Here is a 48,562-nt window from a genome sequence, read left to right as displayed (position 1 = left end):
GCCCTGGCTGACGCAAGAGACTTCATAATCCTTCTGGGACTCGTTGAAGTTCTTGCACAGCGTCTGAACGACGCGTTCCAGATCGCCCGACAGGCCGAACCAGAAATCGAACTTGGTCGGAGCAGCGGCAGCAGGCAAAGCCAGCGCTGCGCTCATGACGCCGGCAGCGGCGGCCGAAATGTAGTTTTTAAGTTTCGACATAATCCCTATTTCCTTTTTGAAAGCTCGGAACCGGTGGCCTTGCGCAAGTCCGCGGTAGCGGCGTTATAGACAAGCTGTGTGACAGTTTGTTGAGGCCAAGAATCCCGCATTGCCGGGCATTTCCGGCCGAAATCAGGGATTTCGGGTGGCTGATCTTTGAACGATCAAGCATTTGAGTCAATGCTAATCAACGCGCGCGATATTGGCTGGTTCGCGGCGAGCTCGTCGCATGTTCGCGAGCCAAAGGCTGGCTTGCTTGCTGCCTGCCCAAGTGGTGATGCATGATCGCTTCGAGGCGAATCCGGAAAAGCATGGGAGGAGGGGCGATGGATCTCAGTGAGCGGCAGAAGATGGCGGCGGGGGAATGGTATTGCTGCTTCGATCCCGAACTCGACGGTTTACGCTGGCAGGCCCGGGAAGCCGTGCATCAGCACAATACGATGCCGCCTGTCGAACGCGGCAATCTCGGACCGGCTCTCGCCGCACTCCTTGCCGGTGCCGGCGAGAATGTTTTCATCGAGGCGCCGTTCCATTGCTCCTATGGCATCAACATCTCGCTCGGCCGGCGGGTCTATATGAATGCCGGCTGCACCATTCTCGATAGCGGCAGGGTCCACATTGGCGATGGCAGCATGCTGGGACCGGGCGTCCATATTTATTGCGCTGAGCACCATAAGGATTCTGAGCTGCGCGGCGCGGGCATCGAAATCGCGCGGCCGGTCACCATCGGCAGCAGCGTCTGGATTGGCGGCGGCGCGATCCTTGTCGGCGGCGTGACGATCGGCGATGGCGCAATCATCGGCGCGGGCTCGGTCGTAACCAGGGATATCGCAGCCGGCACGACCGTCGTCGGCAATCCAGCCCGCGCGATCGGCGCAAGGAGCGACTAGTTTGCCGGACGGCGCTTCTTGGCCCACCAGACGGCGAAGCGGCGCCGCCAGCGGCGAACCAGAGGCATGTCGTGCGAGAGCACGATGAAGCCCAAGGGCAGCATCCAGAAGCCGAGAACCGGCAGGAAGCCGAGCAGGCCGCCGAAGATGAGGGCTACTCCCACACCCAGGCGGGCAAGGCGCGACTGCGGCAGGGGAATTCTCACGGAGCCGAAAACAAGCTCGCGCGTTGAGGGATCAATGCCGAAACGGCGGGTTTTCCGGCCATTTCGATCGGCATTTTCGGTCGTTTGGCGTTGATCGGTCATCCACAGGAAATGGTGAGGCGGGGAAATAATGCAAGAGAATTCGATTTTTTTGAAAAAACCGCTTGGCAAATCGAGAAAGCATTTGTAGAAGCCCACTCACACCGCGCCAAGCGCATTCCCTGGTAGCTCAGCGGTAGAGCATTCGACTGTTAATCGACAGGTCGCCGGTTCGAATCCGGCCCGGGGAGCCACTTTCTTCAAAAATATTACGGCGCAGCAGATAGTGGCGACAGCGTCGCCGTTTCGCTGACTGATGGTCATCGTCTCGTGCAGATGGATCGGCTAGCCTCTGAACGGCCGAAGCTTTAGCAGCGCAGTTTGGCAGTTTTATTGCACATGCTTCGCGCCGGTAATTTCTCGACCTTTTGTCTTTCATCCATATTTCACCGGAAAACCGTTCTCATTGCCTGCGTTTCCGAGTCGTGGCAGGATCGCCGCGCTCGTTGGACCGGCATGGGACCGCAAGGGAAGAGGGAGATCTGACATGGTGGAGAATGCAGTCGCTGAGAAGGCGGATCCGCATCGCATTTCGTGGGCGGGATGGGCGCTCACGGCGATCGTGACCGTTGTTTTTGCGACCGATGCCGCCGTCAACTTGTTTTCGCCCGCCACGCTCACGGCCGAGATGACTGCAACCGGATTTTCGGCCAATCAGGCAGGAGTATTGGGGCTGATCATTCTCGTCTGTGCGGTTCTTTACGCCATTCCGCGCACGGCCGTGCTCGGTGCAATCCTGATGACCGGCTTTCTCGGTGGCGCGATCTGTACGCATTTCCGCCTCGGAGAAATCGGCTCGCCGCCACAACTTATCAGTTTGCTTCTCGGGGTCATGGCCTGGGGCGGACTTTACCTTCGCGACGAGCGCATCCGCCGTCTCCTGCCCATCCGCTCCGCGATCAACTGAAAATCGGCCACGCACATCATTCATCGTTTTTTGCACTGCAATAACAATATCTTGCATTGCGTTTTTCTGGTCTGGGCAGTGTGAATGGTAGCGGGCTAATGAGAATGTGCCGATAAGATACAGCCGGCAGTCTCCAGCCGTCATAACCAGCGGCTTTCCTGCGGATATATGTGGTATTTCTGAAAAAACTAGTTCAAGGTAGGGTTGCTCTCACAAGCGTGAGAACATGTTCATATCGTCAAGCGAAAACGCAATACGGCGCGTGAACATACATGCGCGATCCGCGCAGCATAGTCCCCCAATGCTTTAGAGGTTCGACATGAAAAACTTGATTCTTGCTTCTGCAGTCGCTCTGGCATCGGTCTTCACCTTCAGCGTGGCGTCCGAGGCCGCTCCGATGCATCATCGCCACTACCACGGCCATCATTATCATCATCACTGCTATATGAAGAAGGTGAAGCACAAGGTTCATGGCCGTTGGGTCGTCCGCAGGATACGCGTCTGCCGCTGAGCGATAGACGGTCGGAACTGGCGCAAGCTCCCTTTTTGAAACGAGTCCGCCGCTACCGATATCTCAGGTAGCGGCCGTATTATTTGAGCATGGTTCGAAGGGATTTTATCTCTGCCTTGCGGCTCGGCGAGCAAGAGTCGCTCATGACGCCATCGTCGCTAGGAAATCAGGGTCGAAACTCGAATATTACGCCGCCATGATGCCGACGATAGTAGCGACGATCGTCTCGCCATCTATCGTCCCGCCATCTGTTGTCCCAATGACGCCGTTCCCAGCGGCGCTCCCGCCAATGACGGCGATCATGATCGCGATCGCGCCAATAAGGCCTGCGGTCGTAATCCGGGTATCTGCGTGTTCCGCGTTCCTGCACCAGAATGATGTTCGAAGCCGTCGATGAGCCGCCACGCGAGGCAGACGTGGCGGGCAGGGCAGCCGATAATACGGAACCCACGGCAAGCGCGGCGGTCAAGGCGATGGAAGCGAGATGTTTCAAGGCGGTAACTCCATATTCAGCCAGGTCCCTTTCAGCGATAAACGCCACGATGACGACAAGGTTCCCCTCTCCGGTTGATCGGGAAGCCTTGTCACATGCGTGCTGATTGCAGGATGGCTTTGCAATTTTGAGGAGTTGCCGTCAAAAAAGGGGACCGGCAGGGAAAGCCGGACCCCTTCCTTCTCTGATCGGAGGTCAAGTCAGATCAGGTCAGAAGTTGCGTTCGAAGCGAAGAATGCCGGAAACGGTATCGTCGTGGGCATAGTCATAGTGAACGTAGGTCAACTCCGGCTCGACTAGGAGATCCTTGACCGGGTTGAACTTCAGGTTCGTCGTGGCTTCGAAGATCTTCGAGTCCGAGTAGGCGAGCTGAACGTTCCACTTCAGCTTGTCGTTGAACGGAACGCCGACGCCACCCCAGACGGCCCAGTCGCCCCAGCCGCATTTGGATGCATTGACGGTGCCGTTCGGCGCCGTGCAAGCGGAGACGTCCTGGTTGGTGCCGGCATACTTGTTCAGCTTGTCGCCGTCGGTGTTCCAACCGCCCATCAAGAAGGCCGTGAATGCGCCGAAGTCGGCATCGATGCGAGCCTTGATGGCGCCTTCTTCGACGATCGAGTCGTAACCGCCGACGACCTTGAAGCCCCAGGCACCGGTCTTGTAGCCAAGGCCTGCGACGACATCAGGAGCGTAGTGGTTGGACTTGTCGTCCGTCCACCAGCTTGCGCCATAAGATGCCACGCCGTCCGAGGCCGAGTTGCTGTCTTCGAGCGAGACCACGGCCGTGAAGCCGTTGCCGGCATCATAGTTGTAGGTCAGCTGGTTGAGTTCGTACGGGCCGTCATAGATCACGTCGTCGTTGATGACGTCGCCGGCGTAACCGATATAAAGGTTGTAGGCCGAGTCCTTCTTACCGACGGTGAAGCCGCCGAGGCTGATGTAGGACCACAGCAGGTTGGTGGAGGTAGAGCCGCCGTCGTTCCAGTCCCAGCGGACAATGGTTTCAGTCTTCAGCGGACCGTATTCGGTGTCGGTTGCGGTGTCGACGTTCAGCTCGGCGCGGGTGTGCCACAATGTGCCCTGGTGGTTGGCGCGGTTGTAAGCATTGTACCATTCACCTTCGGTACGAACCTTACCGCCGATCTTGAGGCAGGTTTCCGTGCCTGGAATGAAGAAGTAGCCAGCACCGTAGGCGTCGCAGATGCGGACGTATTCGAGCGGCTCCGGCTCAGCAGCGACAATAGCGTCAGCCGCATGAGCACCGGAAACTGCTACGAGTGCAGCAGCGGAGCCGAGAAGAAGGCTCTTGATGTTCATAGTAACTCCAATCTTTCTCGATTGGGCATGAGATATCGCGCCGAAAAACGACGTGCCCAACCCCATCCCGTTCATGTTCCCTATTCAGTAGGTGCGAAGTAATAAGCTTCGCGAACTATTTCCTGAACCCGCTTCGCTGATTTGGCAAGATACTAAGAGTTACGAACTATATGCGTGCTACTTGAAAGCGGGCGTTGTTGCAAAAATGACGCAATTCGTTGATCGGGACCGGCTGGGCTGCGTTCGGGCGAGGGAAATATGCAAGCGGCAAGATGCAAAGAGGAGGGGCTGCTGCGGTATGATCGTTGTCATACCGCACACCAATTCCGGCCGATCGATACGGGCGACCACTCTGGCCTCTTATAAAATCGAGGCTTTGAGCCGCGATTGCCGCAATGATTCTCCAAGAAAGAAATCGGAGAAAGGGCGTTTCCCAAGCTGGCCTGGCTGTGGTGCGTCCGACGACATTACTGGGGGCGTAGTCTCGTCGGACGCGGCACTGTCCGGTTCGGGGGTGGCGTCCAAACCGGTAGCACTGATTTTAGCATCTACCGCAGGTACCTATAACCTACCTGAATGGACTGGCGCCCCAGGATAGGGCTCCCCGGAGAGTGGGTGGACTATTCCGGCGATCGCCTCCCGGTCCGAGGCATCACGGAAATGATGGGTAGCATCGACGGATGTCCGTCATATCTCATAGTTGCGCGGCATCGTCGGGTTTGGCTGGCCGCAGCAGGAGCATCTCGAAAATCTCAAGGTCTCGTTTGAACGATCGGATGGTTGTTTACGGTTCGCAATGCGATGGGAAAGCCAGTTGCGCGGGAAGGCACCACTTTAGAAATCGAAGAGGACATTTTTCAAAAATTGCCTCTTGCGGTTTTCTTTGGATCATTCTAAATCCGCGCCACCACAACGCAGATTGTTTTCGGATGGCCTCGTGGCGGAGTGGTTACGCAGAGGACTGCAAATCCTTGCACCCCGGTTCGATTCCGGGCGAGGCCTCCATCGACTTTCGCAATAATATCAGCGACTTAGGTGGCATGTCATTCGATCGATTAGCCGGTTGCGTGTCGCATCTTCTTGCACGAAATTTTCAAACAATTTCAATAACGTCGTGAAAATGACGGCGAATCCATGCGACATGCATTGCAACATGCCTGCGAGGAGGCAATGCTGTGACCGAATACACATCCGACGGGAAACCAGTTACCGCTGAGCGCATCGAGCGCGCATTGGATCGCCTTGCGGAAATCATCGTTGAGCTTGGACGCGAGGGTCGTGAAGCCCTCCCAATTTACCGCCGGCTGAAGGACGAGCTTGCGAAGGTGCGGGACGAGGAAGCGGAAATGGAAGAGATTCGCGAACGTGTGCGTCTCTTGCAGGAGCGGCGCCGCAAATGAAAACGATCTTCCTGCTGATGGCCCAATACGACGGAAGAGTCATCATCCCCATTGACATGGTCGCACAGGACTTCTTCCCTCACCTTACTCTCGCAAAATTCCTGCGAAAGATCGGCAACGGCGACATTGTTCTTCCGGTGGTGCGAATCGAGGCTAGCCAAAAAGCTGCGAAGGGCGTCCATATTCAAGACTTGGCCGAATACATTGAGAAGCGGCGAGCTGCGGCCCTGAAGGAGATGAGACAGCTCTCCGGCGCCTAGGCGGAAGTTGGACGTGGTAATCTCGAGTGGTGGCGACAACTATTGCCATGCAACATTTCGGATAAGCCGATTCCGTCGGCCTGCCTGCGCCGGGCGATACGGCGCACGGAAAAACGAAATGGTTGATATCGATAGAACGAAATTTGCGGGTGGCGATAGCGTAAAGCCGCGCTCTGGTGGAGCGTTGGAGCGCATGCGGTATCTGAACCGCGATACGCCCGGTGTCGTCCTCGCGACGAGATACGACGGCAACAATGGTCACGGGATAATGGTCCAATGGCCAGACGAGGAACCTGCGTGGAGCTTTCAATCAGTGCATCAATTTGACCCTGCCTGACCGGTCCTTCTGCGCCGTGCTCATGCGGCGCGGTTCTCGACCAGGCTGAAAACGATCCGCGCCAATCCATCCGGCCGAACGCTGCTGACCTCAAAGCGGCGCAGGTCGTCGGTTTGGAGGCGGTCGCCCTGTCGCGCCTGGCTGGCTTGCGGGTAGCGGACCCGATCGACGTTCAATTCGATTGAGCTGCCGGTGACGATCGTCTGCAAATCGTTTCCGGTGCGGTCGCGCTTGCCTATTTCGACGGCCGGATATGTTGGCATCTCCTCCAGCACACCTTTGCCTTCCCATGCTTCGCGATCGGGATCGGGGCCATAGCGGCCGTTCGGTGATTTCTTCGCCGGCTGCACTTCGAACCGAATGGCGAACGTGCGATCGACTTGCCTGCTCGTGAGGCGGTCCAGGCGGTTGAATAGCGACATCACGGTCTCCCTCAAAGATATGCCCGGAGGTTTCCGGCCTCCGGGCTCGCCTCCACCCATTAAGGGATGGGCTGGCTTGTGGGGCGATTGTTCCTGAATCATCAAGATCGCCGGCTCGATGCCCCGCCAGCGTGAACTGGCGGGGAAGCGCGAGGCGTTTGGCGCCCCGCATTGGGATTTCATCAGGCGCCGGGGTTGCGATACCAGCCGCGGTGATCGGTCCAGCCGGCTCCGAAGTCGACCGAGACCTTGATCTCGACGCCGTCGATGTTGAAGCCTTCCTTCGTGAAGAACTGCGGCCCCTCCGCGCCCTCGAGATAGGCGTATTCGAGCGACGGCACATAGGCAGGGTTCGCCACGAGATACCACGGCGTGGCATCCAGACGGCGATCGACAACAAGCTGGAGCTTGCCAGCGAACGGGTTCACGTCATTGCTGTTCGTCGGCTGGATGGCCGCGAGCAGCTTTTCGGCCTTGGTCTGAAGTTCGAGGCCGACAACGAGAAACGCCGGAACAACGTCGATCAGCTCGCCGGCAAGGCCGGTCTGGCGTCCCATAGCGAGTCGTGCATCGCTCAACGAGTCTTCATCCAGCACAGCGCCGGCCGTGGCGAGGTTCTTGTGGTCCGCGTGGAAGACTGCCTTGCCATCAGTCAGCTTCGGATTCGACTTCACCAGATTTGCGAGAATGTCGGCCTCCAGGCGGGCTGCCGACAAGCCAAGCTCACGGCTCACGTCTGCGAATGCGCCAAGATCGTCGTTGACGATCATCTGGCGGGTCATACCGAAAACCTTGCCCCAGGTCGAAATGCGGTAGCCTTCGGAGCCTTCGCTAAATGTGCCGCGCTTGAACTCACCATGCTCGTTGACCTTCTCCAGATCGGAGAAGCCGCTGAGGCGTGCGGTGGTCTTCAACTTGAAATCCCGTGCGGTCGACTTCCGAGCGATTGCTTTGACAGCCGAAGGCACGGACGCATAGGCGGCGCCAAGCACGGTCTGTCCGACGGTCGAAATTACCTGGCTGTAGTCGCTGGTGGTGTGCAGGGCACGCTGGACCACTTCGCCCGCGGACATGCCATGCGTGCTGATGCCGTGGCCCTCCAGGCTACGACGTGCAAGCTCGGGGAGCGTTAAGCCGACGAACTCGCGGCTCGCATCTTGCGGCTTGTGAGAGGGATTTGCGCGAACCATGAGCGCGTCCGCCATCGCCTGCTGGCGCGTCTGCCCTCCATTGCGCCCCTCCGGCATAACGGAATGCGGGAAAGTCGGACTCTGCGACTGGCGTTCTGCGATCGCTTCCAGCGCGCGGGCGCGGAAGGCGTCAACAGTGGTGCCGTCTTCGATGGCTCGTTCCAGCTCTTCCTCGCCAATACCTGCGAGTCGGGCGATACCGCGAATCTCAGAGGCGCGGCGGCGCTCATTGATGATGTTCGTCGGCGCCTGCCGCTGCTGCTGCTCCTGGCGCTCGTTTTCGATAGTCTGTGGCATTGCAGTTTCCTTTTCGTGTTGAAGTGCGCGCGTGGTCGCAGCCGGGTCAGCCGGAATCGATACGATGGACAGCTCAAGGGGCGTCCAGCGGGTGGCGCGAATGGTGGGAAGGCCGCCGGCCGGCGCTTCGGTTTTTTCGAAAGCGTCGATCCGGTAGCCGACGCTGGCGCCCAGCACATGACCGTCTTCGAGATCGCGGAATAGCGCCTCGCCTCCGGCGTTACGTGAGATCTTGGCAGTCACGATTGCCGTGCCGCGCTCAATGCGAAGGCTCCCGGCCAACACCGAACCCAGGCGGGCAGAAAGCCCGGTGTAGACATCGTGCTGGTCAACAAGCGCAAGCGCGTCCAGCCGGGTGGTATCGATCGCTGCCTTGGTGACGTTCAGGATCTCGATATAGAGCCCTTCCTCCCACGACCGGCGGCGAACCTCCGACTCCGTGGCGAGCACGATATCGACCGTGCGCGCTTCGGCATTGAACGACGAGAGCTTGCGGTCGGCTCGCGTCTGCATTTCATCGATCTGCTGCGGCATCAGGCGGCTTCCTTCGCGATCTTCGCCTGCAGACCGTCCAGGCGTTCCTTGGCGCGTTCGACGACCTCGTGGAGTGGAAGGACCAGCGAAAGCGGGAACGTCGTGAGAACGGCTTCCAGGTGCCTATGCGTGGTGCAGGACAGATGAAATTCCGGTTCGTCGCCTCTGCGGCAGAAGACGATCCAGCAGCGGCGCTCCGGCCCGCATGAGCAATGCCGCATTTCGTCATGGAGTCCGGAGATTAGCTTTTGAGCGACCGGCGTGGTCATGCCGAGCGAGCGCGCTTCGATCACGGTGAGGATCTGCAGCGCATCGAAGTCGGACAATGGCTTACCAGCTACCGGGAGAGCCTGCGCAATGCGGCTGATATCGACCTCAGTCGTTGCGGCGGCGCGTGCCAAATCAGCTTGTCGAATGTTCATTTTCATTGCCTCCGGTCGAGAACGCACAGAGAACATATCATCGCGTATCGTGATGTGATAGGCATTTGTTATCGAAAATCATAATGTGCTCATTCTGATCAGATCCGGAGCCTCGATAATGACAAGCCGCACAGCAACGCTTCGCCTACAGCTCGTCGACGCCGTTAGCGGCCCATCCAAGAATGCGGCGGGTTCGCTCGGCGTGGTGGACACTGCGATCTCTCGCCTCGGCAAGCGCGGGTCACCGGAAATCCGCCGGCTTGTGAGGGAGCTTGAGGGCCTGCAGAAGAAGGCGGGATCGATTGATGACTTCACGGCCAACCGCCGGGGCTTCAAGGATCTCGCCACGCAGATGGCGGCGGCACGGTCGAACGTCTCCCGCCTCGAGGCTGCCCTGAAGTCCGCGGCCAAGCCGACCGCGAAGATGAAGTCGGACCTCGAGTCCGCCAAGGCTGCGCTGAAGTCGACGACGCAGGCGTTTCGTGAGCAGGGTGTTGCTGTCCGCAATTCGGAGCGCGCCCTTGCTGCCTACGGCATTGCCGGCCGTCGGGGCATCTCCAGCTCGCAGCAGGCGATCCGCAACGAGATCGCCAAGACCATTCGCGAAATGCGCCGTCTCGATCGGGAGTCGCGCAAGCCCCCGCCGAAGCCGCCGAAGCAGCCACCGGGCCAGCGTCCTCCGGGCGGAGGATCTGAGTCAGGCGGGCTAGGGTCGGCGCTGCTTGGCGGCGCGGTCGCCAACGCCGGCAAGAACATCGCTCAGAAATCGTTCTTCTATGCGGTCGACTTCAACCAGGCGGCCGAATACCAGGCCGCGCTCGGCGACTTCAAGGGCGACGACCGCAAGGCGCTCAACCGGCAGGCCGAGAAGATCGGTGGCGACACCCGCTTCTCGAACGTCGACGTCGTCAAGGCGCAGACCACGATCCTTCAGCGCGGTATCCGCGACACGAAGACGATCATGGACCTGACTCAGAAGGTGACGGACTACTCGCTCGCCATGGGCGTCACGCTCGAGGAAGGTGCCGATGCCTTGACCGGCTCGGCGCTATCGAAGCGCATCGACCTGAAGGACACCGACAAGATCGGCAAGTTCACCGATTTCATGGTCTGGATGGCGAAAAACGGCGGTATGTCGAATGATGACGTCAGCCAGTTCGTCAAGTACGGCGGCGCCCCGACGACCGGTGCGCAGCTGCCAGACGAGTATATGGCTGCCATGGGCATGCTACTTCGGAGATCCGGCGTGCGTGGCGATGAGGCAGGCGTGTTCGCTCGGTCGGCTGCGTCCAAGCTGGTCGCTCCGACGAAGAAGGGCCGCGATGCTCTCGCTGCCATGGGCATCGACTACAACAAGTTCACTGCGGTGGACTCCATGAATGCCGAAGGCATCGGCATCATGATGAAGAACAACTTCGGGGTGCGCCTTACTGATGAGATGAAGGACCAGGTGAAGGAGCTCATCGACAACGGTGAGTTCACGGACCAGGACACCGGAGAGAACCGCTCCGTCATTTCGGATAGTGGCGAGTTCACCACGCAGATGAGCCAGATCCTCGGCCCTCTCTTCGCCGGCAAGGGTGGCAAGGTATCGGCTCAAGACGCCAAGGCCCTCTCGAAGGCCCTCAGCGACTACCAGAAGTATTCGGTGAGCAATGTCGATGCGACTGGTCTGCTCAACGCGATTGCTGGCTCCGACCCGACGCTCGGCAACCTGAATGCTTTCTTCACAGACAAGCAGGGTGGCCGCGCCAACATGATCTTCCAGCAGTGGCCCGTGTTCCAGGAGCTGCTGAATAAGATGCAGAACGTGCCAGGCGGAATCGCCGGCAAGATCGGTACCGAGGCCAACCAGGGCCTCTATGGCGACTGGACCAAGCTGACCGGTACCATCGAAACCGCGATGACCCGCATCGGGCAGGATTGGGAGTTCGCAACCAGGCCGCTCATCAACAAGACGAACGAGATCGTCGACGGGTTCATCGGCCTGTCGGATAGCACTCGTCGGCTCATCGAAGCCTTTGGCGGAGCGGTTGCGGTGTTTGCCGGCTATCGCGCATACCAAGCGGGTAGCAGCCTGTTCGGCCGGATGCTCGGTCTAGGTGGTGGCGCGGCCGGCGGCGCTGGTGCCGGCGCTGCTGTTGGCGGCGGTCTCATGACGATGCTGAAGGGTGGCGCTCGGTTCCTCGGCCCCATTGGGGCGGGGATCACCGCATATGGTGTCGCATCGGCAGCAAAGCCGGGGCTCGATGAATTTGCCGGCGTAATGGGCGGCAAATACTGGATGCCCAAGACCAAGGAAGACGCGGACGACCTTCGCCAGATGGCGGAGGAAAAGAGGGCCAAGATTGCGGAGATCCGGAACAACTCAGTTGTGCCGGAAATGGCCGCGACCCTGATCCAGCCGCTTCAGACGGACCTCGACATGCTCGAGGCGCGTATCCGGGCCTTCGATCAGATCAACGTCAAGCCGAATGTTGACCCCAGCTCGATCGACGCCGCGCAAGCGAAGGCCGACGCGCTGAAGGCAACTCTCAATGGTCTTGGTGGGGCCGTCAGATCCGAAGGGAGCGGCGGCACGACGGCAACCTCGTCAAGCGGTCCATCCTTCGGCGGTCCTCGCGCACAGGGTGGTCCCGTCAAGGAAGGCGTCACCTACCCGATCGGTGGCCGCGGCGTCGAGCTCTTCACGCCAGGAGCGGACGGCTACATCACGCCGGCCGGTCAGGCAGGCGGCGGGCACAAGGTCGTCGTCCACCAGACGAATCACATCCATATTCATGGCAGCGGGGCCTCGAACGATATCGATAAGCTGACGAGCGCCCTCGATCGACAACTCAACCGTTCTGCGCAGACGGCCTTCTCATCGATCCGATATGGCGATGCCTGAAATGCGAAGGGGCGGATTTGAGAAGAGATCATTTCATTCGCTTCCGGCATCGTCCGCCCCCTTTGCGTATTCGATCGCTTGTGCCGTCGCATAGGCGATATCCTCCGGCGAAAGCAGCTCCATCATCGGCGACAGGCTGTCGGCATGAAGTTCTTGCGGCGTGCCCATGCCTTCGGGTGGGTAGGTATGGGGGACAAAGGTTCGGCTTTTCAGATCGTACTGCAGCGCAAGCCGTCGCCCGTCGCCTCGATTCAACAGAACGAAATAATACCCGAAGACGGTCGGCGTCGGCTCACCATCCCGCTCGAAACCGATGAGATCCGCCGGACCGAGTCGAAAAGTCATGCGGCGGCTCCTCCGTTCAGCGTCTTGCCGGCTTCCAGCTGTGCTACCAGCTCGCTCAATTGATCCGACAAACGAAGGCGAACGTCATCGGTGATCCGCTCGATACGACGCCGTTCGGTCGCGTCATTCGTGATCCTGGCAGGCATGCCGCCCAGTGTTGAAATGAACATGCCAGTCAGCCTGTCGACGACGTCCATCGCCTCTTCGAGGCTGATCAGGCTCCGATCTCGGACGGCGTTCTCGACCTCGAGTCGACGAAGGCGCTGCTGCCTTATCGGCTCCACGGTCGAATCCTGCCGCGTTTCCAGGCTTACGCAGTAGCCCGCCACGCTTTGCGACAGCCGATAGCGTGCACGCTTGCCCCGCGTGACGATACCCTCGGATGCCAATTGGCGCACCCGCCGCTCGCTGACGCCGATCACCTCTGCCAGCTCCTTGGCTGACACCTCAATTTCATGAATTTCCACGACTTACCTCCAAAAAAACGGAAACGGAAATGCGATTCATTTTCGCTGAAATCGCTCAAAGCGTGCGCTGCCGCCGACCCGCGGTCGAGGGGGTGCGCCTCGAAGAACCTAGAGCCGCCGAGTGGTGGGGCCGATGTATGGGACCGTCCGTTCCCACTTGTCCTTCAGTTCAGCCTTTGCACGTTGTGCGTCAGCTTCAGACCAGAACATGCGTGACTCCACGGTCTTTCCAACGTCGTCGATCACGACGACTCGGTAAATCGGCATTGGCTCAGCACGTGGCGCTCTGGGTTGGCCGGCGTCATCGATGATGATGGAGCCCTCTTTGACCGTGATAGTGGTTAAGCTCGATACGACGCGTGTCATTGCAGCACCCTCCCGTTCTCGCTCCGCTCCGCGAGTGCCATGCGCTCTTCGACCTCTGCCTCGGTCAAATGTAGCGATTTCACTTCGATGGAGTCTTCATCTCTGCGCATGAGAGCAAAGCTCGCCTGCGGTGCGTTGAGTTCGACGACCAAATTTGTGCCATTCCGCATGCGCAGGCCTTGGGCGACAAGATCAACGGAGATGACTGCGAATTTCGGGACGGTCATGCTGCGCCTCCCTTGAGCTTTTCGATCAGGTCCATGCGGCGCATTTCCATCGCTACTGCGTTCTCGAAGTCGACGAGTGCTAAACCGATAAGGACGGGCGCGATCTGCGCCTTCGTCATTTGACGGATCATGTCGTCTGTGATGCGATTCCAATAGGACTCCCTGTCTTTCCCCTCGCGCCGGCGCATTAGCTCAGCGACGTGCCGGATTTTGCCGACACGTTTGGCGGTAGGGAACGGTATGACCGTCGCCGTGGGCGTCCATTCCAGGAGATCAAGCTGCATTGGCTTCACCCCCCATGGTAGATCTATATGGGTCCGATGGGAGCGACTGTGAATCGTTCGATTTCGGGTTTGCAGTCCGACCAGAGCGACTGTTGCCCCTAATTTCATCCATTTTTGGTGCAGGAGCGTCCGATGGGTAGGACTGTGTGTCCGATGGATGCGACTGTGCTTTTTTCTCGGGCTCCCATCGCATGAACTCTTTCGTCGGGAGTTCGCCCGTGAGGTCGCAGGTGTACTCGGTCAATCTCCATTCGGTGGCCGTTCGATTTTTGATGTGAAATGCGCTGGGCTTGCTCTTGGCGATGAACCCAACTGCGACTAAGCGATTTAGTGCGCGGTTGGCGGCATCACGCCCCATACCGAGCTCGTCCCCTAGCTCGCGGCACCCGAGACCGATACGTCCGTTATTTTTACCGTCATACTTCCACTTGACCTCCAGATAGGCGATCCGCTCGACCGGTGTCAGCGCCTTCCAGGCAGCGCTACGCTTCACATACCCGTCGAGCATTACGAACTTGGATTTGCCTTTGCGCTTGTGACGGTTGCTCATGCCACTCTCCTACAGACTGCGGGCGGCCTGGAGATCTTGGAAAGGAGGTATAGGACTTGAAAATCATGAAGACCGACGGCAACTTCGCCCTTCACTTCATCTGTCAATGCCCACAACCCGCCCCGCCGGCTAGCTTTTAGGCCAAGGCGCTCTGCTTGGCGTCGGATCTTGCGATCGTCGGCAACTGCGCGGCGAATCCCAAGGCCGCAGCAAGTGCGCCACACGCGATTGAGGTTGATCATTGGCGAGCCTCCACGACCTTCACCGGCACGGTCAGCGTAAGAGCTAGGGCGTCGACCCGCTCTTGGATCTGTTTGGCCAGCAACTGAATTTGGCGGGCAGCGGATCGTGCACCGACTTCGGTGGCATGCCCGACGGCAGCGGGCTTGGATAAGGCTGCGATGGCCCCGGCAAGATCGTCGATTTCCCCGAGGCGTTCGAGATCTTGGTCGGAAGCGAGGGTGGTCACGGCAGCAGGTCCGTGAACCGGGGTAGATAAGTCGAGACCCTCATGCATCATCACATGCCCTCCATAATTGCTTCACGGACCTTCTCGGGGCTCCAAGTCCACCGACCTCCTATCTCCTTGGCGGGAATCTTCCCCTTAGAGACAAGGTAATGCGTCTGACGCTCCGTTTTTCGGATGTACTTCGCCAGCGACTTGATGCCGTGCCGGATATCCAAGGGAGGAAGGTCGTCAGTGTCATTGTTGATATTTTCGGTCATTTTTTTGCGCTCCGTTAACGATTCATACATAAGACGGTAATACCACCTAATACGGTGATAGGGTTGACGTCAAGCGGGACCTAAGACAGTGATATGTAAATTTAGGAGTGTAGGTGAATGGCAAAAGCTGGCCGCGGAGATGACCAATATATGCTTCGGTTCCCCGAAGGCCTTCGAGAACGCGTAAAAGCTGCGGCAGAAGAAAACGGCCGATCGATGAATTCCGAGATCGTCGCACGCCTTGAGGAAAGCCTTGATAGCCGGATGCCGTCGAACCAGGCGCTGAACAAAATAAAGGACCTCGAGGGGCGGCTTGCCATCGTGACCGCAATTTCAAATGCTCGTCTCGAAACTATCGAAGCGTTTATTGGGGTGCTGGCTCCGACTGAGAAAGCGCGAGACGAGATCTGGAAGGCGATCCGCTCTGGTCACCTCCAAATCTCTGACAGACGGACAGAGGAAGAATAAAATGTCAGTTCGCAGACGCAGTTGGACCACGCCGAAAGGCGAGAGCAAAAGCACCTGGGTCGTCGATTATTTCGACATGGCGGGCAAGCGGCGCTTGAAAACCTTCCGTCTAAAGAAAGAAGCTGACCAGTTCGCCGCGACAGCAACCGTAGAGGTTCGAGAAGGCGTTCACGTTGCCGACTCAGCAAGCGTTACGGTGGAGAAAGCCGGACAGTTCTGGATTAGCTCTGGTGAAGCGGCTGGGCTGGAGCGCTCGACGATCAACCAGCGTAAGAATCACCTGGATAACCATATCGTCCCGTTCATCGGGCAGATGCTGTTGTCGAAGCTCACCGTGCCGGCCGTGCGTGATTTTGAAGACCGTCTGCGGAACGAGGGACGATCACCGGCTATGATCAAGAAGGTGCTGACATCGCTCGGCTCGATCCTGTCAGATGCCGGCGAACGTGGCCTGGCAATGCGCAATCCAGTCCGTGACATTCGTGGGAGTCGGAAGGGCCGTGACAGGCGCCAGGAGAAGCGTCTGAAGGGCCGTCTTGAGATCGGGCTGGACATTCCGACCCGCGAAGAGATCAAGGCGCTCGTAGCGGCCCTAGACGATCACTGGCGCCCTTTGCTGGTGACAGCGATCTTTACCGGCATGCGATCATCCGAACTGCGCGGTCTGCGTTGGCAGGACGTTGACCTGAAGCGGGGCCAGATAAGCGTTAATCAGCGCGCGGACCAGTTCAAAGAGATCGGCCCCACCAAGTCGGAGGCCGGCGTTCGGACTATCCCGGTGCCGCCGCCTGTCATCAATGCGCTGAAGGCGCACCGGCTAAAGCAGGCTGACAAGGCCGGCCTGGTCTTTGCTAACCCAAATGGCGAGCCCCGGTCACATACCAATATCGTCAACAAGGGTCTCATTCCGGCAATGGTTCGCGCCGGCGTGGTTATCGAGATCGGGAAGGATGTGAACGGTGCTCCGATCCTGAAAGCAAAATATACGGGGCTGCATGCGCTACGCCATTTCTATGCGAGTTGGCTGATCAACCGGAAGGAAGAGGGTGGACTCGGTTTGCCTGCTAAAATGGTCCAGGAGCGGCTTGGTCACGCCTCGATCGTGATGACCATGGACGTCTATGGTCACTTATTCCCGAGGGCTGATGACGGGACAGAACTAGCACAAGCAGCGAACATCTTGCTCAGCTGATTGCAACACGACCGCAACACGGCGCCAAATTTCGCTGTAAAAACAGTATCAGGTGAAAGCCTGCAAATCCTTGCACCCCGGTTCGATTCCGGGCGAGGCCTCCATCCTTCCCTTTGATATCGATAAGCCATTGAATTCGGCTCGCCTTTTTGAAGGTGTGGCAATCTGTTGCCGCTTCGCCTTCCTTGGCCACGGGCCGCGCCCCTTCAACTGCTTGATGCAATCCATTTGCCGGTCGTTCGGTGGGCATAGCTATCCAGACCGCCGTTTTGGATTGCGGTGCGTATCAGTGGCGAACTGTTCGGATTAGGTGGTCAGGATAAGCAAGGTGACGCCAAGCAGCGTCAGAGCTCCGAAAATTGGCAGCAGCATTTTCATTGTCAGCCGTGCGAGCTTTTTGCGCTCGCACGACGTCAGCGTAGACCACTGCGACTTCGGCAATTCCATAGATAGCCCCCCGCCATAGCGTCGCATTCGAAACTGAAATGACGCTTAAGGTACAGAGGAGACGGCATGTCGCAGACTGGCGGCGATAAGCTTGGGGAGCGCAGCTAAGTGTCGTGGCGATTATCGCGTCCGGAAAAAGCAAAAGCGGTCCAGTCTAGGGAAAAAAACTGGGCCGCCTTTCGCTGGACTAGAGATCAATCAAATTCAGCGTCCTAATTATAAGTTTAGCTTACTAATTGTCAACAGGAATGAAATGTGGCGCGGCCCGTGGCGTGGCCGAGCAAAGGCATTGTTCCACGCGCCGGCATGCAGGGAGTGGGATCTTTGCCAGGGTTCAATTGCTTATACGGGTTTGAAGGCGCCGCCGCAGGCATCAAGGTGCCTATTCCTCGAGGCATGGAAAGGCGAATTTGTAGGAGCGTGCAATCAGCGAGCTGGCAGGCCGCTCCAGCTGCCATGAGTGCTCAGCCATCCACTTGCAGGCGATCGCCGTTGCCTTTGCGTTGCTGAGCTCGGGCGGTAGGCAGAAGGCGCCGACGAACTGCTGAAGGTAGCGCTCGTAACGTGACGAGTTCTTCGGCGTCTGCTTGGTGGCGCGGATCGTCAGGTTTTTCGTCCGCTGCGCTTCGTCGAGAATGCCCTGTATATAGACCGAGGCAAGCGTGCGATCTTCTTCGCACCATTCGTCGAGCTGTTTGCCGGTCACGACGTGTCCGATGATGGGTGCTGCCTCCTTCGGCGCTTCCTCGCTCAATGCGGTCTGGGGCAGGAGGAGGAGAAGCGCAGCGACAGGGAGCGAAAGCTTCATTCGGAAACCTACATCATGGAAGAAAGACTGGCAGCCAGGAAGACCACAAGCGGCAACGAGGTCGCGGCGAAAAGAACGAGAGAGACAGGCATCCCAGTCACCTTCTATTCGAATTTAGTCTTAACCCGAGGGACTTCGGGCCGGAAGGTTGATCTGTGACCACACTCAGGCGGTTCCAGGTTACAAAGCGTGGTCCTGCGAAGTTAACATTTTGCTAACGGATGCTCCGATCTGAAGCATGGCGAATACGCGCTGTCGTAGGCGACGGGCTTTGTCGAGAGGTTCGGATCCGCATTTCAGGGCGCCGATTGTTGTGCGCGGGCGACGCCTGGCCATGAATCTCCGCCCCTGTTGCCGCAATGCCTTGAAAGCGTGGCGTCAGGCGATTAAGACACGCGTAACAGAAAGTAGAGCAGGCCCGTTCGGGCATGAAGGGCGCAAGAGGATAAGATGGATTTCGAAGCAGCGCGCGTGAAGATGGTCGAGAACCAGATCCGGACGACGGATGTCACCTCCCATTCCGTGTTGAACGCCTTTTTGACGGTGCCGCGCGAAAATTTCGTGCCGGAGAAGTCGAAGGTCCTGGCTTATATCGACAATGACATCGAGATCGCCGCCGCTGCGGCTGGCAAGCCGGGCCGCTTCCTGATGGAAGCGTCGCCATTGGCAAAGCTCCTGCAGCTCGGCGTTATCACCAAAGAGGACAAGGTTCTCGATGTCGGCTGCGGCACAGGCTATGTGGCCGCTATCCTGTCGCTGCTTGCCGAGAAGGTCGTTGCCCTCGAGAGCGATGAGGAACTTGCCGCCCAGGCCAAGGCCAATATCGCCGCACTCGGCTATGACAATGTCACTGTTGTCACCGGCGAGCTCGAAAAGGGCCATGCCGGCAACGCTCCCTATGATGTCATTTTCATCGATGGCTCGATCGAGCAGCTGCCGCAGGGACTGCTCGACCAGCTCGGTGAAGACGGCCGCCTGATCACGGTCATCGGCTACGGCCATGCCGCCCGCGCCACCGTTTTCATGCGCGAACGCGGCGCCTTCTCGGAAAACGTCTTTTTCAATGCATCGATCAAGCCGCTGCCGGGCTTTGCCAAGGCCAAGGAATTCGTATTCTGATTTTCAGAACGATCTGATGATCCAGCTTGCGACAGGCGCTTCCGGGCGCCTGTTTTTTATTGTCGTCGCCTGTGGCAGAATCGCAGGCAGCGGAGCGATTCGTCGTGGTCGTAACAAAACTGTGCATCACCGGGTTTAGTGCTTTGACGGTGATTTTTTTCCCGAGGGCAGTCATCTAGGGTGGCCCTGATTCGGGTACCGTGTTGGCGAGTTTCCGGTCGTTGAATATGGAAAACGGGGATGAATATGGCTCAGCCAAATGTAGTGCGTGAACCGTCCATGGAAGAGATTCTGGCATCGATCCGCAGGATCATCGAAAGCAACGAACCCGTGGGCACCAAGCCGATTTCCTCGTCTCATCTTGCCGCTTCCAACATGCGCGACGACGATATTCCGCTGACCGTGGATGAAGAGTTCGCTGCCGCGGATCGAGCCCGTGCCGCCGAGCAGGATCCGCGTTTCATCGCCGCAAATTCGCAAATGCCCGTTGCTGAATCGGATGGTGCAGGTCGCGGCCTGTCACTGGCGGATGTCGCAGCGCGTGTGCGCGCCGCTTCCGAGCGCAATGCCGCCGCATTGCTGAATGCCGGGCGCGAGGTCTCGCAGCCGCGTGAACTGCCGCCGGCCATGGCCGCGCGTCTTGCCGAAGTCCATGTCGAGCCGATCGCCGATGTGCCGCTGCGGCACGCCATTACCGATATCGCCGCGCCGGTCGCGCCGGTCGCTCCGTTGGCCACGCAGGCTACGGTAGAAGTCGGTGTCGAATCCGAAATGGAAGAATTACAGCCGCCCGTCGCTGTCCCTGCGCCCCAGATGGGCGCACGTCAGGCAGAGACACTGGTTTTCCAGGCTCCGGAGCCGACTGCAACCGTTGTGGCTGAAATGGAAACGTCCTTGCCGCCGGCTCAGGTCGTGTCTGCGCCGCCGCTGATGTCTGATGCAGCTGGCGCGCAGGTTACCCGATCGTTTGAAGAACTTGCAGCCATCGTCGACGGCGGCCCGCGCCGCTCCCTCGATGAGCTGGCTCAGGAGATGCTACGGCCGATGCTGCAGGAATGGCTCGACGATAACTTGCCGACCCTTGTCGAGCGTCTCGTGCGCGAAGAAATCGAACGAGTGGCCCGCGGCCAGCGCCGCTGACAAGCCTGAGCTTCAGGTAACCGATCCGCCGCTCCGGGCCTCGGGGCGGCTTTTTTATTGACTTGCCCACAGCCATCCTATTTACAACCCGCATCATCCAATCCTCAAGATCCGGTCATAAAATGCTCGACAAAACATATGATTCCGCCGCCGTCGAACCGAAGATCGCCCAAAAATGGGATGAGGCCGACGCCTTTCGCGCCGGCGCGAACGCCAAGCCGGGCGCGGAAACCTTCACCATCGTCATCCCGCCGCCGAACGTGACGGGTTCGCTGCACATGGGCCATGCGCTGAACAACACGCTGCAGGACATCATGGTGCGGTTCGAGCGCATGCGCGGCAAGGACGTTCTCTGGCAGCCGGGCATGGACCATGCCGGCATCGCCACGCAGATGGTCGTCGAGCGCCGTCTCGCCGAACGCCAGCAGCCGGATCGTCACAAGATGGGCCGCGAGGCCTTCATCGAGAAGGTCTGGGAATGGAAGGGGGAATCGGGCGGCTTGATCTTCAACCAGCTCAAGCGCCTCGGCGCCTCCTGCGACTGGTCGCGCGAACGCTTCACCATGGACGAGGGCCTGTCGAAGGCCGTTCTCGAAGTCTTCGTTACGCTCTACAAGGAAGGCCTGATCTATCGCGACAAGCGGCTGGTCAACTGGGATCCGAAGATGCTGACCGCAATTTCGGATATCGAGGTCGAGCAGCACGAGGTCAACGGCAATCTCTGGTATCTGCGCTATCCGCTGGAACCGGGCGTCACCTATCAGCACCCGGTTGCCTTCGATGACGAGGGCAAGCCGACGGAGTGGGAAACGCGCGACTATCTCGTCGTCGCCACCACTCGTCCCGAGACCATGCTCGGCGATACCGGCGTCGCGGTCAATCCGAGCGACGAACGCTACAAGTCGATCATTGGCAAGCATGTCATCCTGCCGATCGTCGGCCGCCGCATCCCGATCGTCGCCGACGAATATCCGGATCCGACGGCTGGCACGGGCGCGGTCAAGATGACGCCCGCGCATGATTTCAACGACTTCGACGTCGGCAAGCGCCGAGGTCTGCGCGTCGTCAACATTCTGACCCCGGAAGCCACCATCACCATCAAGGACAATGAGGACTTCCTCGAAGGTCTCGATCATCCGGCCGCTCTGCACGGCGCTTGGGATGAGCTGGAAGGCAAGGACCGCTTCGAGGCGCGCAAGATCATCGTCCGCATTTTCGAAGAATCCGAATTGCTTGACAGGGTCGAGCCGCACAAGCACACCGTTCCGCATGGCGATCGCGGCGGCGTGCCGATCGAGCCGCGCCTGACCGAACAATGGTATGTCGACGCCAAGACGCTCGCCGAGCCGGCGATCGCCTCCGTCCGCGATGGCCGCACCAAGCTCGTCCCGAAGAGCTGGGACAAGACCTATTACGACTGGATGGAAAACATTCAGCCGTGGTGCGTTTCCCGTCAGCTCTGGTGGGGTCACCAGATTCCGGCCTGGTATGGACCGGATGGCCAGGTCTTCGTCGAAAAGACCGAGGAAGAGGCGCTGCAGGCGGCGATCCAGCATTATCTTTCGCATGAGGGGCCGATGAAGGCCTATGTCGAGGATCTGCTGGAGAACTTCAAGCCGGGCGAAATCCTGACGCGCGACGAAGACGTGCTCGATACCTGGTTCTCTTCCGCGCTCTGGCCGTTCTCGACGCTCGGCTGGCCGGATGAGACGCCGGAACTGGCGCGCTACTATCCGACGAACGTCCTCGTCACCGGCTTCGACATCATCTTCTTCTGGGTTGCCCGCATGATGATGATGGGCCTGCATTTCATGAAGGATGAGAACGGCGAGCCCGTCGAGCCGTTCAGCAAGGTTTATGTCCACGCGCTGGTGCGCGACAAGAACGGTCAGAAGATGTCGAAGTCCAAGGGCAACGTCATCGATCCTCTTGAACTGATCGACCAGTACGGCGCCGACTCCCTGCGTTTCACGCTGGCGATCATGGCGGCGCAGGGCCGCGATGTGAAGCTCGATCCGGCCCGCATCGCCGGCTATCGCAACTTCGGCACCAAGCTTTGGAACGCAACGCGATTTGCCGAGATGAACGGCGCCAAGAGCGATCCGCATTTCGTGCCGGAAGCCGCCGAGCTCACCGTCAATCGCTGGATCCTCACCGAGCTGGCGCGTGCTGAGCGCGACGTTACCGAGGCGCTGGAAAGCTTCCGCTTCAACGATGCGGCAAGCGCGCTCTACCGCTTCATCTGGAACCAGTTCTGCGACTGGTATCTCGAACTGCTGAAGCCGATCTTCAACGGTGACGACGAGAACGCCAAGGCGGAGGCGCAATCCTGCGCTGCTTATGTTCTCGAAGAAACCTACAAGCTGCTGCATCCGTTCATGCCCTTCATGACGGAAGAGCTTTGGGCCCATACGGCAGGCGAAGGCCTGATCTGCCACGCCGATTGGCCGGCGCCTTCCTATGCGGACGATGTTGCCGCCGATGAAATCAACTGGCTGATCGACCTTGTTTCCGGCATTCGTTCTGTGCGTTCGGAAATGAACGTGCCGCCGGCAGCGACCGCCCCGCTGGTGGTCGTCGATGCGAACAGCCTGACGCGGGAGCGCCTGTTCCGCCACGACGCTGCCATCAAGCGGCTGGCGCGCGTCGAAACGGTGTCGCTCGCCGATACCGCCCCGAAAGGCGCGGCACAGATCGTTGTCGGCGAGGCGACCATCTGCCTGCCGCTCGGCAGCCTCATCGATCTCTCGGCCGAAAAGGCACGCCTTGAAAAGGCGATCGCCAAGAACGACCAGGAGATCGCACGCATCAACGGCAAGCTTTCGAACGAGAAGTTCGTCGCGAATGCAAATCCTGATGTGGTCGCCGCCGAGCGCGAGCGTCTGGGTGAACTCGAAGGGCAACAGGCGAGCTTGAAGGTGGCACTGGGGCGGGTCAGCGAAGCGAGCTGAGAAAGAAAGAACTGAAGGGCATCGCGATCTTTCAGATCTGCTCTAAGCTCTTGATATTGTGCATGTTGTAATCGCAACGCAGCGGTATGCCTTTGCGCAACACGCTTTCAGATTTGGTGAAAGGCACGCGGCTTACGTCGCGTGCCTTTCTTGTTTGTTTCTTTGATTCGATGTCGCTCAACTGGGCTGTGCGCTCTGATCCACCGCCAGTTTCACACAGGCAAAACATATTACATGGAAATCTGCTCAGTTTTCGTGAAAAGCAGCGCTGTTGTCATATTGTGACAGAATTGTTGCCGCGAAGAATAAAAATCTAAGCAGGGAATAAAATGACATTAAAAAGAAAAAATTTACCTAATCGCACAGTTTTTGTGCGGCGGAGTTCGTTTTCTTACGTAAATCAATCACTCTTTTACCGGGTTTCAGCTCTTGTAGGCCGCATTGCCAATTCAAGTGATCGTCGCAACAATCGCAAAAGCGAATGCACACGTGGGGGAGTTACAATGGCATTTTCTATTGCGTTGAGGGGCGCAGTTTCACTCGTCATCGGTACGTCTTTTGCGAGCGCGGCCTTTGCAGGCGGCCTCGATCGTGCCGGTTATGACATCGATTTGCTCTTCGACAAGGGTCGTTATGTCTTCGAGTCCGGCGTTACGTATGTCATGCCAGACCGCAAGTTGAAGAATGCGAAAGACACCGATCCGACCGACGGCAATCTCAATAATCGAAGCCACTCGACCGATGCGTCGGAAAATTATGCGATGCCCTATGCCGCCTTCAAGATCGGCATCACCGATAACATCGACTGCATGGCTGACTATTCCCAGCCTTTCGGCGGACATCTCAATGAGGGCCAGAATTGGGCCGGCGCCAATAATGAAATCGAGGTGAAGGTTCGCACGAACAATTATGGAGCGACATGCTCGTACAAGTTCGATGCAGGCCCGGGCGAATTTCGCGTCATCGGCGGCGGCTTCTACCAGGAGGTCAGCGGTTTCAAATCACGCCTCGTCTCGGCCATCCCGGCTCCGCTTTCCTCCGTCTACGACGGCGTCGGCTCGCTTGATGTCGACGGTCACGGCTGGGGCTGGCGCGCCGGTCTGGCCTATGAAATCCCGGAATATGCCATCCGCACGAGCCTCGTCTACAATAGCCGGGTCAAGTACGACAATCTCAAGGGCAGCGTCGATCTGAGCGAGCTGCCGCCGGTTCGGCCGTTCTTCGGCTCGGTCACCTCCGTCTTCGGCTCGGCCGAGGCTCCGGACTCGCTGGAGTGGAAAGTGCAGAGCGGCATCGCGCCGGACTGGCTGGCCTTCGGCTCGGTCAAGTGGACGAATTGGAGCATCCTGCAAAGCATCGCCCTTTGCCCGACCTCGACCCGTAGCGTCGCCTGCCGGACGGGAGGCCCGACGCAATTGACCTCGCTCGACCTCTTGTATCGCGACGGCTGGACCATCACGGGCGGTATCGGACACAAGTTCAATGACAAATGGAGCGGCGCCGTCAGCCTGAGCTGGGATCGCGGTACGAGCGACGGCTACGGCATGAACTCCGACACGTGGACGCTCGGTGCGGGTGTTGCCTACAAGGCGACGGAGCACGTTCAGTTCAACTTCGGTGGCGCGCTTGGCCTTATGACATCAGGCAAATCCGGACCGATCACCCGCGGCGGCATCGTCTATGGCGATGATGCGAGCTACAGCTTCGGCAATGACTTGGTCGCCGCTCTTCAGACGTCGGTGAAAGTCAGCTTCTGACGATAAATCATTGGATTGACGAACTTATAGTCTATCATGTCATCTCATCGATAAGGTCGCGGGCTTGTACAAGTCCGCGGCTTTTCTTTGCCGGGCTTGGGTGGATTGAAGCGCCAAACCAGCCTCCTTGCCGGACTTATGGTTAAGGAAGTTACAAGATCGGTAAAATCTTTGTGACGAATTAGCAACACTCTATTTCAAGACATTGCAGCCACGTGATCAGATTACAATTTGTCCATTTCCCGCCACAAATGGGGAGCAGCGATTACGTGGGCACAGGGGTTGGCCTTGTAGAAAGTGCGTAAACGATCGATGGGTGAACTTCCACTTTGGCATAAGCAACAATCCGGGATCGAAGCCGTGGCGCTTCCGATGCAGGGGAAAAGTCTTTGTCCGCCAAGGGAAGCTGTCAGCCTGACGACGTTCGATCTCACTCCTCGGCAAGCGAATGAGAGCGCGGGTTCGGCGATGGGATACGATAACGGCCGCACAAATGCTGGTTTGGACATAATTGCAAGTTATGCTCGCAATTGTGGCAAACAGCCTCGGTTGAATGCCATGGGAACCGTCTTTGCAAAGGATGATCCAGTCTCATGCGCCATCAGGGAAAACATTCGCGAATCTGACGGCGTTTATGCAAGCGCCGTAACAGGCCCGAATGGAGCGAAAGAAATCGACTGTTATGTTTAAGTCCGAGTTCATATCAGCGAGAGTCATGATGCTCAGCCTGTCCCTCGCCACGGCAGTGGCGCTGGCGGGTCAAGCCAAGGCATTCGATATCACTGCCGGTGTCACCAAGGAATCAGGCCCGTTCGATCTCTTCAAGTTCGGCTTCAAGGCCTACAAGAACGGGCAGAAGGAAGAGGCGGTCGAAGCCTATCGTTATGCCGCCGAAAAGGGCCATACGGGCTCGCGCTGGGCTCTCGCCAACATGTATGCCGATGGTGACGGCGTGAGGCAGAACGATTTCGAAGCTTTCAAGATCTATAGCGAGATCGCCCAGCAGGGCGTGGAGCCTGGCTCTGAAGATACAGGCTTCTTTATCAACGCGCTGCTGGCGCTTGCCAGCTACTACAAAACCGGCATTGCCAACAGCCCGGTCAAGACCGATCTCAACCAGGCCCGCCAGCTTTATTTCCAGGTTGCATCCACCTTCGGCGTTCCCGAAGCGCAGTTTCAGCTCGCGCAGATGATGCTGACGGGCGAGGGCGGCACCACCAATGTGCAGCAGGCCAAGAAGTGGCTGAACCAGGCACGCAAGAGCGGCCATCCCGGTGCCATGGCCGTCTTCGGCAATATCCTGTTCCAGGAAGGTCAATCCATCCGGGGTCTCGCATTCATGACGGCGGCACTGGACAAGTGCAAGCCGAAGGACTGCAGCTGGATGGAAGGCCTGCAGGAGCAGGCATTCTCTGTTGCCAACGAGAACGACCGTCGCGTCGCGGTCTCCATGGCCCATCAGCTTGATGTCGCCGGCTCCGATTGATTGCCGGTTTTAACTGCCCCGTTGTCGCTTGAATGTCACGGGATCGCGGTCGAAGCGTTTTGTTTCGGGCTGACGTTTAGAGCATGATGCCGAAAAGTGTGAGCGGTTTTCGGACGACATCATGCTCTACTTCTTTGATTCTAGAGCGGATTCAGATTTAGGTCGAACAGACCTAAAATCATCCGGCTCTAGTTGGCGAAATCGAGATGCGCGATGACCGGGACATGGTCGGAAGGCTTCTCCCAGGCGCGCACATGCTTTTCGATCGCCGTCGCGGTGAGTCGATCGGCAGCTTCGGGCGAGAGCATCAGGTGATCGATCCGGATGCCATTGTTCTTCGGCCAGGCGCCGGCCTGATAATCCCAGAATGAATAGAGCTTCACTGCATCCGTCGTCGCGCGCACCGCATCGGTAAAGCCGAGATGTTCAAGCTGACGGAAAGACTGGCGCGTCTGCGGCAGGAACAGCGCATCGCTTTCCCAGACCTTCGGATCGAAGCAATCATGTGGTTCCGGAATAACATTGTAGTCACCGGCGAGAATCAGAGGCTCCTCGAGCGCGAGGCGATCCGACGCGAATTTGCGCAGGCGCTCCATCCAGGCGAGCTTGTAGGGATATTTCTCGGTATCGACCGGATTGCCGTTCGGCAGATAGAGGCAGCAGACACGCAGGGCGCCATGCCCGGGCACCGAAAATACTGCTTCCATGAAACGAGACTGTTCGTCGCCGTCTCCGCCGGGCAGCCCCCGCGTCACTTCATCCGGCTTAATCTTGGAGAGGATGGCGACACCATTGAAGCCTTTCTGGCCGTGGGTCTCGACATGATAGCCGAGCGCTTCCACCTCCAGCCGCGGAAAGCCCTCGTCGACCGTCTTGATCTCCTGCAGGCAGGCGATGTCCGGGCTCGAATCCTTCAGCCACTGGCAGAGGTTCTCGATACGCGCTTTGACGCCGTTGATGTTCCAGGTGGCGATTTTCATGGGTGGCTCATTCCTTTGCTTCGCCCTGTTGTATCCGCAGCCGGCGGGCTTGACTACAGCCCATATGAAAGCCAGCCCGGAGCGATGGCTCCAGGCCGGCGATCAAACTGTGGAAAAGGAGCTGGAGCAATTCCAGGAAAAGTGCGTAGCGGTTTTCCGTCCGGAATTGCGTGGAAATAAAGAGCTGGAACGGTTCGGCGGTTCCATGAAAAGTCGAACCGTTCAGGGCTCAGATCGAGAAGCTCGTGCCGCAGCCGCAGCTTGCGACTGCGTTCGGATTCTTGATCTGGAAGGATTGGCCGAGCAGGTTGTCGACGAAATCGATCTCGGAACCGGCCATATAGACCAGCGACAATTGGTCGATCAGCACGGTGGCATTGCCCTTTTCGACGACGATATCATCATCTTGCGGGCCTTCGACGAGATCGAATTTATAGGAAAAGCCGGAACAGCCGCCGCCTTCGACGGCAACGCGAAGCGCGCGTTTGCCGGTTTCCGCGCCGACGATTGCAGCGATTCGCTTCGCCGCGGCGTCCGATAGGGTAACGTTAGTCTCAGTCATGCTTTCCTCCTGCCGGGGTCAAGATCCGGAGAGAACCAAATAGGCCGTCGAACTTTCAAACGGCTGATATCCATAGCCTTTATCATGAAAGTCAGGCCGGCGACAGCTCTGGTTTCGTGGTTGAGCCACACGCCGTTTTGCTGTTTTCTTGTCTATAGGTATGAAGGCCGCAATGCGGCGTCAATGGGTCACCGCTTCGCGATGGGATAGTATATTCCGATCGCAGGCAATGCCTGGGCCGGGTATGATGAAACGACCTTCGCATCCGTGATTGTGCGGGGGCCAAATGCCGGAATGGATTGATAATGACGATCGATACGCATGCATTGGGTTTTGGATATGGTGAGAAGGCGGTCTATGCGACGGACCCCTGGGCATCGCGCGGAAGGCTCTACGACGAGGGATCGAGCGCGACGCGCTCGGAATTCCAGCGCGATCGCGACCGGATCGTCCACGCGACCGCTTTCCGGCGTCTGAAGCACAAGACGCAGGTCTTCATCGCCCAGGACGGCGACCATTACCGCACCCGGCTGACGCATACGATCGAGGTGGCGCAGATCGCGCGCGCCCTGGCGCGTGCCTTGAGGCTGGATGAAGACCTGGCGGAAGGCGTGGCGCTGGTTCACGATTTCGGCCACACGCCTTTCGGCCACACCGGCGAGGATGCGCTGCACGAAATGTTGCTGCCCTATGGCGGCTTCGATCACAATGCGCAGTCGCTGCGCATCGTTACCAAGCTCGAGCGCCGCTATGCCGATTTCGACGGGCTTAATCTCAGCTGGGAAACGCTCGAAGGCTTGGTCAAGCACAATGGCCCGCTTATGACGCCTGACGGCAAGGGCATTCACGGACCGGTGCCGCAGCCGATCCTCGACTATTGCGAGATCCACGATCTCGAAATCGCGTCCTTCGCCAGCCTCGAAGCACAGGTTGCCGCGATCGCCGATGACATCGCCTATAACACGCATGACATCGACGACGGGCTGCGCTCGGGCTATTTGACTTTCGATATGCTGGAGGAAGTGCCGTTTCTCGCGGGGCTGATGGCCGAGGTGAGGGCGCGCTATCCGCATCTGGAGCCGAGCCGCTTCACGCACGAAATCATGCGCCGCCAGATCACCCGCATGGTCGAGGATGTCATTGCTGTGTCGCAGCGGGCGCTTGCCGAAATCAAGCCGGGCAATGTCGCCGACATCCGGGCCGCCGGCCGCGTCGTCGCGACCTTTTCGCCTGACATGGCGGAAACCGACAAGCTGATCAAGCAGATGCTGTTCAAGCGCATCTATCGCCATCCCGACATCATGCGAATCCGTGCCGGCGCGGCGCAGATCGTAACGGACCTCTTCCACGCCTATATGGAAAATCCCAAGGAGATGCAGAGCCACTATTGGGTCGACCATATCGCCGGGCTTGCGATCGCCCCCAAGGCAAGGCATGTCGGCGACTATCTGGCCGGCATGACCGACACCTACGCCATCAGCGCCCACAAGCGCCTGTTTGACCAGACTCCCGATTTGCGGTAGGCAGCGGCGGCGTCGGGCCGATAGCGGCCTGACCAACCTATACGTGGACAATATCATGAACCTTTTCACCGACTTCGAAGTAAGAATTAAGAACGCTCTCGAGCAAATTGATATTGTGAGGGAAAAGCGATCGGAACTCGACTTCGGACGTATCGGCGTGGAGCCGCCACGAGACGCCAGCCATGGCGATGTCGCCACCAATGCGGCTATGGTGCTGTCCAAGCCGCTGGGCACGAATCCGCGTGCGCTTGCCGAGATTATCGTCGCCAAGCTGAAAGAGGACGCCGACGTCGCCGAGGTTTCGGTTGCCGGCCCCGGATTCATCAATATTCGCCTTTCGGTCGGCTATTGGCAGCAGCTGCTGGCGACGATGATCTCCGAGGGCGAGAAATTCGGCCGCTCGAAGCTGGGTCACGGGCAAAAGGTCAATGTCGAATATGTGTCGGCCAATCCGACCGGGCCGATGCATGTCGGCCATTGCCGCGGCGCCGTTGTCGGCGATGCGCTGGCAAACCTTCTGGCCTTTTCCGGCTATGAGGTCACCAAGGAATATTACATCAACGATGCCGGTTCGCAGATCGACGTGCTGGCGCGCTCCGTCTTCATTCGGTATCGCGAAGCGCTCGGCGAGCAGGTAGGCGAGATCCCGGCGGGTCTCTATCCCGGCGATTATCTCGTTCCCGTCGGCGAGGCGCTTGCCAAGGAATTCGGCACCAAGCTGCGCGGCATGCCGGAAGAGCAATGGCTTCCCGTCATTAGGGATCGCGCCATCGACGCGATGATGGCGATGATCAAGGACGACCTGGAGGCGCTGAACGTCAAACACGGCGTGTTCTTTTCCGAGCGCACCCTGCATGCCAATGGCGCCGCACTGATCCGCACAGCAATCAATGACCTGACCTTCAAGGGCTATGTCTACAAGGGCGCGCTGCCGCCGCCGAAGGGACAGCTGCCGGAAGATTGGGAAGACCGCGAGCAGACGCTCTTCCGCTCGACGGAGGTGGGTGACGATATCGACCGCCCCCTGATCAAGTCGGACGGTTCCTATACGTACTTTGCCGCCGACGTCGCCTATTTCAAGAACAAGTTCGACCGCGGCTTCAACGAGATGATCTATGTTCTCGGCGCCGACCATGGCGGCTACGTCAAGCGTCTGGAAGCGGTCGCGCGCGGCGTTTCCGATGGTGCGGCGAAGCTGACCGTGCTTTTGTGCCAGCTGGTCAAGCTCTATCGCAATGGCGAACCGGTGAAGATGTCGAAGCGCTCGGGCGATTTCGTCACGCTGCGCGAGGTCGTCGATGAAGTCGGCCGCGATTCGGTGCGCTTCATGATGCTCTACCGGAAGAATTCCGAGCCTCTGGACTTCGATTTTGCCAAGGTCACCGAGCAGTCCAAGGACAATCCGGTCTTCTACGTGCAATATGCGCACGCCCGCTGCATGTCAGTCTTCCGCCAGGCCAAGGAGGCCTTCCCGGATCTCGATATCGCCTCGCTCGATCTGTCGAAGGCTGTCGTCGGCGCGATCTCGGATCCAGCCGAACTGCAGCTTGTCGCCAAGATTGCCGAATTCCCGCGAATCGTCGAAGCTGCAGCGCAGTCGCAAGAGCCGCATCGCATCGCATTTTACCTTTATGACCTGGCAAGTTCCTTCCATGGACACTGGAATAAAGGTAAAGATTTACCTGAATTACGTTTTGTTAACGATAAGAACCGAGAATTGAGCATTGCCAGACTTGGGCTGGTGTACGCTGTCGCGTCGGTTTTGAAGTCAGGTCTTGGTATAACCGGGACCGCAGCACCCGACGAAATGCGATAAACGTCACCATTTACCCACATTGCGCTGGCATTAACTGTAGTGTTTGCGAGTGGAACGGGTGATGGCAGAAAAACAGTTGGCGTATCGCGCAAGCGGAAACGACGAGTTCTTTGCGGATGATGATCCGCTCGCAGAACTTGCTCGTATCGTAGGTTTTGAGCCGCGCTCTGCTGCTCAGGCAACTCCTGTAACTCAACGGCAGGAGCCCGCCTTCAATCTCGAAGACGAGCTTCTTCGCGAATTCGAGCGGTACGATACGCCGCGAATGAATCCGGCGAACGACATTTCCGTCCCGGCGGAGCCGGTATCTCCCCCAAGCCAGGCTCAGGCACCGGCTCCAGTCGAGCCTGTGCGGGCCGAGCCGAAATTTGAGGAGCCTGCCCAACAGGTTGCAGCTCCCCTCAAGCCGACGATCGGCGCTCGTGACCTGATCGACGAGCTGGAGATGTCGATTGCGCCTGCTCTGCAGCCGGCGGTGGCTCCCGTCGCCAAGACGCCGCAATCCGCTGCCGCCACGATGCGGTTGCCGATAGCCAATTTCACACTCGCAACCCCAGTTGCACCGCGCGAGCAGCCGGCGCCTTCCATTGCGCCGCCGGCACCGCAAGCAGCTCCCGCCGAAGCAATGTTCGACGAGGTGCCAAATTTCGAGCAGCTTGGTCCTGTCGAGCCTTTCAGCGCTCGGGAGCCGGCATCGCAGCCCGTAGTGCCTGAGCCGGCGCCGGCTGTCTTTAAGGCATCCGAGCCGCCACAGGTCACCAAGGCCGATCCCGCTGCGCTTGCGGCCGAGATCGATGCCCTCCTGGCCGATGTAAATCGGTATCCGGTCCCTTCCAGGGCCGCTACGCCAGCCGAGCCGGCCTTCGGCGATTTCAGTGCTTCATTTGACGAACAGTCGATGGTGCCGTCTGCGCTGTCGCGTGAAGAGCCGAAGCCGATCGCCTTCGATACGGAAGATCCGTTCGCCGGTCAGGATTTCGAATTCGATCTTGCCGATATCGAGATGGAACTTGCCGGTCTCGATTTTGCCGAAGCCGAGAAAGCTCCTGCCGCCCCGCAGCCGGCTCCGGTCGCTCCGGTTATCGAGCCGATCATTTCCCGCGCAACGCCGGTTATGCCGTCGCCGATCGCTCCTGCGGCTGCCGTCGTGGCACCGCAGCCGATCCAAGCCGCGCCGATGCCGGTCGCGCCTGTTGCTCACAAGGCAGCTCCGGCGTTCGAGGCTGAACAGGCACTGCCTTTCGATCCAACGGAAATCTCCGAGACGGAGGATCGTGTCGAGACTTTCGAAGGCTCGCATGTTCCGCACCTGCCGCCGATCGAGGCGGAAGAGCCGGTCGTCGTTCCGCCGGAATATGATTTCGATCTCGATTCCGAGATGGCGAGCCTTCTCGGTGTGCCGGCCAAGGAAGCTGCACCCGAGCCGATCATGCCGGCTGTCACCGCCGCACTGGGCGGTGCCGCCGCTGCGGCTTCCTGGTCGAAGAACGCGGCTGCCCAGCCTGCTGCGGCCGTTGCCAAGCAGCCGATCGAGGAATTCGACGAATTCGAGCGCGCGTTGGAAGAGGACTTCCGCCGCAGCTACCGCGAAGCGTCCAGCCCCGTCGAGAACGTCGCCAGAATGACGCTGAACCCGGCCGCGGGCGGCCGCCGTCCCGTGCGCTCGGTGCGCGGCATGGCAACCGCCGCTGCCGTCATCGTGGTTCTCGGTGTCGGGGCCTATGGCGCCTATAGCTGGATCCGCCATGGCGCGCCGATCTCCAGCTTCTCCGGCGAGCCGCGCGTGATCACCGCCGATAGCGACCCGGTAAAGGTCGCTCCGGAAAATCCGGGCGGCACCGTGGTCCCGAATCAGGACAAGGCCGTGTACGACCGCGTGGCGGGCGACAGCACTGCGGCGCCGAAGCAGAAGGCTCTCGTCTCCTCGAACGAGCAGCCTGTCGATGTCGTGCAGAAGACCCTGATCCCGGAATCGGTTTCTCCGGATGACGGCAGCGCCGATCAGGTTACCTCGACGCCGGTCGGCGAAACCGAAGATCCGCGCCTGCTGCCCAACCAGAACGGCGGAAACACCGATGTCGCTGCCAATGGCGACGATCAGGTCCCGGCTGTTTCGCCGCGTAAGGTCCGCACGATGATCGTCAAGCCGGATGGCTCGCTGGTTCCGCGTGACGAGCCGGCTGTCGAACCGACGACGACCGCTGCCGCCAAGCCCGCGAACAATCAGGTCGCATCGACCAATCCGCGCCCGTCTCCGGCAAATACGCCGGCAGCGGCCCAGCCCGCTAGCACCGATGCCGCCAGCGCCGAAAGCACGCCGATCCGTGTCGTCAAGACGAACCCGGTTCCGACGGCACGTCCAGAACCGGCTGCCAAGGCCAATACGGCCGCTCCGGTCCCGGAGGCTCAGCCCAAGGCCCAGCCGAAGCAGGTCGCATCGGCAACCCCCGCAGCTCCAGCAACAACGTCGACTACAAGCGGTGGCGCGTATGGAGTGCAGATCGCGTCTCTGCCGACGGAAGCCGATGCACAGAAGTCGCAGGCAAACCTCAAGGTGAAGTTCGCCGGCGTCATCGGCAATCATCCGCTTGAGATCCGCAAGGCCGACATCGCCGGCAAGGGCACCTACTATCGCGTCCGCGTCGTCGCCGGCTCGAAGGATGAGGCCGCGGCCATCTGCACGCGCTACCGCGCCGCCGGCGGCACCTGCCTGATCTCGAAGTAGGGATCGGACACAAAGCTTCTGAAAACGGCGGGCATCGGCTCGCCGTTTTCGTTTGAAATGTGCTGTTCTTGTGTATCTGCGCCTGACGTCCCTCGCATTTCCCGGCGCAAGCCTTATGATTCGGATATGACCGAATCGAAATCCATGATCCTTGGCTGTAGCGGCCACTCCATCACGCCTGAAGAGCGTTCCTTCTATCAGGGGGAGCAGCCATGGGGTTTCATCCTGTTCGGACGCAATATTTCCGAGCCGAAGCAAATCACCGATCTCGTTGCGTCCCTGCGTGACAGTGTTGGGCGCGATGCTCCTGTTTTCATCGATCAGGAGGGTGGCAGGGTGCAGCGCATCCGCCCGCCGATCTTGCCGCATTACCCCTCGGGGCAGGCGCTCGGCGATATCTACCGTCAGGATCGCGAGCGCGGCCTGCGCGCGGCATGGCTGATGTCGAGGCTGCATGCCTTCGATTTGCTGAAGTTCGGGATCAATGTCGATTGCCTGCCGGTGCTGGATGTGCCTGTGGAAGGGTCGAGCAATGTCATCGGCAATCGTGCCTATGGCGGCGATCCGGTGACGGTGACGGAGATGGGACGCGCGGCGGCGGACGGCCTGAAAGCCGGTGGCGTGCTGCCCGTCATGAAACACATGCCCGGCCATGGGCGCGGCTTTGCGGATTCGCATCACGAACTGCCCGTCGTCTCGGTGCCGCGTGCGGAATTAGAGGCGCATGATTTCGCGCCCTTCGTCGCACTCAAGGACGAGGTGATGGCGATGACATGCCACGTTGTCTTCACCGACATCGATCCAGAGAACCCTGCCACGACCTCGCGCAAGGTGATCGAGGAGATCATCCGCGGCCATATCGGCTTCCAGGGGCTGCTCCTGTCGGACGATACCTCGATGAATGCGCTGAAGGGCACGATCGGCGAGCGTGCGGCAAATATTATTGCAGGCGGATGCGATATCGTGCTGCATTGCAATGGTGTCATGGACGAGATGCGGCAGGTCGTGCGCAATGTTCCCGCCTTGGCGAGCGCGTCGCTGGCAAGGGTCAAGGCGGTCGAGGCGGCATTCGGAAAGAACGACGGTGCCGAAGAAGCTGCGGTCCGCGCGGAATTCGACGCGATGTTCGCGGTAGCGTAAACCGGGCTTCGAGGAATCGATGGGTGACAAGGTGAGCGGCACGGAAAAGCTTCAGCAGGCGGCAACGCCGATGGATAAGCTCTGGCAGGAGGGCGAGGCGCAGCGCGGCTTGCATGAGCCGTCTCTGGTCGTCGACCTTGCCGGCTTCGAAGGGCCGCTCGATCTGCTGTTGCATTTGGCGCGCACCCAGAAGGTCGATCTGTCCCGCATTTCCGTTCTGGCGCTTGCCGAGCAATATCTCCAGTTTATCGAAAGTGCCCGGCGCATTCGCATCGAACTCGCGGCCGATTATCTCGTCATGGCGGCATGGCTCGCCTATCTGAAATCCAAGCTGCTGATCCCGCAGCAAAGCAAGGAAGACGGCCCGACGGGCGAGGAAATGGCGGCAACGCTCGCCTTTCGCCTGAAGCGCCTGGAGGCCATGCGCGACGCGGCCACCGACCTCGTCAATCGCAATCGTCTCGGCCGGGATTTCTTGGCGCGGGGCGCACCGGAACATATTCCCGATCGGCGCCAATCCGCCTTCGATGCCAGCCTTTACGATCTTCTGACGGCCTATGCCGGCCTGCGCCAGCGTCAGGCCGTAACGCAGGTGACGATCGAGAAGCGCCGCGTCTGGTCGCTCGCCGATGCCCGTGTCATTCTCGACCGCATGATCGGCGAGATCACCGATTGGACGGCATTGGAACATTACCTGCTGAGCTATATGACGACCGCCAGCGATCGTGTAACGGCCATTGCCAGCGCGTTTGCGGCTTCGCTCGAACTGGTGCGCGAGGGGCAGCTGGAAATTCGCCAGGAAGGCGCGTTTCAGCCGCTCTATATGCGGCGTGGGCCAAAACATTCGTCGCTGGAAGCAGCGGAATAGGACAGGGACGGGTGTGAACGAGCCGAACGACGAGCACATGGAACCTGAGGAGGAAACGCACGAGATCGACGAGCGCCGGTTGGCCGAGGCCGAGCGGATCGCCGAAGCGCTGGTTTTCGCCTCGGCACAGCCGGTCTCCGAGGCTTTCATCGCCGAGCGCGTGGCGCATGGCGTCGATATTCCCGCGGTCATGCGGAAGCTCAAGGCCGATTACGCCATGCGCGGCGTCAATCTTGTTCAGGTGGACGGCGCCTGGGCCTTCCGTACGGCTGCTGATCTCTCCTTCGTGATTCGGCGCGACGAGAGCGAGGTGCGCAAGCTGTCGCGCGCGGCGCTCGAAGTGCTGGCCATCATCGCCTATCACCAGCCGGTGACGCGCGCGGAGATCGAAGACATCAGGGGCGTGCAGACCTCCAGGGGCACGCTCGACGTGCTTATGGAAGCCGGCTGGGTTCGCTTCCGTGGCCGCCGCCGCACGCCGGGGCGGCCCGTCACGCTCGGCACGACGCGCGATTTTCTCGATCACTTTGGCCTGGAAGAGCTGCGCGACCTGCCCGGTCTCGAAGAATTGAAGGGGGCAGGGCTGCTGTCGGGCCGGATTCCGGCCAATTTCAACATCCCGTCGCCCTTGATGAACGACGAACTGACCGAAGACGAGGATCCGATTACCCAGATGGATCTGGAAGAGCTTGGGATCCTGCCGCCCAGCGGCGCAAGCTCCGGCGATTGATCCCATGGGCTGGCCCGGAATGGCCTCCCGGATGGCGATGGAATAGGGTTGTAATTCCATCGGCGGATTTTCGCTAAACTGCCGGCCAAGTCTCTCTTTTGCCATCAGCGGATGCGAATATGAAAGTCATCCTCTCGATTTGGAGACGTTTGGTGGCGTTTGGTCGCCTGCATGGACGTTCATCATCCTGATATGCGTGGATGCACTGCATTTTGTTGTTTGAAAAACATCCGCAAACGTCTTACATCGGGAAGACACTGTAATTGGGAGTTAAAGCAATGGGTTCTCTAAGCATATGGCACTGGCTCATCGTCCTGGCCATCGCGCTTTTGTTGTTCGGCCGTGGAAAGATCCCGGAGCTGATGGGTGATGTCGCCAAGGGCATCAAGAGCTTCAAGAAGGGCATGAACGACGACGAAGATACTTCGGCGCAGCCGACATCCGCGACGACGTCCCGCACGGTCGAGCATAAGGCTGACGAAACGAAGTAATCATGTCGGGCAGGCGCCGAGCTGAGAGGCTTGCCGTTGGCCCAGGAGCCTTTGCATGTTCGATATAGGCTGGTCCGAGCTGGTGATTATTGCCGTCGTGGCCTTGGTGGTGATCGGCCCCAAGGAATTGCCGGCGACCTTGCGGACAATCGGCAAGATGACGGCCCGGGCGAGGAAGGTCGCTGGCGACTTCCGCGCCCAGTTTGATGAGGCCATGCGCGAGGCGGAACTGGACGATGTGCGCCAGACGATCGCCGACGCGCAGAAGCTTAATCCGGTCAACTCGTTGCGGGAAGCGATGAATCCGCTGCGCGAGATGGGCAACGAGATAAAGGCTGATCTGCAGCGCGCGGCAACGCCCGCCGTAACCTCGACTCCTTTGCCAGCCGAGCCCGTGCCCGGCGTTTCCACAGGTTTGCCGGAAGCGCTTGCGGCCACGTCCGCGCCGAGCAATCCGGCCCTAGTCACCGCGCCCGCTCCGCAGCCATCGGCTGTTGCAGGCGAAGTGGCGCCGGGTGCAGCCGTCGAGAAGCCGAAGGCCGTGCGCAAGCCGCGCCCGAAGCCGGTTGCCAAGGTTGACGATGTAGCGGCGGCCGTCGTTCAGACATCAGTCGTTGCTGAAAAACCGAAGCGCGCCCCGCGCAAGGTCGCGACTGCCGCAGCCGCAAAGACGCCTCCAGCTCCCAGGACGCGTGCTGTGGCCAGCAAGGTGACGCCTAAAACGCCCAAGAAGAAGGACCAGGCATGACGGGTGATATCGATGATAAGCCGCAGCCGCTTATCGAACACCTCATGGAATTGCGCACGCGGCTCATCTGGTCGATTGTGGCCTTCTTCATTGCCTTCATCGGATGCTTTGCAGTGGCAAAGCATCTCTTCAACTACCTGGTCTATCCCTATAAATGGGCAGTCGAATGGGCGCATCTCGATCTTTCCAAGGCCGAGCTGATCTATACCGCGCCGCAGGAATTCTTCTTCACCCAGGTGAAGGTCGCCATGTTCGGCGCCCTGGTGATTTCCTTCCCGATCATCGCCGCACAGATCTACAAGTTCGTGGCGCCGGGCCTCTATAAGAATGAGCGTTCCGCCTTTCTGCCCTTCCTGATCGCGTCGCCGATCCTGTTCCTGATGGGTGCCGCGCTCGTCTACTTCTTCTTCACGCCCATGGTCATGTGGTTCTTCCTGAAGATGCAGCAGGCGCCGGCCGATGGTCAGGTGGGCATCGCGCTGTTGCCGAAGGTTTCGGAATATCTGAGCCTCATCATGACGCTGGTCTTCTCCTTCGGCCTCGTCTTCCAGCTTCCCGTCATCACGACGCTGCTTGCGCGCGTCGGCCTGCTGACGTCGACCTGGCTGGCGGAAAAGCGCAAGTTTGCGATCGTTTTCGCTTTCATCGTTGCCGCTGTGCTGACGCCGCCGGATCCGATGTCCCAGATCGGCCTTGCACTGCCGACGATCCTTCTCTACGAGATTTCCATCTACGCGGCGCGACTCGTGGAACGCCAGCGTAACCGGCAAGCGCTTGATGAGAGTGGCGGGACTTCCGAGATCACCAAGACGGATAACGTCTAGGCAAGGAAGGCTTAGCCTCGTTTCCCAGGTATTTGCCGGTCCGACCTCCGACCGAGACCTCGGTCGGAGTTGTACTCATGTGAAACGACCTGGAACGAAGATGCTTGATATCAGATGGATTCGTGAGAATGCCGAGGCCCTGGATGCGGCGCTTGCTAAGCGCGGTGCGGAGCCTTTGTCGCAAAGCCTCATTGCGCTCGACGAGAAGCGCCGCTCCGTCGTCCAGTCCGTCCAGGATATGCAGTCCCGCCGCAACGCCGCCTCCAAGGAGATCGGCGCGGCGATGGCGCAGAAGAATAGCGAGCTTGCCGAGAAGCTGAAGGCCGAGGTCGCCGACATCAAGACCTCGCTTCCGGCGGCCGAAGAGCAAGAGCGTACGCTGACGGCCGAGCTCCATGATGCGCTGTCGCGCATCCCGAACATTCCACTTGAGGACGTGCCCGTCGGCAAGGACGAGCATGACAACGTCGTCAAGCACGCCTGGGGCGCCAAGCCGACGTGGAACCATGAGCCGAAGGAGCACTTCGATATCGGTGAAGCCCTCGGCTATATGGATTTCGAGCGAGCCGCCAAGCTTTCCGGTTCGCGCTTCACGGTGCTGACCTCGCAGCTCGCGCACCTGGAGCGGGCGCTCGGCCAGTTCATGCTCGATCTGCACACCAGCGAGCACGGTTATACCGAAGTCAGCGCGCCGCTTTTGGTGCGTGACGAAGCTCTGTTCGGCACCAACCAGCTGCCGAAATTTGCCGAGGATCTGTTCAAGACCACGGACGGCCGCTGGCTGATCCCAACTGCGGAAGTCACGCTGACCAACCTGGTCTCCGGCGAAATTCTCGATGAGGAAAAGCTTCCATTGCGCTTCACGGCACTGACGCCGTCCTTCCGTTCGGAAGCCGGTTCCGCCGGTCGCGATACGCGCGGCATGCTGCGCCAGCATCAGTTTTGGAAGTGCGAACTGGTGTCGATCACCGATGCCGAAAGCTCCATTGCCGAGCACGAGCGGATGACGGCCTGCGCTGAAGAAGTGCTGAAGCGCCTTGGTCTGCACTATCGCGTCATGACGCTCTCGACCGGAGACCTGGGCTTCGGCGCGCGCAAGACCTATGACCTCGAAGTCTGGCTGCCGGGGCAGGATACCTATCGCGAGATTTCCTCCTGCTCGGTCTGCGGTGATTTCCAGGCCCGGCGTATGAATGCGCGCTATCGCGGCAAGGATGACAAGAACACCAAGTTCGTTCATACGCTGAACGGCTCCGGCACCGCGGTCGGCCGGTGCCTGATTGCCGTTCTCGAGAATTATCTCAATGCCGATGGTTCCGTCACTGTTCCGGACGCACTGCTGCCATATATGGGTGGTGTGAAGAGGATCGAGAAAGCAGCATAATTATTAAGCGGTGGGGCGATGCGTATTCTTCTGACCAATGATGACGGCATTCATGCCGAAGGACTGGCGGCATTGGAGCGTATCGCCCGCACTCTGTCTGATGATGTCTGGGTTGTCGCGCCCGAGACGGATCAGAGCGGCCTTGCCCATTCGCTGAGCCTTTCCGAGCCGTTGCGCATGCGCAAAGTCTCCGACAAGCACTTTGCGCTCAGGGGAACGCCGACCGATTGCGTCATCATGGCGATCCGGCAGGTTCTGGACGGCAAGCCGGATCTGGTGCTCTCGGGCGTCAATTCCGGCTCGAATGTCGCCGACGACGTAACCTATTCCGGAACCATAGCCGGCGCGATCGAAGGCACGTTGCAGGGCGTGCGCTCCTTTGCGCTAAGCCAGGCCTATCTCTATGAAAACGGTGCCCGCGTCGTGCCCTGGGAAGTAGCCGAGGCGCATGCGCCGGCGCTGCTCGGCAAGCTCATGGATGTCGATCTGCCCGACGGAACCTTCCTCAATCTCAACTTTCCGAATTGCCGTCCCGGCGAGGTCGATGGGACGGAGGTGACGGCACAGGGCAATCTCGCCTTCAATGTGCAGGTCGAGGAGCGGGCCGATGGTCGCGGCTTCCCCTATTATTGGCTTCGCTTCGGCGAACGCAGTGGTATCTTCCGTCCGGGGACCGATATTCAGGCGTTGAAACAAAATCGTATTTCGGTAACGCCTTTGAAACTCGACCTGACGGATTATTCGGCGCAAGACCGCGTGGCGCGGGCGCTCGGTATGGAGTAGCGGATTGACACCTCGTTTGGTGGAAAAGGAAGGCTTTGCGGCCGTGGTTTTGCGGCTGCGGGCGGAGGGCATATTGGACATCGATCTGATGACGGCGGTCGAGCAGACGCCGCGCATGCCTTTCGTGCCGGTGCAGTTCGCCGATGATGCCTATTCCAGCCGGACGATCCCGATCGATTGCGGCGCCTTCATGGAAGGCATCGATCTTGTTGTTCGAATTCTTCACGGTCTGAAGATCAAGCCAGGCCACCGTGTGCTCGAAATTGGCACGGGCAGCGGCTTCACCGCTGCCGTCATGGCGCGCATCGTCGAGCGCGTGCTGACGATCGACCGCTATAAGACGCTAACGACTTCGGCGCAGCAGCGCATGGATGCGCTCGGGCTGCGCAATGTCATCATCCGCCAGGCAGATGGCAGCACCGGTCTGCCGGGCGAGGGCACCTTCGATCGTATCCTGGTTACCGCCGCATTTCCGACCATGCCGCGCTTCTACGCTGAGCAGCTGGTATCGGGCGGATCGATGATCGCGCCGCTGATAGTGTCAGACGATGTCTGCCGTCTGGTGCGACTGACGAAGACCGGCAGCCGCTTCGAGCGCGAAGAGCTGTTCGATGTTCCCTATCAGCCCATCGTGCCGATGCTCGCCTCTTATCTCTGAGGCTCAATTCGCGATCATGCCTGTGAAGCAAGGCGTCTCGGCGCCGTTTCATCTTCTATGGTTAGCAATTCCTCAAAAAAATACATGCCGTACCAGTGCTTTAACCGCATGGTAAGATTAACGCGCTTTAATCGACCCATAATCGGTTGCGTCTAAGTGGGTCGAGTCATGGGTTTCAGTCTTTCTTCAAACGGCAGTAAATCGGCAGGGAAAGTCCTGGTGGCCATTCTTCTGGCGAGCACCGCGACGGCCTGTAGCTCGGATACGACCCGGTTCAGCGGGCTCTTCAACAAAACGGACAATGTGACGACCGGTTCGATCAACCGGCGTAGCTTGAATGGTCCGAATGGCGATCCGGTGCCGCGCGCCGATGTCGCGCAGGCCGGCGGTTACGGCCAGCAGGATTATTCGCAGCAGAGCGCACCGGTATCGCAACCCTATCCGAACTCGCCGGCTCGCTATAATCCATCCTATTCCAGCGCGCGTGCATCCACCGCGCCCGTCGCAATTCAGCGCACCGAACTTGCTCCTCCCGGCGCCTCCGCCAGTGCCGCTCGTCCCCGAGGCGGTTCGCGCGCAGAAACCGAAGCGCTTGCCCAGCCGTTCCCGGCATCGCACAACAACAATGGCTCTCGCCCAGCGCCGGCTCTCGCCCCCGATGCGATGTCGACCGGCACGATCAAAACGGCGGCAGCGCCTGAGATGTCTCCGGGCTGGACCACGGTCAACGCGCCGAGCGTAACGCTGCGTCAGGGCGAAAACATCGCGCTTCTGTCGCGCCGCTATGGCGTTCCGGAAAAGGAAATCCTGCGCGCCAATGGCCTGCGTAACGGTGCAGGTGCGCAGCCCGGCCAGCAGATCGTTATTCCGACAATGAACGGGGCAGGTGTCTCAGGTCCGGCCAAGATGGCATCCGAGGCGACGGATCTTTCCAAGGGTGGCAAAATGCCAGGCCCTGCCAAGACACCGCAGCAGGAGGCCCTCGCACTGCCTTCCGGCAATCAGATGCGCGGCAAATCTCAGGCCGGCCTTGCCGATCCCAACAAGCTTGCCGCCGGCAACGGCAAGGGTCCGACCCCGAAGGGCACCGGCAGTTACGTCGTGAAGCCGGGCGATTCGCTTGCTCGCATCGCCAAGGAAAGCGGTGTTACCGTCGCCGAATTGAAGCGTGCGAATAACATGCAGGCCGGCGACAGCATCCGTATCGGTCAGGCGCTGGCATTGCCGCACGGCGCAGCCGCAGCTGCAGATCCGGTCAAGACCGCTTCCATCGAGCCGCAGAAGGTTTCGGCCAAGCCCGGCGTAGTGCCGGTCGCTGAGCCGAAGCAGGCAGCCGCCGAACCGATCGCTAAGCAGGCTCCCAAGGCTGTCGCTCATGCTGACACCACAAGCGACACACCTGCCAAGCCGAAGGAAGTTGCTTCCGCTTCCCCGAGCCAGTCCATCAACGACGCCGCCAAGTCGGATGCGCAGGCCGATGCGCCTGAGGCAACCGGCATCGGCAAGTATCGCTGGCCGGTTCGCGGTGCCGTGGTTGCCGGCTACGGCTCCAACGTCAATGGCAGCCGCAACGACGGTATCGACATTTCCGTCCCCGAGGGCACGCCGGTCAAGGCCGCTGAAAACGGTGTCGTCATCTATGCAGGCAATGGCCTGAAGGAGCTCGGCAACACGGTTCTCGTCCGTCACGACGACGGTACGGTCACCGTCTACGGCCATGCCGACGCGCTCAGCGTTACCCGTGGCCAAAAGGTTCAGCGCGGCCAGACGCTGGCAACCTCCGGCATGAGCGGCAATGTCAGCCAGCCACAGCTGCACTTCGAAGTCCGCAAGAATTCGGCTCCGGTCAACCCAATGACGTTCCTTGAATAGGTAGTGCGTCTCAAGGACTCTGCAAAAAGCCCGGTCAGTGCCGGGCTTTTTGTCGTTCATGGCCTGGTTGATTGAAGATCAATCCCGTTCCAGCACAATGCGCTGCCGCCCGGCGAGATCCTGGATATATTGCCAGGCGACGCGACCGGAGCGGGCGCCGCGGGTCGTTGCCCATTCAAGCGCCTCGTGATGCATCTGGGCGCGATCGAGCTGGAGTTTGAAGTGATCGGCGTAGGCATCGATCATCTGCAGGTAATCTTCCTGGCTGCACTTGTGGAAGCCGAGCCAAAGACCGAAGCGATCGGAGAGCGATACCTTTTCCTCCACGGCCTCGGAGGGATTGATCGCCGTCGACTGTTCGTTCTCCATCATATGACGCGGGAGGAGGTGGCGGCGATTGGAGGTCGCATAAAACAGCACATTGTCTGGACGTCCCTCGACGCCGCCATCCAGCGCCGCCTTGAGGGACTTATAGGCCGTGTCGTCGTGATCGAAGGAGAGGTCGTCACAGAAGATGATGATGCGATGCGGAACCGCTTTCAGGATATCCAGCAGCACGGGCAGTGAGGAAATATCTTCGCGATGCACCTCGATCAGCTTCAGCGAAATGCCGGTCGAGCGGCGCACGTCTTCATGCACGGCTTTGACGAGCGACGATTTGCCCATGCCGCGCGCGCCCCAGAGCAGGACATTGTTGGCGGCAAAGCCATCTGCGAAACGCAAGGTGTTTTCATGCAGAATGTCGCGCACATGGTCGACGCCGCGAATGAGGGTGAGCGCCACGCGGTTCGGCCGCGGAACCGGCTGCAGATGGAGCCGGGCGGGAGCCCAGACGAAACAATCGGCGGCGTTCCAATCGTTGACGGCCGGGGCCGGCCCGGCAAGGCGTTCGACAGCGTCGGCAAGGCGACGGACTTCGGCAAGGATCAGGGCGTTTTGGTCTTCAGTCACCGTTTCCTCCTGAATATTGAACAAGAAAGTCGTAAAATGCGCGCTGTCTTGCCGGGTATCATGCTCCTTTGGGGGCTGAAAGGCTAACAGACCGGGAAAACGGTACGGTTGGCGGCTGTTTTTGTTGCAATCGTCATGGGCCTAACTATATTCCGGCCACCTGACGCGGGCCCCGTTCCCGCTCGGAGTTCAAGGGAGTTTTCGATGTTTATCACCAACGCATATGCGCAGAGCGCGACAGATTCGGCCGCGAGCGTCTTCGGCGGGTCCGGCTTTGAAATGATCATCCTGTTTGTGCCGCTGATGGTCGTTTGGTATTTCCTTCTTATTCGTCCGCAGCGCGCTCAGGCGAAGAAGCGTGACGAGATCCTGAAGAACATCCGTCGCGGCGATCAGATTGTTACCAGCGGCATCGTCGGCAAGGTCACCAAGGTCATCGACGAAAAGGAACTGGAAGTCGAGATCGCCGAAGGCGTGCGCATCCGCGTCGTCCGCAGCGCTATTTCGGAAGTTCGCGTCAAGGGTGAGCCGGTCAAGGCAGATGCCGCATAAGGCACTTGGCTGAGGACGGCGCCCGTCGCCGCTCGCGCATCCTCGAAAATCGGGATCGACTTTCCTGAGGGATTGTGCACAATTTCAAGATGTTACTGCGCCCGTTGCATTTTCTTTTGAAAGCGGGGCGCGGTGGGGAAGCCCTAACTCGAGAGAGCGATGCTGCACGTCTCCTGGTGGAAGACCGCCCTGATCTGGTTCGTCGTTCTCTTGAGCGTGCTTCTGGCCGCTCCCAACCTGCTTGGCGAGCGTTCTCTTGCATCGCTGCCCGCATGGTGGGCGCATCGAAAGATCGAGCTTGGGCTCGACCTTCGCGGTGGCTCCCATCTTCTGCTGAAGATGGAGCGAGGCGATGTCGAGAAGGATCGCCTGGAAACCATTGTCAGCGATATCGCGACGCGGTTGCGCACCGTCAATATCGGCTATTCCGGCCTGACCGGCACCGGCCGCAAGATCCAGCTTCGCATCAATGATCCCGCACAGGTTCAAGCCGCTCTGACGGCACTGCAGCCGCTGACGACCGGATCCGACAAGCCGGCCGTCGCTCTGTCGCAGGGCGAAAACGGCGCGATGACGCTCGATATTACCGATGCGGATATCGACCGCCACGTTACGTCCGCAATCGTCCGCTCGATCAAGGTCATCCGCGCCCGTATTGCCCAGCTTGGAGTAGGGGAACCCCAGATCCGCCGGCAGGGCGCCGATCGCATTGTGGTGCAGGTGCCTGATCTCGCCGATGCGCAGCGGCTGAAGAACCTCCTCGGCCAGCCCGCCAAGCTCAGTTTCCGCCTCGTCGATTCATCGATGACGGTCCAGGATGCGATGGATAATCGCCCGCCCGCCGGATCTGATGTGCTGTTTTCCGAAGACGACCCGCCGGCCGGTTATCTCGTGCAGAGACAACCCCTGCTCTCGAACGTCGATTTTTCCGACGCGGTCTCTGTCACCAACGACCAGAGCGGCGAGGGTACGGTCTCCGTCAAGCTGACGCCGGAGGCCACCCATCGCTTCGCGCAATTGACCGCAAGCAATCTCGGCAAGATCACCGTCGTCGTTCTCGATGATCAGGTGATCTCCGCGGCATCCCTGAAAACGGTCATCGCCACCGGCGAGATCGATGTTCCCGGAGATTTCACTGTTCAGGGCGCGCAGGATCTGACCGTCATGATCAAGAGCGGACCGCTGCCGGCAACGCTGACGACGGTCGAAGAGCGGACCATTCGGCCCGGTCTCGGCGGCGAAACGGCGCGTTACGGCCTGATTGCCTGCATTGCCGCCGCGGTCTTCGTTGCCGCCTTGATGATCGGCTTCTATCGCCTGCTTGGGATCATCGCGACCATCTCGCTCGTCATCAACATGATCATGGTGGCAGCGCTCATGGGCGTGCTCGGCATCACGCTGACGCTACCCGGCGTGGCTGCGATCGTCCTGGTCATCGGTATCGGCCTCGATGCGCTGGTGCTGATCTACGAGCGCGTGCGCGAAGAGGAAAAGAAGACCCATCTGCTCGTCGATGCGCTGCGGCATGGCTTCAACCGGGCAGCCGCGACCGTGGCCGACGCCAATCTGACGGTGCTCATCGTCGCAGCCATTCTCTTCTATGCGAGCACAGGCGCGGTACGTGGCTTTGCCGCCACGCTGATGGTCGGCGTCTTCACCACCTTCTTCACCTCCTGCTTCGTTACCCGGTCGCTGGTGAATATGTGGATATCCCGCCGCAAGCCGCGTACGTTGCTGGTCGGCGTTCGCAGCGGCATTTTTGACAACGCCAATATCCGCTTCATGGGCATCCGCCGCTATACCTTCACGGTATCGGCGGCTCTGTCGGTCATCACGCTTGTCGCCTTCGCGACGGTCGGCATGCATCTCGGCATTGATTTCGCCGGTGGATCGATCATCGAGGTCCGCGCCAAGCAGGGTGTTGCCGACGCGGCGGATATCCAATCGCGCCTCGATGCCGTCATTCCAGGCGATGTGCGCGTCGAGCGGCTCGCCGATCGCCTCGGCGCCGTCATTCGCGTCCATGCGCAGGAGGGCGGCGAAAATGCCGAGCAGTCCGCCGTATCCCTCGTGCGGGATGAACTGGGCAGGGACTATAATTTCTCTCGCGTGGAAGTGGTCGGTCCCGCCGTGTCGGGTGAAATCACGACGACCGCCTCCCTCGCGGTTTTGGCGGCGCTAGCAGCAATTCTCGTCTATATATGGCTGCGTTTCGAATGGCAGTTTGCCGTAGGCGCAATCATCGCGACGCTGCATGACGTCATTCTGACGCTCGGCCTCTTCGTGCTATCAGGCATGGAATTCAACATGACCGGCATCGCCGCTATCCTGACCATCGTCGGTTACTCGCTGAACGACACGGTAGTCGTCTACGACCGCATGCGCGAAAACCTGAAGCGCTATTCGCAGATGCCGCTGCCGATCCTGATCGACGCCTCCATCAATCAGACATTATCTCGTACCATTCTGACGTCCGCGACGACGCTCCTGGCGCTCCTCGCGCTCTACATCTTCAGCGGCGAGGTGATCCGTGCCTTCACCTTCGTGCTGCTTTTCGGCGTCGCTGTCGGCACTTTTTCGTCGATTTATATTGCGGCGCCGGTGCTGATCCTGTTCAAGCTGCGGCCGGACAAGTTCCAGACCGGCGGCGAAAGCAATGGACCCGCGGCCGGCGATATCCAATCAGGCAAACCAGCGGTGTGATATAGTGGCTAAAGGAATAGAAATCCGTAACGCGCATTTTCCCGGGCGCGCACCGATCGACGCTTACGGCAATGGCGGCTTCCGCTTTGCCGACATGTCGCATCGCGGCTCGCTGCTTTGCCTGCCCTCGGGCATTTATGGCTGGGACATGCTGCAGGGCGATGCGCTGACGCCGGATCGCTTCCAGAAAGTGCTCGATGAAGCTGCTGAGATCGAAGTTCTGCTCGTCGGCACCGGCACGGAGCTGCGGCCATTGCCGGCCGAACTGAAGGCAGCCTTGCGCGCCAAGCAGATCTCCTCCGATCCGATGAGCACGGGAGCGGCGGTGCGCACCTTCAATATCATGCTGTCCGAGTCGCGTGCCGTGGCCGCGGCGCTGATCGCCGTCTGACCTTCGGATACCGAATATGACGATGACAGCTGCGCCTCGTAGCAACCGGGACATTTGCCTCGCAACGCTGCGCGACACCGATCGCGATCGCTATCTCGCTTGCCTGCTGGCGCCCGAAGAGAAGCGTCCAGCGCTTGCCGCGCTCTATGCCT

49 protein-coding genes, 2 tRNA genes and 2 pseudogenes are annotated in these 48,562 nt (G+C 59.6%); 34 read left to right on the top strand and 19 right to left on the bottom strand.

The genetic code is table 11. The features are described 5' to 3' along the window. Window positions 1-201 (bottom strand): annotated as a pseudogene (locus ACPYOP_RS26775) (extracellular solute-binding protein); the annotation flags it as partial. Window positions 202-527: 326 nt separating this feature from the next. Between ACPYOP_RS26775 and ACPYOP_RS26770 the strand changes: the two are divergent. Next, on the top strand, window positions 528-1,091 hold the full coding sequence (locus ACPYOP_RS26770) for a sugar O-acetyltransferase (RefSeq protein ID WP_481413289.1): 564 nt from the start codon (window positions 528-530) through the stop codon (window positions 1,089-1,091). On the opposite strand, the gene ACPYOP_RS26765 is transcribed toward ACPYOP_RS26770, so the two are convergent. Beyond that, on the bottom strand, window positions 1,088-1,399 hold the full coding sequence (locus tag ACPYOP_RS26765) for a hypothetical protein (protein ID WP_481413288.1): 312 nt from the start codon (window positions 1,397-1,399) through the stop codon (window positions 1,088-1,090). The two genes, ACPYOP_RS26770 and ACPYOP_RS26765, sit on opposite strands and share 4 nt — an antisense overlap. A 116-nt stretch (window positions 1,400-1,515) precedes the next feature. On the opposite strand from ACPYOP_RS26765, the gene ACPYOP_RS26760 reads away from it, so the two are divergent. The 3 genes from ACPYOP_RS26760 (at window position 1,516) to ACPYOP_RS26750 (ending at window position 2,814) form a co-directional block, all read left to right on the top strand. Beyond that, a tRNA-Asn gene (locus ACPYOP_RS26760) sits at window positions 1,516-1,590 on the top strand. Between the two features lie 293 nt (window positions 1,591-1,883). Next, window positions 1,884-2,303 carry a DoxX family protein gene (locus tag ACPYOP_RS26755; protein ID WP_481413287.1) on the top strand — a complete coding sequence of 140 codons (420 nt, stop codon included), beginning with the start codon at window positions 1,884-1,886 and terminating at the stop codon, window positions 2,301-2,303. A 319-nt stretch (window positions 2,304-2,622) separates the two neighbouring features. Further along, window positions 2,623-2,814 (top strand): hypothetical protein, encoded by a 192-nt coding sequence (locus tag ACPYOP_RS26750; RefSeq protein ID WP_481413286.1) that lies wholly within the window; start codon window positions 2,623-2,625, stop codon window positions 2,812-2,814. Between the two features lie 703 nt (window positions 2,815-3,517). Here ACPYOP_RS26750 and ACPYOP_RS26745 read toward each other — a convergent pair. After that, on the bottom strand, window positions 3,518-4,624 hold the full coding sequence (locus ACPYOP_RS26745; protein WP_481413285.1) for a porin: 1,107 nt from the start codon (window positions 4,622-4,624) through the stop codon (window positions 3,518-3,520). A gap of 931 nt (window positions 4,625-5,555) precedes the next feature. Between ACPYOP_RS26745 and ACPYOP_RS26740 the strand changes: the two genes are divergently transcribed. The 4 genes from ACPYOP_RS26740 to ACPYOP_RS26725 all read left to right on the top strand — a co-directional run bounded on the left by ACPYOP_RS26740 (window position 5,556) and on the right by ACPYOP_RS26725 (window position 6,621). After that, window positions 5,556-5,629 (top strand) — tRNA-Cys (locus ACPYOP_RS26740). 170 nt (window positions 5,630-5,799) lie between these two features. Further along, complete coding sequence (locus tag ACPYOP_RS26735; protein ID WP_481413284.1) at window positions 5,800-6,024, top strand: hypothetical protein; 225 nt, start codon at window positions 5,800-5,802, stop codon at window positions 6,022-6,024. Then, window positions 6,021-6,284, top strand: a complete 264-nt coding sequence (locus tag ACPYOP_RS26730; protein WP_481413283.1) for a pyocin activator PrtN family protein — start codon at window positions 6,021-6,023, stop codon at window positions 6,282-6,284. Before ACPYOP_RS26735 ends, ACPYOP_RS26730 begins: the two co-directional genes overlap by 4 nt. A 118-nt stretch (window positions 6,285-6,402) precedes the next feature. Further along, the gene (locus tag ACPYOP_RS26725) at window positions 6,403-6,621 is read left to right on the top strand and encodes a hypothetical protein (RefSeq protein WP_481413282.1); all 219 of its coding nucleotides are present in this window, start codon (window positions 6,403-6,405) and stop codon (window positions 6,619-6,621) included. Between the two features lie 20 nt (window positions 6,622-6,641). Here ACPYOP_RS26725 and ACPYOP_RS26720 read toward each other — a convergent pair whose 3' ends face one another. The 3 genes from ACPYOP_RS26720 to ACPYOP_RS26710 all read right to left on the bottom strand — a co-directional run bounded on the left by ACPYOP_RS26720 (window position 6,642) and on the right by ACPYOP_RS26710 (window position 9,486). Then, window positions 6,642-7,043 carry a hypothetical protein gene (locus ACPYOP_RS26720; protein ID WP_481413281.1) on the bottom strand — a complete coding sequence of 134 codons (402 nt, stop codon included), beginning with the start codon at window positions 7,041-7,043 and terminating at the stop codon, window positions 6,642-6,644. A 182-nt stretch (window positions 7,044-7,225) separates the two neighbouring features. Next, window positions 7,226-9,064, bottom strand: coding sequence for a prohead protease/major capsid protein fusion protein (locus ACPYOP_RS26715; protein ID WP_481413280.1), 1,839 nt, complete (start codon window positions 9,062-9,064; stop codon window positions 7,226-7,228). Next, a complete protein-coding gene (locus tag ACPYOP_RS26710; RefSeq protein ID WP_481413279.1) occupies window positions 9,064-9,486 on the bottom strand; it encodes a hypothetical protein in 423 nt (140 codons plus the stop codon). Before ACPYOP_RS26710 ends, ACPYOP_RS26715 begins: the two co-directional genes overlap by 1 nt. A gap of 118 nt (window positions 9,487-9,604) precedes the next feature. Between ACPYOP_RS26710 and ACPYOP_RS26705 the strand changes: the two genes are divergently transcribed. Then, window positions 9,605-12,376: a phage tail tape measure protein gene (locus tag ACPYOP_RS26705; RefSeq protein WP_481413278.1), complete on the top strand. Its 2,772-nt coding sequence runs from the start codon at window positions 9,605-9,607 to the stop codon at window positions 12,374-12,376. Window positions 12,377-12,409: 33 nt separating this feature from the next. Here the strand turns inward: ACPYOP_RS26705 and ACPYOP_RS26700 are convergent, their stop codons facing one another. From ACPYOP_RS26700 to ACPYOP_RS26665, 8 genes are all read right to left on the bottom strand, one after another. Further along, window positions 12,410-12,721: a hypothetical protein gene (locus ACPYOP_RS26700; protein ID WP_481413277.1), complete on the bottom strand. Its 312-nt coding sequence runs from the start codon at window positions 12,719-12,721 to the stop codon at window positions 12,410-12,412. Then, the gene (locus ACPYOP_RS26695; protein WP_481413276.1) at window positions 12,718-13,188 is read right to left on the bottom strand and encodes a hypothetical protein; all 471 of its coding nucleotides are present in this window, start codon (window positions 13,186-13,188) and stop codon (window positions 12,718-12,720) included. Before ACPYOP_RS26695 ends, ACPYOP_RS26700 begins: the two co-directional genes overlap by 4 nt. Before the next feature lie 108 nt (window positions 13,189-13,296). Beyond that, complete coding sequence (locus ACPYOP_RS26690; protein WP_481413275.1) at window positions 13,297-13,554, bottom strand: hypothetical protein; 258 nt, start codon at window positions 13,552-13,554, stop codon at window positions 13,297-13,299. Beyond that, window positions 13,551-13,781, bottom strand: a complete 231-nt coding sequence (locus tag ACPYOP_RS26685) for a hypothetical protein (RefSeq protein WP_481413274.1) — start codon at window positions 13,779-13,781, stop codon at window positions 13,551-13,553. Before ACPYOP_RS26685 ends, ACPYOP_RS26690 begins: the two co-directional genes overlap by 4 nt. Further along, window positions 13,778-14,065 carry a DUF6074 family protein gene (locus tag ACPYOP_RS26680; protein ID WP_481413273.1) on the bottom strand — a complete coding sequence of 96 codons (288 nt, stop codon included), beginning with the start codon at window positions 14,063-14,065 and terminating at the stop codon, window positions 13,778-13,780. Before ACPYOP_RS26680 ends, ACPYOP_RS26685 begins: the two co-directional genes overlap by 4 nt. After that, the gene (locus tag ACPYOP_RS26675) at window positions 14,055-14,615 is read right to left on the bottom strand and encodes a hypothetical protein (RefSeq protein WP_481413272.1); all 561 of its coding nucleotides are present in this window, start codon (window positions 14,613-14,615) and stop codon (window positions 14,055-14,057) included. Before ACPYOP_RS26675 ends, ACPYOP_RS26680 begins: the two co-directional genes overlap by 11 nt. A gap of 238 nt (window positions 14,616-14,853) precedes the next feature. Further along, window positions 14,854-15,135: a hypothetical protein gene (locus ACPYOP_RS26670; RefSeq protein ID WP_481413271.1), complete on the bottom strand. Its 282-nt coding sequence runs from the start codon at window positions 15,133-15,135 to the stop codon at window positions 14,854-14,856. Continuing rightward, entirely contained in the window at window positions 15,135-15,341 is a 207-nt protein-coding gene (locus ACPYOP_RS26665; protein ID WP_481413270.1) for a DNA-binding protein, read from the bottom strand. Before ACPYOP_RS26665 ends, ACPYOP_RS26670 begins: the two co-directional genes overlap by 1 nt. 117 nt (window positions 15,342-15,458) lie before the next feature. On the opposite strand from ACPYOP_RS26665, the gene ACPYOP_RS26660 reads away from it, so the two are divergent. Continuing rightward, complete coding sequence (locus ACPYOP_RS26660; protein WP_481413269.1) at window positions 15,459-15,809, top strand: Arc family DNA-binding protein; 351 nt, start codon at window positions 15,459-15,461, stop codon at window positions 15,807-15,809. Between the two features lies 1 nt (window position 15,810). Then, window positions 15,811-17,001 carry a tyrosine-type recombinase/integrase gene (locus ACPYOP_RS26655; protein WP_481413268.1) on the top strand — a complete coding sequence of 397 codons (1,191 nt, stop codon included), beginning with the start codon at window positions 15,811-15,813 and terminating at the stop codon, window positions 16,999-17,001. 306 nt (window positions 17,002-17,307) lie between these two features. On the opposite strand, the gene ACPYOP_RS26650 is transcribed toward ACPYOP_RS26655, so the two are convergent. After that, window positions 17,308-17,448: a hypothetical protein gene (locus tag ACPYOP_RS26650; RefSeq protein WP_481413267.1), complete on the bottom strand. Its 141-nt coding sequence runs from the start codon at window positions 17,446-17,448 to the stop codon at window positions 17,308-17,310. A gap of 382 nt (window positions 17,449-17,830) precedes the next feature. After that, window positions 17,831-18,256, bottom strand: a complete 426-nt coding sequence (locus ACPYOP_RS26645) for a Rap1a/Tai family immunity protein (protein WP_481413266.1) — start codon at window positions 18,254-18,256, stop codon at window positions 17,831-17,833. A 450-nt stretch (window positions 18,257-18,706) separates the two neighbouring features. Here ACPYOP_RS26645 and ACPYOP_RS26640 point away from each other — a divergent pair, with 450 nt between their 5' ends. From ACPYOP_RS26640 to exoR, 6 genes are all read left to right on the top strand, one after another. After that, window positions 18,707-19,375, top strand: a complete 669-nt coding sequence (locus ACPYOP_RS26640; RefSeq protein ID WP_481413265.1) for a protein-L-isoaspartate O-methyltransferase family protein — start codon at window positions 18,707-18,709, stop codon at window positions 19,373-19,375. A 246-nt stretch (window positions 19,376-19,621) separates the two neighbouring features. Beyond that, a complete protein-coding gene (locus ACPYOP_RS26635; protein WP_481413264.1) occupies window positions 19,622-20,515 on the top strand; it encodes a PopZ family protein in 894 nt (297 codons plus the stop codon). A gap of 122 nt (window positions 20,516-20,637) precedes the next feature. Continuing rightward, window positions 20,638-23,466, top strand: coding sequence for a valine--tRNA ligase (locus tag ACPYOP_RS26630; RefSeq protein WP_481413263.1), 2,829 nt, complete (start codon window positions 20,638-20,640; stop codon window positions 23,464-23,466). 503 nt (window positions 23,467-23,969) lie between these two features. Continuing rightward, window positions 23,970-25,223 carry an OmpP1/FadL family transporter gene (locus ACPYOP_RS26625; RefSeq protein ID WP_481413262.1) on the top strand — a complete coding sequence of 418 codons (1,254 nt, stop codon included), beginning with the start codon at window positions 23,970-23,972 and terminating at the stop codon, window positions 25,221-25,223. A 312-nt stretch (window positions 25,224-25,535) separates the two neighbouring features. Continuing rightward, window positions 25,536-25,913, top strand: coding sequence for a hypothetical protein (locus tag ACPYOP_RS26620; RefSeq protein WP_481413261.1), 378 nt, complete (start codon window positions 25,536-25,538; stop codon window positions 25,911-25,913). After that, window positions 25,906-26,709 carry an exopolysaccharide production regulator ExoR gene (gene exoR / locus ACPYOP_RS26615; RefSeq protein WP_481413260.1) on the top strand — a complete coding sequence of 268 codons (804 nt, stop codon included), beginning with the start codon at window positions 25,906-25,908 and terminating at the stop codon, window positions 26,707-26,709. The genes ACPYOP_RS26620 and exoR overlap by 8 nt, the downstream gene beginning before the upstream one ends. Before the next feature lie 188 nt (window positions 26,710-26,897). Here exoR and xth read toward each other — a convergent pair whose 3' ends face one another. Together xth and erpA are read right to left on the bottom strand one after the other, a co-directional pair. Further along, window positions 26,898-27,689, bottom strand: coding sequence for an exodeoxyribonuclease III (gene xth / locus ACPYOP_RS26610; protein ID WP_481413259.1), 792 nt, complete (start codon window positions 27,687-27,689; stop codon window positions 26,898-26,900). A gap of 229 nt (window positions 27,690-27,918) precedes the next feature. Further along, window positions 27,919-28,251 (bottom strand): iron-sulfur cluster insertion protein ErpA, encoded by a 333-nt coding sequence (erpA, locus tag ACPYOP_RS26605; RefSeq protein WP_481413258.1) that lies wholly within the window; start codon window positions 28,249-28,251, stop codon window positions 27,919-27,921. Window positions 28,252-28,556: 305 nt separating this feature from the next. On the opposite strand from erpA, the gene ACPYOP_RS26600 reads away from it, so the two are divergent. The 13 genes from ACPYOP_RS26600 (at window position 28,557) to ACPYOP_RS26540 (ending at window position 43,813) form a co-directional block, all read left to right on the top strand. After that, window positions 28,557-29,774 (top strand): deoxyguanosinetriphosphate triphosphohydrolase, encoded by a 1,218-nt coding sequence (locus tag ACPYOP_RS26600; RefSeq protein ID WP_481413257.1) that lies wholly within the window; start codon window positions 28,557-28,559, stop codon window positions 29,772-29,774. A gap of 55 nt (window positions 29,775-29,829) precedes the next feature. Beyond that, window positions 29,830-31,590, top strand: a complete 1,761-nt coding sequence (gene argS, locus ACPYOP_RS26595) for an arginine--tRNA ligase (protein ID WP_481413256.1) — start codon at window positions 29,830-29,832, stop codon at window positions 31,588-31,590. Between the two features lie 61 nt (window positions 31,591-31,651). Next, the gene (locus ACPYOP_RS26590; RefSeq protein ID WP_481413255.1) at window positions 31,652-34,315 is read left to right on the top strand and encodes an SPOR domain-containing protein; all 2,664 of its coding nucleotides are present in this window, start codon (window positions 31,652-31,654) and stop codon (window positions 34,313-34,315) included. A gap of 126 nt (window positions 34,316-34,441) precedes the next feature. Beyond that, window positions 34,442-35,455, top strand: a complete 1,014-nt coding sequence (gene nagZ / locus ACPYOP_RS26585; protein ID WP_481413254.1) for a beta-N-acetylhexosaminidase — start codon at window positions 34,442-34,444, stop codon at window positions 35,453-35,455. 19 nt (window positions 35,456-35,474) lie between these two features. Then, entirely contained in the window at window positions 35,475-36,323 is an 849-nt protein-coding gene (locus tag ACPYOP_RS26580; protein ID WP_481413253.1) for a segregation and condensation protein A, read from the top strand. 37 nt (window positions 36,324-36,360) lie between these two features. Further along, window positions 36,361-37,053, top strand: a complete 693-nt coding sequence (gene scpB / locus ACPYOP_RS26575; RefSeq protein WP_481413290.1) for an SMC-Scp complex subunit ScpB — start codon at window positions 36,361-36,363, stop codon at window positions 37,051-37,053. A gap of 278 nt (window positions 37,054-37,331) precedes the next feature. Next, window positions 37,332-37,544, top strand: a complete 213-nt coding sequence (locus ACPYOP_RS26570; RefSeq protein WP_113233363.1) for a twin-arginine translocase TatA/TatE family subunit — start codon at window positions 37,332-37,334, stop codon at window positions 37,542-37,544. 55 nt (window positions 37,545-37,599) lie between these two features. Next, entirely contained in the window at window positions 37,600-38,292 is a 693-nt protein-coding gene (gene tatB / locus ACPYOP_RS26565) for a Sec-independent protein translocase protein TatB (protein ID WP_481413252.1), read from the top strand. Continuing rightward, complete coding sequence (gene tatC / locus ACPYOP_RS26560) at window positions 38,289-39,116, top strand: twin-arginine translocase subunit TatC (protein ID WP_481413251.1); 828 nt, start codon at window positions 38,289-38,291, stop codon at window positions 39,114-39,116. The genes tatB and tatC overlap by 4 nt, the downstream gene beginning before the upstream one ends. Before the next feature lie 100 nt (window positions 39,117-39,216). Further along, on the top strand, window positions 39,217-40,500 hold the full coding sequence (gene serS, locus ACPYOP_RS26555; protein WP_481413250.1) for a serine--tRNA ligase: 1,284 nt from the start codon (window positions 39,217-39,219) through the stop codon (window positions 40,498-40,500). 18 nt (window positions 40,501-40,518) lie between these two features. Then, window positions 40,519-41,283, top strand: a complete 765-nt coding sequence (surE, locus tag ACPYOP_RS26550; protein WP_481413249.1) for a 5'/3'-nucleotidase SurE — start codon at window positions 40,519-40,521, stop codon at window positions 41,281-41,283. Window positions 41,284-41,287: 4 nt separating this feature from the next. Further along, window positions 41,288-41,941 carry a protein-L-isoaspartate(D-aspartate) O-methyltransferase gene (locus ACPYOP_RS26545; protein ID WP_481413248.1) on the top strand — a complete coding sequence of 218 codons (654 nt, stop codon included), beginning with the start codon at window positions 41,288-41,290 and terminating at the stop codon, window positions 41,939-41,941. A 168-nt stretch (window positions 41,942-42,109) separates the two neighbouring features. Next, window positions 42,110-43,813 (top strand): peptidoglycan DD-metalloendopeptidase family protein, encoded by a 1,704-nt coding sequence (locus ACPYOP_RS26540; RefSeq protein WP_481413247.1) that lies wholly within the window; start codon window positions 42,110-42,112, stop codon window positions 43,811-43,813. A 78-nt stretch (window positions 43,814-43,891) separates the two neighbouring features. Here the strand turns inward: ACPYOP_RS26540 and ACPYOP_RS26535 are convergent, their stop codons facing one another. Next, window positions 43,892-44,764, bottom strand: coding sequence for an ATP-binding protein (locus ACPYOP_RS26535; protein WP_481413246.1), 873 nt, complete (start codon window positions 44,762-44,764; stop codon window positions 43,892-43,894). A 204-nt stretch (window positions 44,765-44,968) separates the two neighbouring features. Between ACPYOP_RS26535 and yajC the strand changes: the two genes are divergently transcribed. The 4 genes and pseudogenes from yajC to ACPYOP_RS26515 form a co-directional block, all read left to right on the top strand. After that, window positions 44,969-45,316, top strand: a complete 348-nt coding sequence (gene yajC / locus ACPYOP_RS26530; RefSeq protein WP_120663766.1) for a preprotein translocase subunit YajC — start codon at window positions 44,969-44,971, stop codon at window positions 45,314-45,316. 159 nt (window positions 45,317-45,475) lie between these two features. After that, window positions 45,476-48,019, top strand: coding sequence for a protein translocase subunit SecDF (secDF, locus tag ACPYOP_RS26525; protein ID WP_481413245.1), 2,544 nt, complete (start codon window positions 45,476-45,478; stop codon window positions 48,017-48,019). Between the two features lie 4 nt (window positions 48,020-48,023). Beyond that, window positions 48,024-48,410 (top strand): Mth938-like domain-containing protein, encoded by a 387-nt coding sequence (locus ACPYOP_RS26520; RefSeq protein WP_075852462.1) that lies wholly within the window; start codon window positions 48,024-48,026, stop codon window positions 48,408-48,410. Window positions 48,411-48,426: 16 nt separating this feature from the next. Further along, a pseudogene (locus tag ACPYOP_RS26515) lies at window positions 48,427-48,562 on the top strand (phytoene/squalene synthase family protein); the annotation flags it as partial.

This window comes from Rhizobium sp. KNZ2-6A (genome assembly GCF_056755475.1).
Note: the sequence above shows the minus strand (reverse complement) of the source record. Positions and strands in the feature narration are given on the sequence as shown.

Bases quoted from the DNA above. Each gene is read 5' to 3' on its own strand.
- ACPYOP_RS26770 (WP_481413289.1), top strand. From the start codon at position 528: ATGGATCTCAGTGAGCGGCAGAAGATGGCGGCGGGGGAATGGTATTGC.
- ACPYOP_RS26765 (WP_481413288.1), bottom strand. From the start codon at position 1,399: ATGACCGATCAACGCCAAACGACCGAAAATGCCGATCGAAATGGCCGG.
- ACPYOP_RS26755 (WP_481413287.1), top strand. From the start codon at position 1,884: ATGGTGGAGAATGCAGTCGCTGAGAAGGCGGATCCGCATCGCATTTCG.
- ACPYOP_RS26750 (WP_481413286.1), top strand. From the start codon at position 2,623: ATGAAAAACTTGATTCTTGCTTCTGCAGTCGCTCTGGCATCGGTCTTC.
- ACPYOP_RS26745 (WP_481413285.1), bottom strand. From the start codon at position 4,624: ATGAACATCAAGAGCCTTCTTCTCGGCTCCGCTGCTGCACTCGTAGCA.
- ACPYOP_RS26730 (WP_481413283.1), top strand. From the start codon at position 6,021: ATGAAAACGATCTTCCTGCTGATGGCCCAATACGACGGAAGAGTCATC.
- ACPYOP_RS26725 (WP_481413282.1), top strand. From the start codon at position 6,403: ATGGTTGATATCGATAGAACGAAATTTGCGGGTGGCGATAGCGTAAAG.
- ACPYOP_RS26720 (WP_481413281.1), bottom strand. From the start codon at position 7,043: ATGTCGCTATTCAACCGCCTGGACCGCCTCACGAGCAGGCAAGTCGAT.
- ACPYOP_RS26715 (WP_481413280.1), bottom strand. From the start codon at position 9,064: ATGCCGCAGCAGATCGATGAAATGCAGACGCGAGCCGACCGCAAGCTC.
- ACPYOP_RS26710 (WP_481413279.1), bottom strand. From the start codon at position 9,486: ATGAACATTCGACAAGCTGATTTGGCACGCGCCGCCGCAACGACTGAG.
- ACPYOP_RS26705 (WP_481413278.1), top strand. From the start codon at position 9,605: ATGACAAGCCGCACAGCAACGCTTCGCCTACAGCTCGTCGACGCCGTT.
- ACPYOP_RS26700 (WP_481413277.1), bottom strand. From the start codon at position 12,721: ATGACTTTTCGACTCGGTCCGGCGGATCTCATCGGTTTCGAGCGGGAT.
- ACPYOP_RS26690 (WP_481413275.1), bottom strand. From the start codon at position 13,554: ATGACACGCGTCGTATCGAGCTTAACCACTATCACGGTCAAAGAGGGC.
- ACPYOP_RS26685 (WP_481413274.1), bottom strand. From the start codon at position 13,781: ATGACCGTCCCGAAATTCGCAGTCATCTCCGTTGATCTTGTCGCCCAA.
- ACPYOP_RS26680 (WP_481413273.1), bottom strand. From the start codon at position 14,065: ATGCAGCTTGATCTCCTGGAATGGACGCCCACGGCGACGGTCATACCG.
- ACPYOP_RS26675 (WP_481413272.1), bottom strand. From the start codon at position 14,615: ATGAGCAACCGTCACAAGCGCAAAGGCAAATCCAAGTTCGTAATGCTC.
- ACPYOP_RS26670 (WP_481413271.1), bottom strand. From the start codon at position 15,135: ATGATGCATGAGGGTCTCGACTTATCTACCCCGGTTCACGGACCTGCT.
- ACPYOP_RS26665 (WP_481413270.1), bottom strand. From the start codon at position 15,341: ATGACCGAAAATATCAACAATGACACTGACGACCTTCCTCCCTTGGAT.
- ACPYOP_RS26660 (WP_481413269.1), top strand. From the start codon at position 15,459: ATGGCAAAAGCTGGCCGCGGAGATGACCAATATATGCTTCGGTTCCCC.
- ACPYOP_RS26655 (WP_481413268.1), top strand. From the start codon at position 15,811: ATGTCAGTTCGCAGACGCAGTTGGACCACGCCGAAAGGCGAGAGCAAA.
- ACPYOP_RS26650 (WP_481413267.1), bottom strand. From the start codon at position 17,448: ATGGAATTGCCGAAGTCGCAGTGGTCTACGCTGACGTCGTGCGAGCGC.
- ACPYOP_RS26645 (WP_481413266.1), bottom strand. From the start codon at position 18,256: ATGAAGCTTTCGCTCCCTGTCGCTGCGCTTCTCCTCCTCCTGCCCCAG.
- ACPYOP_RS26640 (WP_481413265.1), top strand. From the start codon at position 18,707: ATGGATTTCGAAGCAGCGCGCGTGAAGATGGTCGAGAACCAGATCCGG.
- ACPYOP_RS26635 (WP_481413264.1), top strand. From the start codon at position 19,622: ATGGCTCAGCCAAATGTAGTGCGTGAACCGTCCATGGAAGAGATTCTG.
- ACPYOP_RS26630 (WP_481413263.1), top strand. From the start codon at position 20,638: ATGCTCGACAAAACATATGATTCCGCCGCCGTCGAACCGAAGATCGCC.
- ACPYOP_RS26625 (WP_481413262.1), top strand. From the start codon at position 23,970: ATGGCATTTTCTATTGCGTTGAGGGGCGCAGTTTCACTCGTCATCGGT.
- ACPYOP_RS26620 (WP_481413261.1), top strand. From the start codon at position 25,536: ATGGGTGAACTTCCACTTTGGCATAAGCAACAATCCGGGATCGAAGCC.
- exoR (WP_481413260.1), top strand. From the start codon at position 25,906: ATGTTTAAGTCCGAGTTCATATCAGCGAGAGTCATGATGCTCAGCCTG.
- xth (WP_481413259.1), bottom strand. From the start codon at position 27,689: ATGAAAATCGCCACCTGGAACATCAACGGCGTCAAAGCGCGTATCGAG.
- erpA (WP_481413258.1), bottom strand. From the start codon at position 28,251: ATGACTGAGACTAACGTTACCCTATCGGACGCCGCGGCGAAGCGAATC.
- ACPYOP_RS26600 (WP_481413257.1), top strand. From the start codon at position 28,557: ATGACGATCGATACGCATGCATTGGGTTTTGGATATGGTGAGAAGGCG.
- argS (WP_481413256.1), top strand. From the start codon at position 29,830: ATGAACCTTTTCACCGACTTCGAAGTAAGAATTAAGAACGCTCTCGAG.
- ACPYOP_RS26590 (WP_481413255.1), top strand. From the start codon at position 31,652: ATGGCAGAAAAACAGTTGGCGTATCGCGCAAGCGGAAACGACGAGTTC.
- nagZ (WP_481413254.1), top strand. From the start codon at position 34,442: ATGACCGAATCGAAATCCATGATCCTTGGCTGTAGCGGCCACTCCATC.
- ACPYOP_RS26580 (WP_481413253.1), top strand. From the start codon at position 35,475: ATGGGTGACAAGGTGAGCGGCACGGAAAAGCTTCAGCAGGCGGCAACG.
- scpB (WP_481413290.1), top strand. From the start codon at position 36,361: ATGGAACCTGAGGAGGAAACGCACGAGATCGACGAGCGCCGGTTGGCC.
- ACPYOP_RS26570 (WP_113233363.1), top strand. From the start codon at position 37,332: ATGGGTTCTCTAAGCATATGGCACTGGCTCATCGTCCTGGCCATCGCG.
- tatB (WP_481413252.1), top strand. From the start codon at position 37,600: ATGTTCGATATAGGCTGGTCCGAGCTGGTGATTATTGCCGTCGTGGCC.
- tatC (WP_481413251.1), top strand. From the start codon at position 38,289: ATGACGGGTGATATCGATGATAAGCCGCAGCCGCTTATCGAACACCTC.
- serS (WP_481413250.1), top strand. From the start codon at position 39,217: ATGCTTGATATCAGATGGATTCGTGAGAATGCCGAGGCCCTGGATGCG.
- surE (WP_481413249.1), top strand. From the start codon at position 40,519: ATGCGTATTCTTCTGACCAATGATGACGGCATTCATGCCGAAGGACTG.
- ACPYOP_RS26540 (WP_481413247.1), top strand. From the start codon at position 42,110: ATGGGTTTCAGTCTTTCTTCAAACGGCAGTAAATCGGCAGGGAAAGTC.
- yajC (WP_120663766.1), top strand. From the start codon at position 44,969: ATGTTTATCACCAACGCATATGCGCAGAGCGCGACAGATTCGGCCGCG.
- secDF (WP_481413245.1), top strand. From the start codon at position 45,476: ATGCTGCACGTCTCCTGGTGGAAGACCGCCCTGATCTGGTTCGTCGTT.